This is a genomic window from Stenotrophomonas sp. 05N423 (assembly GCF_056397145.1).
The window spans coordinates 1-57,406 of the sequence record NZ_JBFTMV010000007.1 but is presented as its reverse complement, the minus strand read 5'-3'; the positions used below and the strand labels follow the sequence as shown (position 1 = coordinate 57,406).

The 57,406-nt window shown below is 68.0% G+C and carries 46 protein-coding genes, 1 tRNA gene, 1 pseudogene and 2 riboswitches (1 of these 50 cut by a window edge); of the genes and pseudogenes, 31 read left to right on the top strand and 17 right to left on the bottom strand.

Translation table 11 applies throughout. From position 1 onward, the window contains the following. The 3 genes in view from lldR to dld are tightly spaced (each overlapping or abutting the next) and all read left to right on the top strand, a layout consistent with a single transcriptional unit that may run on beyond the window. Nucleotides 1-638, top strand: the 3' portion of a protein-coding gene (lldR, locus tag AC1DGW_RS12065; RefSeq protein WP_478023208.1) for a transcriptional regulator LldR. Its footprint begins 148 nt before the window's first position; 638 of the gene's 786 nt are visible here — the last part of the coding sequence; the start codon falls outside the window, past its left edge; its stop codon occupies nt 636-638. After that, the gene (gene lldD, locus AC1DGW_RS12060) at nt 635-1,774 is read left to right on the top strand and encodes an FMN-dependent L-lactate dehydrogenase LldD (RefSeq protein WP_478023206.1); all 1,140 of its coding nucleotides are present in this window, start codon (nt 635-637) and stop codon (nt 1,772-1,774) included. Before lldR ends, lldD begins: the two co-directional genes overlap by 4 nt. Further along, entirely contained in the window at nt 1,771-3,468 is a 1,698-nt protein-coding gene (gene dld / locus AC1DGW_RS12055) for a D-lactate dehydrogenase (RefSeq protein ID WP_478023204.1), read from the top strand. Before lldD ends, dld begins: the two co-directional genes overlap by 4 nt. A 65-nt stretch (nt 3,469-3,533) precedes the next feature. Here dld and AC1DGW_RS12050 read toward each other — a convergent pair whose 3' ends face one another. Both AC1DGW_RS12050 and AC1DGW_RS12045 read right to left on the bottom strand, forming a co-directional pair. Next, nucleotides 3,534-5,615: a S9 family peptidase gene (locus tag AC1DGW_RS12050; RefSeq protein ID WP_478023202.1), complete on the bottom strand. Its 2,082-nt coding sequence runs from the start codon at nt 5,613-5,615 to the stop codon at nt 3,534-3,536. 97 nt (nt 5,616-5,712) lie between these two features. After that, nucleotides 5,713-6,681 (bottom strand): LysR family transcriptional regulator, encoded by a 969-nt coding sequence (locus tag AC1DGW_RS12045; protein WP_478023200.1) that lies wholly within the window; start codon nt 6,679-6,681, stop codon nt 5,713-5,715. A gap of 107 nt (nt 6,682-6,788) precedes the next feature. Here AC1DGW_RS12045 and aceB point away from each other — a divergent pair, with 107 nt between their 5' ends. From aceB to AC1DGW_RS12025, 4 genes are all read left to right on the top strand, one after another. Next, entirely contained in the window at nt 6,789-8,444 is a 1,656-nt protein-coding gene (aceB, locus tag AC1DGW_RS12040; protein ID WP_478023198.1) for a malate synthase A, read from the top strand. A gap of 124 nt (nt 8,445-8,568) precedes the next feature. Beyond that, the gene (gene aceA / locus AC1DGW_RS12035) at nt 8,569-9,900 is read left to right on the top strand and encodes an isocitrate lyase (protein ID WP_478023196.1); all 1,332 of its coding nucleotides are present in this window, start codon (nt 8,569-8,571) and stop codon (nt 9,898-9,900) included. A gap of 182 nt (nt 9,901-10,082) precedes the next feature. Further along, nucleotides 10,083-11,129, top strand: coding sequence for a GGDEF domain-containing protein (locus AC1DGW_RS12030; protein ID WP_478023194.1), 1,047 nt, complete (start codon nt 10,083-10,085; stop codon nt 11,127-11,129). Between the two features lies 1 nt (nt 11,130). Continuing rightward, nucleotides 11,131-13,626 (top strand): putative peptide modification system cyclase, encoded by a 2,496-nt coding sequence (locus tag AC1DGW_RS12025; protein ID WP_478023191.1) that lies wholly within the window; start codon nt 11,131-11,133, stop codon nt 13,624-13,626. Between the two features lie 3 nt (nt 13,627-13,629). Here AC1DGW_RS12025 and AC1DGW_RS12020 read toward each other — a convergent pair whose 3' ends face one another. Next, nucleotides 13,630-13,932, bottom strand: coding sequence for an NHLP-related RiPP peptide (locus AC1DGW_RS12020; protein WP_478023188.1), 303 nt, complete (start codon nt 13,930-13,932; stop codon nt 13,630-13,632). A gap of 830 nt (nt 13,933-14,762) precedes the next feature. Here AC1DGW_RS12020 and AC1DGW_RS12015 point away from each other — a divergent pair. Further along, entirely contained in the window at nt 14,763-14,951 is a 189-nt protein-coding gene (locus tag AC1DGW_RS12015; protein ID WP_478023185.1) for a hypothetical protein, read from the top strand. Nucleotides 14,952-14,981: 30 nt separating this feature from the next. Continuing rightward, complete coding sequence (locus AC1DGW_RS12010) at nt 14,982-15,245, top strand: nitroreductase family protein (RefSeq protein ID WP_478023517.1); 264 nt, start codon at nt 14,982-14,984, stop codon at nt 15,243-15,245. 326 nt (nt 15,246-15,571) lie between these two features. Here the strand turns inward: AC1DGW_RS12010 and AC1DGW_RS12005 are convergent, their stop codons facing one another. Beyond that, the gene (locus AC1DGW_RS12005; RefSeq protein WP_478023183.1) at nt 15,572-15,904 is read right to left on the bottom strand and encodes an NHLP-related RiPP peptide; all 333 of its coding nucleotides are present in this window, start codon (nt 15,902-15,904) and stop codon (nt 15,572-15,574) included. 237 nt (nt 15,905-16,141) lie between these two features. On the opposite strand from AC1DGW_RS12005, the gene AC1DGW_RS12000 reads away from it, so the two are divergent. Continuing rightward, nucleotides 16,142-17,404, top strand: coding sequence for a putative peptide maturation dehydrogenase (locus tag AC1DGW_RS12000; RefSeq protein WP_478023181.1), 1,263 nt, complete (start codon nt 16,142-16,144; stop codon nt 17,402-17,404). Nucleotides 17,405-17,446: 42 nt separating this feature from the next. On the opposite strand, the gene AC1DGW_RS11995 is transcribed toward AC1DGW_RS12000, so the two are convergent. The 3 genes from AC1DGW_RS11995 to AC1DGW_RS11985 all read right to left on the bottom strand — a co-directional run bounded on the left by AC1DGW_RS11995 (nt 17,447) and on the right by AC1DGW_RS11985 (nt 22,743). Continuing rightward, on the bottom strand, nt 17,447-19,417 hold the full coding sequence (locus AC1DGW_RS11995; RefSeq protein ID WP_478023179.1) for an acetyl/propionyl/methylcrotonyl-CoA carboxylase subunit alpha: 1,971 nt from the start codon (nt 19,415-19,417) through the stop codon (nt 17,447-17,449). Between the two features lie 384 nt (nt 19,418-19,801). Beyond that, entirely contained in the window at nt 19,802-21,412 is a 1,611-nt protein-coding gene (locus AC1DGW_RS11990) for a carboxyl transferase domain-containing protein (protein ID WP_478023177.1), read from the bottom strand. 167 nt (nt 21,413-21,579) lie between these two features. Next, nucleotides 21,580-22,743, bottom strand: coding sequence for an isovaleryl-CoA dehydrogenase (locus tag AC1DGW_RS11985; RefSeq protein ID WP_478023175.1), 1,164 nt, complete (start codon nt 22,741-22,743; stop codon nt 21,580-21,582). A 137-nt stretch (nt 22,744-22,880) separates the two neighbouring features. On the opposite strand from AC1DGW_RS11985, the gene AC1DGW_RS11980 reads away from it, so the two are divergent. The 3 genes from AC1DGW_RS11980 (at nt 22,881) to AC1DGW_RS11970 (ending at nt 25,941) form a co-directional block, all read left to right on the top strand. Further along, nucleotides 22,881-23,507 (top strand): TetR/AcrR family transcriptional regulator, encoded by a 627-nt coding sequence (locus AC1DGW_RS11980; protein ID WP_478023173.1) that lies wholly within the window; start codon nt 22,881-22,883, stop codon nt 23,505-23,507. Between the two features lie 109 nt (nt 23,508-23,616). Then, the gene (locus AC1DGW_RS11975; protein WP_478023171.1) at nt 23,617-24,138 is read left to right on the top strand and encodes a c-type cytochrome; all 522 of its coding nucleotides are present in this window, start codon (nt 23,617-23,619) and stop codon (nt 24,136-24,138) included. Nucleotides 24,139-24,213: 75 nt separating this feature from the next. Beyond that, the gene (locus tag AC1DGW_RS11970) at nt 24,214-25,941 is read left to right on the top strand and encodes an ExeM/NucH family extracellular endonuclease (RefSeq protein WP_478023169.1); all 1,728 of its coding nucleotides are present in this window, start codon (nt 24,214-24,216) and stop codon (nt 25,939-25,941) included. 37 nt (nt 25,942-25,978) lie between these two features. Here AC1DGW_RS11970 and AC1DGW_RS11965 read toward each other — a convergent pair whose 3' ends face one another. Continuing rightward, entirely contained in the window at nt 25,979-26,836 is an 858-nt protein-coding gene (locus AC1DGW_RS11965) for an EamA family transporter (RefSeq protein ID WP_478023167.1), read from the bottom strand. Nucleotides 26,837-26,898: 62 nt separating this feature from the next. On the opposite strand from AC1DGW_RS11965, the gene AC1DGW_RS11960 reads away from it, so the two are divergent. The 3 genes from AC1DGW_RS11960 (at nt 26,899) to AC1DGW_RS11950 (ending at nt 30,299) form a co-directional block, all read left to right on the top strand. Continuing rightward, the gene (locus AC1DGW_RS11960) at nt 26,899-27,570 is read left to right on the top strand and encodes an alpha/beta hydrolase (RefSeq protein WP_478023165.1); all 672 of its coding nucleotides are present in this window, start codon (nt 26,899-26,901) and stop codon (nt 27,568-27,570) included. A gap of 2 nt (nt 27,571-27,572) precedes the next feature. After that, nucleotides 27,573-28,667, top strand: a complete 1,095-nt coding sequence (gene zapE, locus AC1DGW_RS11955; protein WP_478023163.1) for a cell division protein ZapE — start codon at nt 27,573-27,575, stop codon at nt 28,665-28,667. A 156-nt stretch (nt 28,668-28,823) separates the two neighbouring features. Next, the gene (locus AC1DGW_RS11950) at nt 28,824-30,299 is read left to right on the top strand and encodes a vWA domain-containing protein (RefSeq protein WP_478023161.1); all 1,476 of its coding nucleotides are present in this window, start codon (nt 28,824-28,826) and stop codon (nt 30,297-30,299) included. Nucleotides 30,300-30,450: 151 nt separating this feature from the next. Here AC1DGW_RS11950 and AC1DGW_RS11945 read toward each other — a convergent pair whose 3' ends face one another. After that, nucleotides 30,451-31,278 carry a DUF2884 family protein gene (locus AC1DGW_RS11945; protein ID WP_478023159.1) on the bottom strand — a complete coding sequence of 276 codons (828 nt, stop codon included), beginning with the start codon at nt 31,276-31,278 and terminating at the stop codon, nt 30,451-30,453. 268 nt (nt 31,279-31,546) lie between these two features. Continuing rightward, nucleotides 31,547-31,770, top strand: a riboswitch (cobalamin riboswitch). 263 nt (nt 31,771-32,033) lie between these two features. On the opposite strand from AC1DGW_RS11945, the gene AC1DGW_RS11940 reads away from it, so the two are divergent. From AC1DGW_RS11940 to purU, 6 genes are all read left to right on the top strand, one after another. Continuing rightward, nucleotides 32,034-34,343 (top strand): ribonucleoside-diphosphate reductase subunit alpha, encoded by a 2,310-nt coding sequence (locus tag AC1DGW_RS11940; RefSeq protein ID WP_478023515.1) that lies wholly within the window; start codon nt 32,034-32,036, stop codon nt 34,341-34,343. A 148-nt stretch (nt 34,344-34,491) separates the two neighbouring features. Beyond that, complete coding sequence (locus AC1DGW_RS11935; RefSeq protein ID WP_478023157.1) at nt 34,492-35,511, top strand: ribonucleotide-diphosphate reductase subunit beta; 1,020 nt, start codon at nt 34,492-34,494, stop codon at nt 35,509-35,511. Between the two features lie 156 nt (nt 35,512-35,667). Next, entirely contained in the window at nt 35,668-36,072 is a 405-nt protein-coding gene (locus AC1DGW_RS11930; protein WP_478023155.1) for an acyl-CoA thioesterase, read from the top strand. 51 nt (nt 36,073-36,123) lie between these two features. Next, nucleotides 36,124-36,960: an NAD-dependent protein deacetylase gene (locus tag AC1DGW_RS11925; protein ID WP_478023153.1), complete on the top strand. Its 837-nt coding sequence runs from the start codon at nt 36,124-36,126 to the stop codon at nt 36,958-36,960. 71 nt (nt 36,961-37,031) lie between these two features. Beyond that, complete coding sequence (locus AC1DGW_RS11920; RefSeq protein ID WP_478023150.1) at nt 37,032-38,126, top strand: NADH:flavin oxidoreductase/NADH oxidase; 1,095 nt, start codon at nt 37,032-37,034, stop codon at nt 38,124-38,126. 118 nt (nt 38,127-38,244) lie between these two features. Next, on the top strand, nt 38,245-39,096 hold the full coding sequence (gene purU, locus AC1DGW_RS11915; protein WP_478023148.1) for a formyltetrahydrofolate deformylase: 852 nt from the start codon (nt 38,245-38,247) through the stop codon (nt 39,094-39,096). A gap of 9 nt (nt 39,097-39,105) precedes the next feature. Here purU and pncA read toward each other — a convergent pair whose 3' ends face one another. Next, a complete protein-coding gene (gene pncA / locus AC1DGW_RS11910) occupies nt 39,106-39,729 on the bottom strand; it encodes a bifunctional nicotinamidase/pyrazinamidase (protein ID WP_478023144.1) in 624 nt (207 codons plus the stop codon). A gap of 137 nt (nt 39,730-39,866) precedes the next feature. Between pncA and AC1DGW_RS11905 the strand changes: the two genes are divergently transcribed. After that, nucleotides 39,867-40,559: an MgtC/SapB family protein gene (locus tag AC1DGW_RS11905; protein WP_478023141.1), complete on the top strand. Its 693-nt coding sequence runs from the start codon at nt 39,867-39,869 to the stop codon at nt 40,557-40,559. Between the two features lie 36 nt (nt 40,560-40,595). Here the strand turns inward: AC1DGW_RS11905 and metE are convergent, their stop codons facing one another. After that, complete coding sequence (gene metE, locus AC1DGW_RS11900) at nt 40,596-42,884, bottom strand: 5-methyltetrahydropteroyltriglutamate--homocysteine S-methyltransferase (protein ID WP_478023138.1); 2,289 nt, start codon at nt 42,882-42,884, stop codon at nt 40,596-40,598. Between the two features lie 207 nt (nt 42,885-43,091). Continuing rightward, nucleotides 43,092-43,329: riboswitch (cobalamin riboswitch) on the bottom strand. Between the two features lie 70 nt (nt 43,330-43,399). Continuing rightward, a complete protein-coding gene (locus tag AC1DGW_RS11895) occupies nt 43,400-43,732 on the bottom strand; it encodes an SMR family transporter (protein WP_478023136.1) in 333 nt (110 codons plus the stop codon). A gap of 194 nt (nt 43,733-43,926) precedes the next feature. Between AC1DGW_RS11895 and dusA the strand changes: the two genes are divergently transcribed. The 4 genes from dusA to AC1DGW_RS11875 all read left to right on the top strand — a co-directional run bounded on the left by dusA (nt 43,927) and on the right by AC1DGW_RS11875 (nt 47,705). After that, nucleotides 43,927-44,934, top strand: a complete 1,008-nt coding sequence (gene dusA / locus AC1DGW_RS11890; protein WP_478023134.1) for a tRNA dihydrouridine(20/20a) synthase DusA — start codon at nt 43,927-43,929, stop codon at nt 44,932-44,934. Nucleotides 44,935-45,121: 187 nt separating this feature from the next. After that, nucleotides 45,122-45,502, top strand: coding sequence for a PepSY domain-containing protein (locus AC1DGW_RS11885; RefSeq protein WP_478023131.1), 381 nt, complete (start codon nt 45,122-45,124; stop codon nt 45,500-45,502). Nucleotides 45,503-45,572: 70 nt separating this feature from the next. Next, nucleotides 45,573-46,256, top strand: coding sequence for a response regulator transcription factor (locus tag AC1DGW_RS11880; RefSeq protein WP_004136763.1), 684 nt, complete (start codon nt 45,573-45,575; stop codon nt 46,254-46,256). Nucleotides 46,257-46,277: 21 nt separating this feature from the next. Then, entirely contained in the window at nt 46,278-47,705 is a 1,428-nt protein-coding gene (locus tag AC1DGW_RS11875) for an ATP-binding protein (RefSeq protein WP_055766785.1), read from the top strand. 88 nt (nt 47,706-47,793) lie between these two features. Here AC1DGW_RS11875 and AC1DGW_RS11870 read toward each other — a convergent pair whose 3' ends face one another. Together AC1DGW_RS11870 and AC1DGW_RS11865 are read right to left on the bottom strand one after the other, a co-directional pair. After that, nucleotides 47,794-48,597 (bottom strand): M90 family metallopeptidase, encoded by an 804-nt coding sequence (locus tag AC1DGW_RS11870; protein ID WP_478023128.1) that lies wholly within the window; start codon nt 48,595-48,597, stop codon nt 47,794-47,796. Further along, entirely contained in the window at nt 48,564-48,851 is a 288-nt protein-coding gene (locus AC1DGW_RS11865; RefSeq protein ID WP_478023126.1) for a hypothetical protein, read from the bottom strand. Before AC1DGW_RS11865 ends, AC1DGW_RS11870 begins: the two co-directional genes overlap by 34 nt. Nucleotides 48,852-48,979: 128 nt before the next feature. On the opposite strand from AC1DGW_RS11865, the gene birA reads away from it, so the two are divergent. From birA to AC1DGW_RS11845, 4 genes are all read left to right on the top strand, one after another. Then, nucleotides 48,980-49,945, top strand: a complete 966-nt coding sequence (birA, locus tag AC1DGW_RS11860) for a bifunctional biotin--[acetyl-CoA-carboxylase] ligase/biotin operon repressor BirA (RefSeq protein ID WP_478023124.1) — start codon at nt 48,980-48,982, stop codon at nt 49,943-49,945. Beyond that, nucleotides 49,942-50,679, top strand: a complete 738-nt coding sequence (locus AC1DGW_RS11855; RefSeq protein WP_478023121.1) for a type III pantothenate kinase — start codon at nt 49,942-49,944, stop codon at nt 50,677-50,679. Before birA ends, AC1DGW_RS11855 begins: the two co-directional genes overlap by 4 nt. A 9-nt stretch (nt 50,680-50,688) precedes the next feature. Continuing rightward, complete coding sequence (locus tag AC1DGW_RS11850; protein WP_478023119.1) at nt 50,689-51,453, top strand: SPOR domain-containing protein; 765 nt, start codon at nt 50,689-50,691, stop codon at nt 51,451-51,453. Between the two features lie 42 nt (nt 51,454-51,495). Next, nucleotides 51,496-51,571 (top strand) — tRNA-Thr (locus AC1DGW_RS11845). Nucleotides 51,572-51,637: 66 nt separating this feature from the next. On the opposite strand, the gene AC1DGW_RS11840 is transcribed toward AC1DGW_RS11845, so the two are convergent. The 3 genes and pseudogenes from AC1DGW_RS11840 to AC1DGW_RS11830 all read right to left on the bottom strand — a co-directional run. Beyond that, the gene (locus tag AC1DGW_RS11840) at nt 51,638-54,559 is read right to left on the bottom strand and encodes a bifunctional diguanylate cyclase/phosphodiesterase (protein ID WP_478023117.1); all 2,922 of its coding nucleotides are present in this window, start codon (nt 54,557-54,559) and stop codon (nt 51,638-51,640) included. A gap of 60 nt (nt 54,560-54,619) precedes the next feature. Further along, nucleotides 54,620-56,965, bottom strand: a complete 2,346-nt coding sequence (locus AC1DGW_RS11835) for a methyl-accepting chemotaxis protein (protein WP_478023115.1) — start codon at nt 56,963-56,965, stop codon at nt 54,620-54,622. A gap of 69 nt (nt 56,966-57,034) precedes the next feature. Further along, nucleotides 57,035-57,406, bottom strand: a pseudogene (locus AC1DGW_RS11830) (methyl-accepting chemotaxis protein); the annotation flags it as partial.

The window sequence follows — 57,406 nt, the reverse complement described above, 5'->3', positions numbered from 1 at the left end:
CGCTGCGCGAGGCCATCGCCCAGCTCAGCAGCCAGGGGCTGCTGAGCGCGCGCGTCGGTGGCGGCACCTTCGTGGCCGAACCGGCGGCGCGCGCGCGGCAGGCCATCGACGAGCCGCTGGCGCCCTACCTGCCGCTGTTCCAGGGCGACCCGGAATACCGCTTCGACGTGCTGGAGATCCGCCATGCGCTGGAAGGCGCCGCGGCCTGGCATGCCGCGCTGCGCGCCACCGCCGAAGACCGCGGGCGCATCGCCCAGGCCTTCCAGACGATGATGGATGCGCACGGCAAGGACGATCCCGCCGGCGAGGCCAGTGCCGATGCCGACTTCCACCTCTCCATCGCCGAGGCCTCGCACAACCTGGTGCTGCTGCAGGTGATGCGTGGCCTGTTCGATCTACTGCAGACCAATATCTCGCAGAGCCGCGAACGGCTGTACACCTCGCCGCGCACCTTCTCGCCGCTGTCCGACCAGCACCGGGAAATGATGGACGCGGTGCTGGCCGGCGACCCGGTACGCGCGCGCGCCGCCGCGCTCGCCCATCTCGAATTCGTGCACACCACGCTGCGCACGCTCGACGACAACGAGGCCCGGCGCGCGCGGGCCTCGCGCCTGCCTTCCTCCACGGCCGACCCATGATCATCTCCGCCTCCACCGACTACCGCGCGGCCGCGCAGCGTCGCCTGCCGCCGTTCCTGTTCCACTACATCGACGGCGGCGCGTATGCCGAGCACACGCTCCGGCGCAATGTGTCCGACCTGGCCGATATCGCCCTGCGCCAGCGCGTGCTGCGCGACATGGCCGACCTCAGCCTGGAGACCGAGCTGTTCGGCGAAAAGCTGGCGATGCCGGTGGCGCTGGCGCCGGTTGGCCTGACCGGCATGTACGCGCGTCGCGGCGAAGTGCAGGCCGCGCGCGCGGCCGACAGCCGCGGCATCCCGTTCACCCTGTCCACGGTGTCGGTGTGCCCGATCGAGGAAGTGGCGCCGGCGATCCGGCGGCCGATGTGGTTCCAGCTGTACGTGCTGCGCGACCGCGGCTTCATGCGCAACGCGCTGGAGCGCGCGCAGGCGGCGGGTGTCACCACCCTGGTGTTCACCGTGGACATGCCGGTGCCGGGCGCGCGCTACCGCGATGCGCACTCGGGCATGAGCGGCCCGCATGCCGCGCTGCGCCGCTACCTGCAGGCGACGACCCACCCGCGCTGGGCCTTCGACGTGGGCCTGCGCGGCCGTCCGCACGACCTGGGCAACATCTCCGCCTACCGCGGCCATCCGACCGGGCTGGCCGACTACATCGGCTGGCTGGGCAGCAACTTCGATCCGTCGATCTCGTGGAAGGACCTGGAATGGATCCGCGAGTTCTGGAAGGGGCCGATGCTGATCAAGGGCATCCTCGATCCGGAGGATGCACGCGATGCGGTGAAGTTCGGCGCCGATGGCATCGTCATTTCCAACCACGGCGGCCGCCAGCTCGACGGCGTGCCGTCCACCGCGCGCGCGTTGCCGGCGATCGCCGACGCGGTGCGGGGTGAGCTGAAGATCCTCGCCGACTCGGGTATCCGCACCGGCCTGGACGTGGTGCGCATGCTCGCGCTCGGTGCCGACGGCGTGCTGCTCGGCCGCGCCTTCGTCTACGCGCTGGCCGCGCAGGGCGAAGCCGGCGTCGCCAACCTGCTCGACCTGGTCGCCAGGGAAATGCGCGTGGCGATGACCCTGACCGGCGCGCGCCGCATCGCCGACATCGGCCGCGATTCGCTGGTGCGCCTGCCGTGAGCGCGGCCCTGCTGGCGCGGCTGCGCGGAGCGGTCGACGGCCGCCACGTACTGACCGGCGACAAGGCCACGCGCCGCTTCCGTAGGGGCTACCGCTTCGGCGAGGGCCCGGTGCTGGCGGTGGTGCGGCCGGGCACGCTGCTGGAACTGTGGCGCGTGCTGCAGGCGGCGGTGGAGGGTGGTGCGGCGATCATCCTGCAGGCCGCCAACACCGGGCTGACCGGCGGCTCCACGCCCGATGGCGACGACTATGGGCGTCCCATCGTGCTGGTCAGCACGCTGCGCCTGACCGGCATCCAGCTGCTGGACGGCGGCCGGCAGGTACTGTGCCTGCCGGGCGCCACGCTCGACCGGCTGGAGCAGACGCTGGCACCACTGGGCCGCGAGCCGCATTCGGTGATCGGCTCCTCGTGCATCGGCGCCTCGGTGCTGGGCGGCATCTGCAACAACTCCGGCGGCGCGCTGGTGCGGCGCGGACCGGCCTATACCGAGCTGGCGCTGTTCGCGCAGGTCGATGGCGATGGCCGGCTGCACCTGGTCAACCATCTTGGCATCGCGCTGGGCGACAGCCCGGAGGAAATCCTGCAGCGCCTGCAGGCGGGTCGCTACACGCCAGCCGATGTCGGCAGCGGCGATGGCCGCGCCGCGTCCGACCCGCATTACGCCGCGCAGGTACGGCAGGTGGATGCCGGCACGCCGGCGCGCTTCAACGCGGATCCGGGGCGTCATTACGAAGCCGCCGGCTCGGCCGGCAAGCTGGCGGTGTTCGCGGTGCGCCTGGATACCTTCGAGAAGGAGCCGGCCGAGGTCTTCTACATCGGCAGCAACCGCACCGACAGCCTGACCGCGATCCGCCGCCAGCTGCTCACCGGTTTCGAGCGCCTGCCGATTTCCGGCGAATACATCCACCGCGATGCGTACGACATCGGCGAGCGCTACGGCAAGGACGTGTTCCTGTTGATCGACAAGCTCGGTACCGCGCGCGTACCGGCCGCGTTCGCATGGAAGAGCCGCATCGACGGCTGGTTCGAACGGCTCGGCCTGCGCGGCGTCACCGACCGGGCGCTGCAGGCGCTGGTCGGCCTGCTGCCTTCGCACCTGCCGCCACGGATGGGTCGATTCCGCCAGCGTTACGAACACCATCTGCTGCTGAAGGTCTCCGCACGGGACGCGGCGGAGACCGAAGCCTGGCTGCGCGGCTTCTTCGCCGGGCACGAAGGCGGCTTCTTCCACTGCACGGCGGATGAGGGGCGCAAGGCCTTCCTGCATCGCTTCGCCATCGCCAGCGCGGCGGTGCGCTACCGCGAAGCGCACCGCGACAGCGTCGAGGACATCGTCGCGCTGGACATCGCGCTGCGCCGCGACGACCGCGACTGGTTGGAGCGCCTGCCTGTCGATATCGACGCACGCCTGCTGCACAAGCTGTACTACGGCCACTTCCTGTGCCACGTGTTCCACCAGGACTACATCGCGCGCAAGGGCGAAGACCCGCTGGCGATCGAACATGCGATGTGGGCGCTGCTGGACGCGCGCGGTGCCGAGTACCCGGCCGAGCACAATGTCGGCCACTTGTATCCGGCCAAGCCGGCGCTGGCCGATTTTTACCGGAGGCTCGATCCGAGCAATACCTTCAATCCGGGTATCGGCCGGACCAGCAGGCAGGCGGGCTGGAAGGGGGGCGACTGCACGCATTGAGCGGCCGTGCCGCGCTGCGGTAAGCGGCCCGATCCATGGACCGGGCCGCCTGCATTACGTCCGCCTCAACGGCGGATGTCCTGGACGTGGGTGCGGATCGCGTCGGCCAGGCCAGGCACGCTGTCCGCGCCCGTCGGCACGGTGATGCTCGAACCGTTGAAGTCGTTGCCGATGGGTTGCGCGCGGCCGCCCAGGCATTGCGCCAGGAAGCCTTCGGTCACGGCGTTGAACGCCTTGTTGTTCTCGGGGCGCGCGAAGCCATGGCCTTCATCCGGGAACAGCACGTAAGTGACCGGAATGTGCTTGTCGGTCATCGCCTTGACGATCTGGTCGCTCTCGGCCTGGTGCACGCGCGGATCGTTGGCGCCCTGGCCGATCAGCAGCGGCTTGCTGATGCTGGCGACGCGGGTCAGCGGCGAGCGCTCGGCCAGCAGCTGCTTGCCGGCCGCGGTGCGCGGATCGCCGACGCGCTTGGCGAACTGCTCGAAGAACGCGGCCCAGTACGGCGGGATGGTGGACAGCAGCGTGTCCAGGTTCGAGGGGCCGACGATGTCCACGCCGCACTTGAACGTCTCGGGGGTGAAGGTCAACCCGACCAGAGTGGCGTAACCGCCGTAGCTGCCGCCCATGATCGCGACCTGCTCCTTCGTCGTCACCCCGTTCTTCACCGCCCAGTCCACCGCGTCGATCAGGTCGTCGTGCATCTTGCCGGCCCATTCGCCGTCGCCGGCATTGGTGAAGGCCTTGCCGAAGCCGGTGGAGCCGCGGTAGTTGACCGCCAGCACCGCGTAGCCGCGGTTGGCCAGCCACTGGTGGTAGCCGTTGTAGCCATAGTCGTCGCGCGCCCACGGCCCGCCATGCACCAGCAGCACCATCGGCACCGGCGCGTCGGCCTTGCCGTCGCCATTGGCGTCCGCGGTCCCGGGCAGGGTGAGATAGCTGACCAGAGTGAGGCCGTCGCGCGAGCGGATTTCCTGCGGCCACTGCGCCACCAGCGCCTTGCCTTCCAGCGCCGGGCGCGCGGAGAACAGCTTTTCCGGCGTGCCACCGCGCACGTAGCGGTAGTACGCGGCCGGCGTTTCGGCGGCGGAGTAGGCGACGATCCAGGTCTTGTCGTCGAGCGTGCGCGAGGTGACGCTGAAGCTTCCGGGGCCGATGGCCTTGAGCTTTTCCAGGTCGGGAGCGACGGCGGGGTCGATCGCCTTCCACTCGTTCTTCAGGTAATTGACCGCTACCGCCTGCGCGCGCTGGGTCGTCGGGTCGTCGAGGGCGTCGCTGATATCGGCACGGGCATCCTCGAAGACGAGGGTCTTCGTGCCGGTGCCGGTATCAATGGAGTACAACGCAGCGGTATCGCGGCCGCGCGAATCGAAGAAGTACTGGGTCTTGCCGTCGCTGGTGTAGCCGCCGGGGAAGCTGGTCAGCGAGTCGGCGAACGGGATTTCGCCGTTGACCTTCCAGCCGCCCTTGCCATCGGGTTCGAGCAGGTCGTTGCCGCCGTCGCTGCGCGCGCGGCTGGCCATCCTGACCTTGAAATCCGGGTCGGCGATGTAGCCGGCGATCTCCTGGCTGTTCTTCTCCATCAGCGTGCGCTGGCCGCTGGCCAGGTCCACGCGGTACAGGTCGTGCCATTTCGGATCACGGTCGTTCATCGCCACCAGCACCGACTCGGGATGCAGGTGGCTGACGCCGACGACCTCGGCGCGGGTGTTCGGGAAGTCGCTGAGGTCGCGTGCCTGCCCCGAGCCGAGGTCCACCGAGAACAGGTGGAAGTTCTCGTCGCCGCCGGTGTCGCGCAGGTACAGCAGGGTGTCCGGCCGGTGGCTCCAGAAATACTGGCGGATGCCGCGCGCCTTGTCCTCGGTCACTGCGCGTGCCTTGCCGATGTCGTCGGCCGGGGCGACCCAGACGTTCAGCACGCCGTCGACGGCGGCGACCCAGCCCAGGTACTTGCCGTCGGGGCTGATCTGCACGTTGGCGCGTTCGGGGTTGCCGAACAGGGCGTCGCGCGGGATCAGTTCGGGCGGGGCGGCGGGGGCACTGGCGGTGGGCGCCACCTGCGCGTCGCTGCCGGCGGGCGAGCCGTTGCAGGCGGAAAGGGTCAGGGTGAGGGCGAGGCTGACAGCGAACAGCAGAGTGCGATCCATGGCAAAGCTCCGGTAGGCCGCGCTGGCGGGTGCAGCAACGCTAGCGCGGAACCGGGGGCGCTGCGTTAAGCCGGAAACCGCGGGCGCGGCGCGGGGTTCACCGCTCCGAATGCCCGGTGTCGTCGTACTGGCGCGGGGCGAACAGGTCCGGGCGGATCAGTTCGATGAAGGCGCGGGCCTGCGGCGACAGCACCTTGCCACGACGCACCGTCACCCCGTAGCTGCGCTTGGGGAAGTAGCGCGCCATCGGGCGGATCGCCAGCCGTTCGCGGTCGGCGTCGTTGAGGCACAGCGCGGTGACGATGGAGATGCCCATGCCCATCGCCACGTACTGCTTGATCACTTCCCAGCCGCCGACCTCCAATGCCACGGTGTAGGGCACGCGGTGGCGCTGGAACACCAGGTCCACCAGCCGCCAGGTGATCTGCCGCTTCGGCGGCAGGATCAGCGGGCAGGCCGAAAGATCTTCCAGGGTGAGGTCGCGCTTGCCGGCCAGCGCGTGGCCGCGCGGGGTGATCAATACCTGCTCGAAGTCGTAGACCGGCGCATAGCTCAGGTCGCCCGGTACATCCAGCATCGAGCCGACGGCAAGGTCGGCGGCGTCGCTGCGCAGCAGTTCGGTGCCATCGGCGCTGATCGCGTCCTGCAGCACCAGCCGCACGTCGGGATGGCGCTGGCGGAAGTCCTCCACGATCTTCGGCAGCAGGTACAGGATCGTCGACGAGTTGGCGGCGACGGTCAGTTCGCCCGCATCCAGCCCGCGGACCTTGTCGCGGAAACCAGCCTCCAGCCCGTCCAGGCTCTCTACCAGCGGCTGCGCCATCTCGTACAGCAACTGGCCCTCGCGGCTGGGCACCAGGCGCCGGCCGCTGCGCTCGAACAGCACCACGCCCAGTTCCCGTTCCAGCGCCTGCAGTTGCAGGCTCACTGCCGGTTGGCTGACGAACAAGGCTTCCGACGCACGCGAAACCGAGCCCAGGCGGACCGTCTGGCAGAAAGCGCGCAGCGGCTTGAGCCGGTCGGACTTGTAGGAAAAACGCGGGCTTGCGGGCTTTTTTCCGGTCATCTTTGACGATTATTAGCACAACTTATGTTGGATATTGCAAAAACTGTTTTGATAAATAAGTGGCCCCGGCGGCACGGTGGAGTCCCCGACACACGCAGGGTTCCGCCATGTCCGCCGTCGCCTCCGTCGTCATTCCCATCGCTTCCCACGCCGCCGCTCCTGCCCGCCCGACCCCGGGCATCACCGTGACCGCCCGGCTCGCCGGCCAGTCGGCGCTGCTGCCGGCCGGCGCGCTGGCGCTGCTGGTGTCGCTGCACCGGGCGGTGGAGCCGGAGCGGCAGGCGCGGCTGGCGGCGCGGCGCCAGCGCCAGGCCTTCTTCGACCAGGGTGGCCTGCCGGATTTCCGTGCCGACACCGCCCACATCCGCGAAGGCGACTGGGTTGTCGCGCCGATCCCGGCCGCGCTGCAGGACCGCCGCGTCGAGATCACCGGCCCGACCGACGCGAAGATGGTCATCAACGCGCTGAACTCCGGCGCCCGGGTGTTCATGGCCGACTTCGAGGATTCGACTTCGCCCACCTGGCGCAACCTGCTGGCAGGTCAGCAGGCGCTGGCCGGCGCGGTGCGCGGCGATCTCGACTACACCGCGCCGGCGGCCAGCGGCAGGCCCGGCAAGCACTACACGCTGCGGCCGTTCGAGGAACAGGCGGTGCTGATCGTGCGGCCGCGCGGCTGGCACCTGGACGAGAAGCACGTGCTTGTCGATGGCCAGCCGATCGCCGGCGGCCTGTTCGACGCGGCCGTGTTCGCCTTCCACAATGCGCGCGCGCTGATGCGCCGGGACCGCGGCCCGTATTTCTACCTGCCCAAGCTGCAGTCGATGGAGGAGGCGGCGCTGTGGGAAACCGCGCTGTCGCACATCGAAGGCATGCTCGGCCTGCCGCACGGGCAGATCAAGGTCACGGTGCTGATCGAGACGCTGCCGGCGGTGTTCGAGATGGACGAGATCCTGCACGCGCTGCGCGGGCGCATCGTCGGCCTGAACTGCGGGCGCTGGGACTACATCTTTTCCTGGCTGAAGACCTTCCGCCGGCATGCCGACAAGGTGTTGCCCGAGCGCGGCCAGGTGACCATGACCCAGCCGTTCCTGAAGGCGTATTCGGAACTGCTGATACGGACCTGCCACCGCCGCGGCGCGCATGCGATGGGCGGCATGGCCGCGCAGATCCCGATCAACCACGACGCGGCCGCCAACGAACAGGCGATGGCGCGGGTGCGCGCGGACAAGCTGCGCGAAGTCACCGCCGGTCACGACGGCACCTGGGTGGCGCACCCGGCGCTGATCCCGGTGGCGCGCGCGATTTTCGACGAGCACATGCCCACGCCAAACCAGCACCACGTGCAGCGCCGCGATGTGCATGTCACGCGCGAGGACCTCATCGATCCCTGCGCCGGCACCATCACCCGCGCCGGCTTCGAGAACAGCGTGGAAGTGTGCGTGCGCTACATGGCCGCCTGGCTGGATGGCAACGGTTGCGTGCCGATCCACAACCTGATGGAGGACGCGGCCACCGCCGAGATCAGCCGCAGCCAGATCTGGCAGTGGCTGCATGCCGGCAACCAGCACCTGGACGACGGCACCGCCATCGACTTCGCCCTGCTGCAGGGCACGCTGCGGGCGCTGCCGGCCCGGCTCGGCGACACCGCCGCGCTGCCTGGTGGCAGCCGCATCGCCCAGGCCATCGACCTGCTCGACGAACTCAGCCGCGCCGATGGACTGGCCGAGTTCCTGACCCTGCCGGCGTACCGGCAGATCGACTGACGTTTCTACTGCCCGTCCTCTCCTGTAGGAGCGCACTTCAGTGCGCGATGAAGCCTTCCTGGTAAAGCCCCATCGCGCACTGAAGTGCACTCCTGCAGGTCACGTTCCCCCAAGGAGTTCCACCATGAGCACCCATCAGCAACAGATCGACGCCCTGCAGCACGACTGGGACAACAACCCGCGCTGGAAGAACATCAAGCGCAGCTACAGCGCCGCCGACGTGGTGCGCCTGCGCGGCAGCGTGCAGCCGGAATACACGCTGGCCAAACGCGGCGCGCAGCGCCTGTGGGAACTGGTCAACGGCGGGGCGAAGAAGGGCTACGTCAACGCCTTCGGTGCGATCAGCGCCGGCCAGGCGATGCAGCAGGCCAAGGCCGGGCTGGAAGCGGTGTACCTGTCCGGCTGGCAGGTGGCCGCCGACGGCAATACCTCCGAAACCATGTATCCGGACCAGTCGCTGTACGCCTACGACTCGGTGCCGGCCATGGTCCGCCGCATCAACAACACCTTCCAGCGCGCCGATGAAATCCAGTGGAAGAACATCATCGACGGCAAGCTCAAGGCCGAGGATGCGATTGATTTCTTCCTGCCCATCGTCGCCGACGGCGAGGCCGGCTTCGGCGGCGTTCTCAACGCCTACGAGCTGATGAAGAACATGATCGTCGCCGGTGCCGCCGCGGTGCACTTCGAGGACCAGTTGGCCGCGGTGAAGAAGTGCGGCCACATGGGCGGCAAGGTGCTGGTGCCGACGCAGGAAGCGATCCAGAAGCTGTCGGCCGCGCGGCTGGCCGCCGACGTGCTGGGGGTGCCGACGATTGTTCTTGCCCGTACCGACGCCGAGGCGGCGAATCTGCTGACCAGCGACTTCGACCCGAACGACGCGCCGTTCGTCACCGGTCAGCGCACCGCCGAAGGCTTCTATCGCGTGAAGAATGGCCTGGAGCAGGCGATCAGCCGCGGCGTGGCCTATGCCCCGCATGCCGACCTGGTGTGGTGCGAGACCGGCACCCCGGACCTGGGCTTCGCCCGCGAGTTCGCCCAGGCCGTGCATGCCGCCAGCCCCGGCAAGCTGCTGTCCTACAACTGCTCGCCCTCGTTCAACTGGAAGAAGAACCTGGACGACCGCACCATCGCCCGCTTCCAGGACGAACTGGCCGCGCTGGGTTACAGGTACCAGTTCATCACTTTGGCCGGCATCCACATCAACTGGTTCAACACCTTCAGGTTCGCCCAGGACTACGCCCGCGGCGAAGGCATGCGCCACTACGTGGAGCAGGTGCAGGAACCGGAGTTCGCCGCGCGCGGGCAGGGCTATACCTTCGTTTCCCACCAGCAGGAAGTGGGCGCCGGCTACTTCGACGACGTGACCACGGTGATCCAGGGCGGCGCCTCCAGCGTCACCGCCCTGACCGGGTCCACCGAGGAAGCACAGTTCCAGCCTGGCAAGGCGGCCTGACCCGTTCGTTTCGATACGCTTTCAATTTCCAGGGTATGGAACAAGGACGGCCCACGGGCCGTCCGTCCGGCAGGTGCTGCATGAATGGGATGGATGCCGGATTGCGACATCCCGCACGCTTTGTGCTGGTGCTATCCTTCCGCGCTGGCCCCAGGGGACGACGGGGCGGTGGGGCTGAGGGAATGACCAGCGACAGTGCTGCAATCATGGCCGAAGAGCGCGAACTGGGCGTCGCCCGCATGGCGATGGCCGAAATCGTGCATCCCGTTCTGTCGCCCGACGAATTCGCGCTGTTCTCGCGGTTCGGCAGGCAACGCCAGGTGGCGGCCGGCGAGGTGCTCTTCCGCCGCGGCGATTCGGGCGACGCCATGTTCGTCATCGTCAGCGGCATCGTCGATCTCGATTTCGGCGAAGACCTGGTGGTCAAGTACCTCGGGCCGGGCGAGTTCTTCGGCGAACTGGGCCTGTTGATCGGCGACCACCGCCGTGGCGCCGATGCCCGCGCCTCGACGGAACTGACCCTGCTTGAACTGGGTCATCCCGATTTCCAGATGCTCGTGGACCACGATCCTGGCCGGGTCGCCTATTTCCTGCGCCGCACGATCATGCGCGTGGTGTCCAACGAGCAGATGCTGATCCGGCAGCTGCGCCGCCGCAACCACGATCTGGAGGCGGCGCTGGACAACCTCTACACCACCACCCACCAGCTCAACCACACCGAAGAACTGGTGCGCACCGACGAGTTGACCGGCCTGCACAACCGCCGCGGCCTGACCCTCTACCTGCAGGAGTGCCGGCAGCCAGCCCGGAACCCGCCGCAGGGCCTGCTGCTGATCGACTGCGATCGCTTCAAGAGCGTCAACGACGAGCACGGCCATCTGGTGGGTGACCGGGTGCTGCAGGCGATCGCCAACATCCTGCGTTCGGTGGTGCAGCCCGGTGGGCTGGCCTGCCGCCTCGGCGGCGACGAGTTCTGCCTGCTGGTGCAGGACGCGGACGCCGGCGCGCTGGAGCACGTGGCCGGCTTCATCCTGCACGCGGTGCACGGCCTGCTGGAGCGCTCGCAACCGGTGCCGCGGGTATGTCCGGTGAGCATCGGCGCCAGCCTGCTCGACCCGGCGCGCGACTGGAACGACTGGTATGCCCACGCCGACAGCGCCCTGTACGAGGCCAAGCGGCGCGGCGGCAACCGGCTGCAATGGCCGGTGGACTGGCTGGGAGCCGGTTGACATGCAGCAGGAGCCGGCCGCAGGCGACAGGGACGGAACGGCGGGCGCCCCGGCACCCCGCGTACACACGCTGCTGCTGACCGACCTGTGCGATTCGGTCGCCCTGGTGGAAAGGCTCGGCGACACTGCGGCCGCGGAACTGTTCCAGGAACACGACCGCTTGGTGCTGCGCCTGCAGCAGCACTGGAAGGGGCGGATGATCGACCGCTCCGATGGCCTGCTGCTGTTGTTCGATCGGCCTGTCAGCGGGTTGGGGTTCGCGCTGGACTACCGGCAGGGCCTGGAGGAACTGGCGCGCGCGCGCGGCATCGAACTGCAGGCGCGGACCGGCATGCATGTCGGCGAGGTGCTGACCTGGCACAACAGCGCCGAAGCGGTGCAGGCCGGCGCCAAGCCGCTGGAGGTCGAGGGCCTGGCCAAGCCATTGGCCGCGCGCCTGATGGCGCTGGCGCGGCCGGGGCAGATCCTGCTTTCGGCCGTGGCCGAATCGCTCGCGCGCCGTTCCGCCCGCGAACTGGGCGGGCGCAGCGAACACCTGCTGTGGAAGTCGCACGGGCGCTGGCATTTCAAGGGCGTACCGGTCGCGCAGGAAGTGTTCGAGGTCGGCGAACCTGGCTTCGCGCCGTTGCGCATGCCGCGCAGCACGCCCAAGGCCTGGCGCGACCTGCCGCTGTGGCGGCGCCCGGCGGCGCTGGTGGCCGAAGCGGCATTGGTCGTGGCGTTGGCAGTGGTGACATGGGGGCTGATCCGCCCTGAGCCGGCCATCGCATTCGGTGAACGGGATTGGATTGTGGTTGGCGACTTCGCCAACGGCACCGCCGATCCCGGGTTGGGCGAGGCATTGCAGCAGGCGTTGCGCATCAGTCTCGAGCAGTCGCGCTACGTTAACGTGCTCAGCGACATGAAAGTGCGGGAAACCCTGCAGCAGATGCAGCGCGATCCGACCAGATCGATGGACCAGCAGACGGCGCTGGAACTGGCCACGCGGGTGGGAGCCCGCGCCCTGATCATGCCGTCCGTGCGGGAGATGTACGGCAAGCTCCGTGTTTCCCTGGACGTGCTCGATCCATCGACTGGAAAGACCGTCTACTCCGAGCATGCCGATGGCCGCGGCCTGGATTCATCGCTTGCGTCGATCGACAAGGTGACCACATCGCTGCGGCGCAACCTGGGCGAAGCGCTGGCCGAGATCACCCAGCATTCGGCGCCACTGCCGAAGGTGGCGACCAGCAGCCTGGACGCCCTGCATGCCTATGCGGTGGGGGCCGATGCCTACCTGGACAGCCGGCACGACGACGCGATGGGGCATTTCGAACAGGCCACGCGCCTGGACCCGGATTTCGCCGCGGCCTATATCGGACAGATGCGGATAGCGTTTGCCAGGGGCAACTTCGACAGGGCACGCGAGTTGCTCGCATTGGCGATGTCCCGGCGCGATCACCTGTCGGCGCGCGACAGCCTCTATCTGGACAGCTGGGCGGCGGAGCTGGACGGTTCCGGCCCGGCTGAAACAGCCCATCGCTGGAAGCTGCTGGGCGATCTCTATCCGGACTTCTATGCTGCGCATCACAACCGTTCCGGCGCCCTGTTCACGCTGGGACTCTATAAGGAAGCGGAACGCGCCGTGCGGTTGGCCCTGGCCCCGCAGAACCCGATGCGCATGCTGTCGGTCCGGCAGTTGGCGCGCACCGAACTTGCGCAGAACAAGAACGGCGAAGCGCTTGCCTCGTTCCAGCAGGTTTCGGTGGGGGGCACGCCGGATCGTGAGCTTGCCGCGGCAATGGCCGCGATGGGTGACTTCGACGGTGCCTGGCACATTCTGGACGCGATTCCGGAAGATGCGGTGCCGGCTTGGCTGGAGCGCATCGCGGTCGCAGTCGACCAAGGCGACGTCAGGCAGGCGTTGCGCAATGCTGAAAGGGCGCGCGTGCTCTGCAAGGTGGACGCATCGGTATGCAGTACCTTTGATCTGCAGGTGTTGGCCCTGCGTCTAGAAACCGGTTCCGCGCCAGATGGCGCCGAGTTCGAAGAATGGCTGCGGTATTTCCACCAGCAGGCGACCCGGGAGCAAAGCGCGGAGAAGAACGACTGGGCATTCATGGCGGCCACCGCGCTGTATCTCGCCCAGCGTTCCGGTCATGCGCGGTTGGTGGCCACATGGCTGCCTCGTCTGTCGGCGATGGCCGGGCAGATCGGCGAACGGCGCGTCCAGCAGATGGTGAGCCTGGTGGAAGCCAGAGCGGAGGCCGATGACGGAGCCGCGGCGGAGAGGCTTGCGCACCTGCGTGCTCAGATCGATGGGACGGAGCTGATTCAGGTGCACGCGCAGTTGCTGGCGCTGTACGAGCGCTCCGGGGACGAACGGGCGGCCCAGCGCGAGCGCGCCTGGCTGGCGGTCCAGCGTGGGCTCGCCTATTCGGAGAATGCCGGCACCTATTCGCTGATAGCGCTCAACGTCGCCGATGTCAGGCGCGCCCGCGAACTACCGGCACCCTGATCGTCACGGTGCGGGGGGAGTCGAGGACGTGTTCCCGCCCGCCATGAAGCAATAGGGAACGAAGAACGCCGCTGTCGCCGCCAGGTGTTCCAGCAGCCGCTGGCGCGCATCCTGGAATTCTTCCTTGCTGGCCAGGGGGCCGGTGAACTCGCAGGTGTCGCAGGCGGCCGACGCTTCGGAACTGATCCGGGCCATCGCGCTCGCCGGGTGCTGGGAAAACGACTGGCGGAAGTCGTCGTCGGAACAGAGCAGATCGAGCAGCTTTTCCGCGTCTGCGGGCGACAGGAGAGGTTTAGGCGAGGTCATGGGAGGTATCGGTGTCGAAGGTGGCATCTGGCAGAAAGTTCCCTGCCTGAAAGAATGTTATCGGTGCTCCGGCGCATCTCTTGAGGGCGCGAAGAGGGACGTGGCTGCCTGCGGGCAGGCCATGTCTGGATGCACTGAACTGGCCAGGGAACGTTCTGAAGTACCGTCACTGCCACGCCATGACTGTCCTCCCGGTCGAACAGGCCGGTTCTTCCATGCAGGACCCGTTCGCCGGATGAACCGGCCTGTGGGTGCGGGGGCAACTGCAGGTCATGGCGGCACATCTCGATACGCCCCGCATCTGTCGATGCCGTGCAGTGGGCTTTCCTGCTTTGCTGCAGCCCCCCAGCGATTGGGAGCCCATACCCGTGCAGGACGAGCAGCGTGCGATGGTGATGTCGCTGGCGGCCTGCGGCCTGCTGCTTCTGGACGAAACGTCGGGCGATCCGGCCGCGCTGGCCGATCAGCGGTTGCGGGAAATAAACCGTGGCCGCTGTCGGCCATCCATCACCGCGCTGGAGCGGCGTGGACAGCGCGCTGGAGATGGAGCAGAACCGGATGGTGACTGCGGGCGGAAGCGCCGGCCCGCTAGGGCGGGGCGGTCGCGCTGGCGTGCATCGGTTGCGGATGAGGCACCGCAGCCGCTCTGGCAAGGTGTTACCTGCCGGAATTACGATCTGACAAGAAAATTGCCGTTGGCGGTGCTGTCTGCCCTGCTGCAGCAGGGGCGGATGGTCAGGGGCAGGTGGAAACGGAGACGGACATAAGGTTCCTGAAACAGAATGTGCCCTCGGCCGGCAGCCTGCATCCTTTCGAGGCCCTATGTGGCCGTGCGCAACGTCGAAGGTCTGGCTGCCGGGCTCTATCACTACCACGCGGTTGCGCATGAGCTGACGCCTGTCGCCGTCCGGCGCGGAGACATGGACGAATTCGCGTTGCGTCTATTGGCAGGCCAGTATTGGTTCTCGCCCGCTCACGTGCTGGTGTGCTTGTCTGCTGCTTCGGGCGAAATTTCCTGAAGTACCGCAACCACGTCAAGGCCTGTCGCGATCTGCCTAGATGCGGGGCATATCTCCAAAGCGCTGTATACGGCGGCCATCGCGCAGGGACTGGGGGCCTTCGTTACCGCGGCGATCAACGAGCCGGAGATCGAACAGTTGCTTGGCCTTGACCCGATGCAGGATGGCGGTCTGCGGCTTCGGCTGGCACGCAGCGGCTGTCCGCCCCAGAGTTTGACCCGCTTGGCTTGGTTTGGCACACGCCGGTGGAGTGAGAGGAAAACGCACCCAGGTACGCTCTCCCGCGCCGATTAGCCCGCCTCGAAGTCAATCTGTCGTGGCTTGAAGCGCTGGCCAGGGAGGTTGATCATGTCCGTATGCAGGAGTTGGCCGCCTTGGTCCAATGGGCAGCGTTTGTCGGGCCGTGCGCAAGAAGCCTTACCGCGGCTCCGGAGCATGGTCAATGGCGCGCAGATATCCCAGATCTACAGCGTCCTTGCGGCGGCCTATCATGATGCTGGTGACGCCGCCGGCATGCCGGGGGAGTCATGGCTGCGTGGACAGCAGGGCCGTGCTTACGCCGAGTACGCAGGGAGCTGGGTGCCCTGAATGAAGTCGCTGACAGCATCACCGGTCCCTCGCTAGGCCGCTGCGCGCATTGACGCGCTGATGGCTTGGCAGCGGTCAGGGCCGGATGACTTCTCGTGCTCAACGAAGCAGAAAGGAACAGAGAATATGGCTTTCCCTGTCAGGTGCTGGGTCAACTGTTCACGCGCAGCGGTCAAGGCTTCGATGGATACAAGCTTGTCGGGCATGGCGCAGCCCAGTGCGGAAGCCGCTGCTTCTGGACTGATGCGCTGCAGAGCAAGCGCAGGATTGGCTTGGAAGGTGAGGCGGAAGTCGGAATCCGTGGTCAACAGATCCAGCAGGGCGACTGCATCAGTCGCTGAGAGAGGAGACTTGTCGTTCGACATGCTGTGGTTCCTGCTGGGCTGGAAGGGGGCGTTGATACATCATCAGCGCTGTTGATCGCGCCCGAGGAATAGCGCCCGTATCGAACTTGAGTTCTGCCACAGTACGCTGGACCATCGGATCGGGCTCTGAAACGACAAGGGACGAAAAGGCGGGGTTGCAGCCAGTTGTTCCAACAGCAGGGTGTGGCGCTTTCCGGAATCCTTCCTTGCTCGCCGGTGCCTGCGCTTTGACGGTTCGTGCTGCCGGCAGCCGCTTCGGTCTGGCAGTTGGTTGGTTCATGCAAACGTCGAGCGGAGACCCACGCAGGTTTTTCAAGTGAATCAGGAGGCATCTTGAGGTATCGCCGTTGCCACGCCATGGCCGTCATCCCGTCTGAACAGGCGCGTTTTTCGATGGCCAACCTGTCGGCAGGCGGCACAGGCGTCCTGATGGAACAGTCGCTGCAGGTCATGGCGGCACATCTCGACGCGCCTTGCATTGTCAATGCGGAGCAATGCGCCTTCCTGCTTTCCTGCAGTCCCGGCCGTTGGGAGCCGGTACCCATGCAGGAAGAACAGCGGGCGATGGTGATGTCTCTGGCCGCGTGTGGCCTTCTGCTGCTGGACGAGGCTGCGGACGATCCGGCCGCGCTGGCCGATCAACGGCTGCGGGAGGTGCCATGGTGGCCGTTGTCCGCCATCCATCATCGCCATTCGCGCTGGAGCGGCATCGACAGCGCGCTGGAGATGGAACGGAACCAGATGGTGACCGCCGATGATCTGGTGCGCAAGCTGGGCAAGCCGCCACTGGAAGCGCCGGCTCGACAGGAAAATGCGATCGCGCTGGAGCGCATCGCCGAAGACGGGGCATCGCAGTCACTCCGGCGCCGGGTTACCTGCCGGAACTACGATCCGGGCAGGGCGTTGCCGCTGCCGGTGCTGTCCGTCGTCCTGCAGGAGGTGCTGATGGCGCAGGGGGCGGTGGAGACGGAGCCGGGCGTGCGGTTCCTGAAGAAGAACGTGCCATCGGCCGGCGGCCTCCATCCCTTCGAGGCCTACGTCGCCGTGCGCGATGTCGACGGCCTGGCAGCGGGGCTCTACCACTACCATGCGATCGCTCATGAACTGGCACCGGTTGTCGTGCAACCGGCGGATATGGATGCGTTCGCGTCGCGTCTGCTTGCGGGCCAGCACTGGTTTTCTCCCGCGCACGTGCTGGTGGTGCTCGTGTGCCGGTTCGGACGCAATTTCTGGAAGTACCGCAATCATGCCAAGGCCTACCGCGCGTTGTGCCTGGATGCGGGGCATATTTCACAGGCGCTGTATACGGCCGCCACTGCACGGGGGTTGGGGGCCTTCGTCACCTCGGCGATCAACGAGCCGGAGATCGAACAGTTGCTTGGCCTCGATCCGATGGAGGAAGGTGCGATGGCCGTCTGCGGCTTCGGCTGGCGTGCGGCGACTCTGTCCACTCCGGAGTTCGATCCTCTCGGTATGGTCTGGGACGCACCATCGGATTGAGGGCGCCGCGCACCGTGGGGTGCGCAGCTCCCGGCTTGTCGCTCAGCCCGCCTCGAAATCCACCAGCACCGCGCCATCGCCGACCTGCCCGCCCGCGCGCACGCGATAGCCCGTGACCACGCCTTCGGCAGGGGCCTGCAGGGTGTGCTCCATCTTCATCGCTTCCATCACCAGCAGCGGGGTGCCGCGTGCGACCTTGCTGCCGGGTTCGACCAGCAGGGCGATGACGCGGCCGGGCATCGGCGCGAGCAGGCTGCCGGCATGGTCGCCGGGAATGTCGGCATCGGCGACCGGATCGTGCAGGGTGTAGCGGCGCTGGCCCGTGTCGCCGAAGACGTACAGCGCATTGCCGTCGTGCAGGACATGGCCACGAAGCAGGCGGTCGCCGATCTGCAGGGCGTAGCTGTCGCTGCCCACGTGGCCGCTGGCCCGCAGCGAGTCAGTGCCAACATGCACCTGCCAGCCGTCGGCATCGCGGCGTACCCGCAGCGTCTGTTGTTGCTGCAGGTGCTCCAGCGTGATCGAACGCGCAGCCGGGCCGGCCATGCGCCAGCCATCGGCGATGGCCCACGGAGAGGCGTCGACCGCCGTGGATGCGCCTTCCCCGGTGGCGAGCACCGCGGCCAGGGCCCAGTCGGCGGCGCTGGCGGCATGGTGCCGGATGTCCAGTGCGTCGTGCTCGCGCTCGATCAGGGCGGTGTCCAGATCGGCATGGCGGAAGGAGGTGGTCGTCACCAGCCGGTGCAGGAAGGCGGCATTGGTGGTGACGCCGGCTACCTGGCACCGTGCCAGCGCATGCCGCATGCGCAGCAGTGCGCGTTCGCGGTCCACGTCCCAGACGATCAGCTTGGCGATCATCGGGTCGTAGTACGGCGTGATCGCGTCGCCCTGCTCGACGCCGGCATCCACGCGCACATTGGCGCTGGCCTGCGGCAGCCGCAGATGGCGCAGCGTGCCGGTGGAGGGCAGGAAGCCACGGTCGGCGTCCTCGGCGTACAGCCGCGCCTCGATGGCATGGCCGTGGATGCGCAGCTCGTCCTGCGTCTTCGGCAGCAACTGGCCGGCGGCCACGCGCAACTGCCATTCAACCAGGTCGGTACCGGTGATCATTTCGGTCACCGGATGCTCGACCTGCAGGCGGGTATTCATTTCCATGAACCAGAACTCGCCCGATGGCGAGGCGATGAATTCCACCGTGCCGGCGCCGACGTAGCCCACCGCGCGTGCGGCATCGGTCGCCGCCTTGCCCATCGCCGCGCGGCGCCCCGGCGTCATGCCCGGTGCGGGCGCTTCTTCCAGCACCTTCTGGTGGCGGCGCTGCACCGAGCAGTCGCGCTCGAACAGATGGACCACGTTGCCGTGGCCGTCACCGAACACCTGGATCTCGATATGGCGCGGCCGCTCGATGTACTTCTCCACCAGCACGTGCGCATTGCCGAACGCCGACTGCGCCTCGCGCTGGCAGCTGGCCAGGGCGGCCTCGAAATCCGCGCCGGCCTCGACCTTGCGCATGCCCTTGCCGCCGCCGCCGGCACTGGCCTTGATCAGCACCGGATAGCCGATGGCGTCGGCCTGTGCGCGCAGGAACGCCGGCTCCTGGCGTTCGCCGTGGTAGCCGGGGGTCAGCGGTACGCCGGCCTGCTGCATCAGCGCCTTGGCCGCGCTCTTGTCGCCCATCGCGTCGATGGCGCTGGCCGGCGGGCCGATGAAGACGATGCCGGCCTCGGCACAGGCGCGGGCGAAACCGGCGTTCTCGGACAGGAAGCCATAGCCGGGATGGATCGCCCGCGCACCAGTGTGGCGCGCGGCGTCGAGAATGGTGTCGCCGCGCAGGTAGCTCTCCGCCGCCGGCGCCGAGCCGATACGGACGGCCTCGTCGGCCAGCCGCACGTGCCGCGCGTCGCGGTCGGCGTCCGAGTACACCGCCACCGTGGCGATGCCCAGGCGGCGGCAGGTGGCGATGACGCGGCAGGCGATTTCGCCGCGGTTGGCGATCAGGATCTTGTCGAACATGGCGTTGTCCATGACGTGCTGCACGACGGCAGCTTGAAGGATTGAAAAGCTTTCGCTCCCCTGTCGGGGAGCGAGCTACTTTGACCAGCCATTCGGCTGTTGAAAGGCTCTTCTTTGCTCGTGCAAAGAAAAGGTAGCCAAAAGAAAGCACGCCCTGCCTTCGCGCCCGATGCGCTGTGCGCATCGGGTCCACTCCGCCGCCGGGATTTTTCGACACGACATCCTTGTCGTGTCGAAAAACGACGTGCATCCATGCACGTCGCCCTTCGGGTCTTGTCCGTCGGCTCCGTCGCTGCGGAAGGGAACCCGGAGAAGCGAAGGCAACAGCAGGAACCGAAGCAAAGGCGCGGCCTTCCAGTTCGGCATGCCTCATGCTGGCGACCATCACATCCGGAACACGCCGAAGCGCGTGTCCTGCGCCGGCGCATTGAGGCTTGCAGCCAGCGCCAGGCCGAGGACGCGGCGGGTATCGGCCGGGTCGATCACGCCGTCGTCCCACAGCCGCGCGCTGGCGTAGTACGGGTGGCCCTGCTGCTCGAACTGGTCGCGGATCGGCTGCTTGAACGCGTCTTCTTCCTGCGCCGACCATTGCCCGCCCTTGCCTTCGATGCCGTCGCGCTTGACCGTGGCCAGCACGCTGGCGGCCTGCTCGCCGCCCATCACGCCGATGCGCGCGTTCGGCCACATCCACAGGAAGTGCGGCGAATAGGCGCGGCCGCACATGCCGTAGTTGCCGGCGCCGAACGAACCGCCGATCACCACCGTGTACTTGGGCACGCGCGCGTTGGCCACCGCCATCACCAGCTTGGCGCCGTCCTTGGCGATGCCACCGTGCTCGTATTTGCGGCCGACCATGAAGCCGGTGATGTTCTGCAGGAACACCAGCGGGATGCCGCGCTGGCAGCACAGTTCGATGAAGTGTGCGCCCTTGAGCGCGGACTCGGAGAACAGGATGCCATTGTTGGCGATGATGCCGACCGGATGCCCATGCACATGCGCGAAGCCAGTGACCAGCGTATTGCCGTAGCGCGGCTTGAATTCGTCGAATCGCGAGCCGTCGACGATGCGCATGACCACCTCGCGCACGTCATAGGGCTTGCGCGTGTCGTTGGGAATCACGCCATACAGTTCATGCGCGTCGAACAGCGGTGCCTCGCCGGCCAGCAGCGCGACGCCCGGCTCGGGCCTGCGCCAGTTGAGGTTGGCGACGATGGCGCGTACCCGTGCCAGCGCCTGCAGGTCGTTGTCGGCCATGTGGTCGGCGACGCCGGAAATGCGCGTGTGCACGTCGGCGCCGCCCAGTTCCTCGGCGCTGACGACTTCGCCGGTCGCCGCCTTCACCAGCGGCGGGCCGCCGAGGAAGATGGTGCCCTGCTCCTTGACGATGACGGTCTCGTCGCTCATCGCCGGTACGTAGGCGCCGCCGGCAGTGCATGAGCCCATCACGCAGGCGATCTGCGGGATGCCCTGCGCCGACAGGTTGGCCTGGTTGTAGAAGATGCGGCCGAAGTGGTCGCGATCCGGGAAGACCTCGTCCTGCAGCGGCAGGAAGGCGCCGCCGGAATCCACCAGGTAGATGCAGGGCAGGCGGTTCTGCTGCGCGATTTCCTGCGCGCGCAGGTGCTTCTTCACCGTCACCGGGTAGTAGGTGCCGCCCTTGACCGTGGCGTCGTTGGCGACGACCAGGCATTCCACCCCTTCGATGCGGCCGATGCCGGCGACCATGCCGGCGCCGGGCACCGGATCGTCATACATGCCGTGCGCGGCCAGCGGCGCGATTTCGAGGAATGGACTGCCAGGGTCGAGCAGGGCGTCGATGCGCTCGCGCACCAGCAGCTTGCCGCGCGCGGTGTGCTTGGCCCGTGCCGCCTCGCTGCCGCCGCGCGCGCTGGCCTCCAGCGTGGCGCGCAGGTCGTCGACCAGCGCCTGCATTGCCGCGCGGTTGGCTTCGAAGGCGTCGGTGCCGGGCTGCAGCTGGGATTTCAGTACGGTCATGGCGGTGGCCTTGGCGTTCCCTTCTCCCGGTAGGGGAAGGTGCCCCGATGGGGCGGATGAGGGGTCGGGTGAAGCCCCGGGAAGATTCACGGGGTGTCGTCCCGTGCGCTCCACAACCTACGGTTCGCAAACTACCCGCTCTCCCTCCGGAGGGAGAGCGGCTTCGATCACGCAGTGCGCTGGAACAGCTCGCGCCCGATCAGCATGCGCCGGATTTCCGAAGTGCCGGCGCCGATTTCATACAGTTTGGCGTCGCGCCACAGGCGCCCGGCCGGATATTCGTTGATGTAGCCGTTGCCGCCGAGGATCTGGATCGCCTCGCCGGCGGCCCATGTCGCTTTTTCGGCGGAGTAGAGGATCGCGCCTGCCGCGTCCTGGCGGGTGGTGCGGCCCTGGTCGCAGGCTTTGGCCACCGCGTACACATAGGCGCGGCAGGCATTGAGGCCCACGTACATGTCGGCGAGCTTGGCCTGGATCAGCTGGAAGGTGCCGATCGCCTCGCCGAACTGTTTGCGCTCGTGCACGTAGGGCAGTACCACGTCCAGCGCCGCGGCCATCAAGCCGAGCGGACCGCCGGACAGCACCACGCGCTCGTAGTCCAGGCCGGACATCAGTACCTTCACGCCGCCGCCGACCTGGCCCAGCACGTTCTCGACCGGTACCTCGCAGTCCTGGAACACCAGTTCGCAGGTGTTGGAGGCGCGCATGCCCAGCTTGTCCAGTTTCTGCGCGGTGGAAAACCCCTTCATGCCCTTCTCGACGATGAAGGCGGTGATGCCGCGCGAGCCGGCTTCCGGATCGGTCTTGGCATAGACCACCAGCACGTCGGCATCCGGGCCGTTGGTGATCCACATCTTGTTGCCGTTGAGCACGTAGTGGTCGCCGCGCCGATCCGCGCGCAGCTTCATCGACACCACGTCCGAGCCAGCGCCCGGTTCGCTCATCGCCAGCGCGCCGATGTGTTCGCCGCTGCACAGCTTCGGCAGGTAGCTCTGCTTCTGCGCTTCGCTGGCGTTCTTGCGCAGCTGGTTGAGGCACAGGTTGGAATGCGCGCCATAGGACAGGCCGATGCCCCCGGACGCGCGCGAAATTTCCTCCATCGCCACCACATGGGCGAGATAGCCCATGCCGCTGCCGCCGTATTCTTCCTCCACGGTCATGCCGAGCAGGCCCTGCTCGCCGAGCTGGCGCCAGAGCTGGTTGGGGAAGTGGTTGGTCGCATCGGCTTCCGCCGCCAGCGGGGCGATGTGCGCGGCCGCGAACTGCGCCACGCTTTCGCGCAGCATGTCGATCTCTTCGCCGAGATCGAAGGAAAGGGTGGGGACGTGCATGGGGCGGCTCCGGCTGGAAGAGGGCGCTCCGGGTTGGGGGTGGCGGACCGGCCGCCAGCACGGGCGTTTGCGCGCAGCCTAGCGGGTCCGCGCAAAAAAGTGAACACAAATTCAAAAATTGAACCTAGAATCAATCCATGGCCTACAAACGCTCGGAACTGATGGAAAAGCGCCTCGCCGGCAACCGCGAGGCGATCCTGGCCGCGGCCCGCCGGTTGGTCGCAGCCGGCGGTTACCGCAACGCGCCGATCACCGCCGTGGCGGCCGAGGCGGGCGTGTCCACCGGGCTGATCTACCGGCATTTCCCGTCCAAGGCCGAGCTGTTCGTGGAAGTGCTGAGCGCCGCAGTCGAGCATGAGCTGGACATCCTGTCGGCCATCGCCGACGAGCCGCAGCCGGCGGCGCTGCGCCTGCAACACGCGGTGGCCTCCTTCGTGCGTCGCGCGCTGGCCGGGCCGGCGCTGGCCTATGCCTTCATCGCCGAACCGGTGGACCCGGAGGTCGAGGCCGAGCGCATCCGCTGCCGTCGCCTGTTCGGCGATGTGTTCAAGCGCATCCTCGACGACGGCGTGCGCGGCGGCGAATTCCCGGCGCAGGACCTGGACGTGGGCGCGGCCTGCATCGTCGGCGCTTTCACCGAAGCGCTGGTCGGCCCGACCGCGCCCAGCCGCGACGGCCTGCGCGGCGGCGAACCCCTGGTCGAGGCGATCGGCGCGCTGTGCCTGCGCGCGGCCGGCGCTGGAGCCGTGGCGGGCAAGCCATGACGGCGCGCCGGCGCGGTCCCGGCCGGTGACCGTTGCCGGTGGGTAGGGGCGCTGGTCTATACTCCGCCGGTAGCTGTGGTCCATCGACTACTTGCCAGGGGTTTGATACGTGCGGAATTACGACCTTCAGTTCCTGAAACGCTTCTCCATCGTGATCGCCTTCTTGGCCGTCGTCACGATCGGCCTGATCATCTTCGCGTCGTTCCTGCAGCGCGCGATTCCCACCGAAGCCTCCCCGCTGGCGGTCGCACGCGTCGAGCAGCGCATCGCGCCGGCCGGTGCGGTGTATGCGGGCAGCACCGGCGCGGCTGCGCAGGCCGCGGCGGCGGAAGCCGCGGCAGCCCAGGCCGCAGCCGCGGGCGGCGCCTATGAGGGCACCCTCGACGGCAAGGTGATCTTCGACAAGCTGTGCACCGCCTGCCACCTGACCGGCGTGGGCAATGCCCCGACCCTGGATCATGCGCATTGGGACAAGCGCATCGCCCAGGGCACCGATACGCTCTACAAGCACGCCATCGAGGGCTACACCGGCCCGGACGGCGGGGTGATGCCGCCCAAGGGCGGCAATGCCGGGCTCAGCGAAGCGCAGATCCACGCCACCGTGGACTGGATGCTGGCAAACCTGAAATAAGACGTCCTCATCATGGACACTCGGCGCCGCCCTCCCGGGCGGCGCTTTGTTTTCCGCCGTTCCGGAGTCCGCCCCATGCGCCACCTTCCTTCGCTGCTCGCCCTCTCGCTGTCCGTCGCCCTCGCGCCGCAGGCCATCGCCAAGGGACCGGCCGTCATCGCCATCGGCCAGGTGCAGGGCAGTGGCGAACGCAGCCCGCTGGAAGGGCGGCAGGTGACCATCGAAGGTATCGTCACTGCCGATCTGCGCGCCGGGCTGGGGGGCGTCTTCGTGCAGGACGAGGGTGACCGCGATCCGACGACATCCGATGCGCTGTTCGTGCAGCTGGATCCGGCGCAGAACGCCTCGACCGGACAGTGGCTGCGCATCACCGGCACGGTGCAGGAGCTGCCGGCCGGCAAGGGCGGGCAGAGCCTGACCGCGCTGAAGGCGGAGACGGTCGTTGCGGCCCGCACCCGCCCCGTGCCCGCCGTCACCATGCTGGAGGGAGTGCCTGCCCGCTGGGAAGCGCTGGAAGGCATGCAGGTGCGCATCGCCGCGCCGTTGACCCTGTCCGGCCAGGACCAGCTCGCGCGCCATGGCGAACTCACCGTCGCGTTCGAGGGCCGGCTGTGGCAGCCCACCGAACTGACCGCCGCCGGCACCGCCGAAAACGCGGCGCTGGTGGCTGACAACGCCCGCCGCCGCCTGCGCCTGGACGACGGCAGCGGCCAGCGCGATCCCGGCCGCGTGGCCTATCTGCCGGAGGACGCGACGCTGCGTACCGGCATGGTGTTCACCGGCGTCGAAGGCGTGGTCGACCAGCGTCATGACGGCGGTTACCGGCTGCAGCTGACCCGGCCATTGCAGGTGCCCGCCATCGAGCGTCCGCAGCCGCCGGCGGTGGCGGGCGCGCTGCGCATCGCCGCGTTCAACCTGGAAAACTATTTCAACGGCGACGGACAGGGCGGTGGTTTCCCGACCCTGCGCGGTGCCAAGACCTACGCCCAGTTCCAGGCGCAGCAGACGAAGCTGATCACCACCATCCGCGGTCTCGATGCGGACGTGGCCGCGCTGATGGAACTGGAGAACGACGGCTATGGTCCGGATTCGGCGATCGCCGGACTGGTGCGCGCGCTCAACGAAGGGCAGGACAAGGACCGGCGCTGGGCGTTTGTCGATGCCGGCAAGGGGCCGGGCGACAACCCCATCCGCGTCGGCATCATCTACCGCGCCTCGCGGGTGACGCCGGTGGGCAGGCCGGCGGTGCTGGAGCACGAGCCCTTCGGCGAGCGCAGCCGCGTACCGCTGGCGCAGGCCTTCCGCATGGGCCGCAAGGGCAAGCCGTTCGTGGTCGTGGCCAACCATTTCAAGTCCAAGGGTTGCAGCGATGCGACCGGCGCCGATGCCGACCAGAACGACGGCCAGGGCTGCTGGACGGCGACCCGCGTGGCGTCGGCGCGGTTGTTGAACCAATGGCTGCAGGGCGACCCGACCGGCAGCGGCAGCCGTGACGCGGTGCTGCTGGGCGACTTCAATGCCTATGCGATGGAAGACCCGATCCGCCAGCTGTCTGCCGATGGTTGGCAGGATGCGTTCAAGGTGGCCGGCGTGCACCAGCCCTACAGCTACGTCTACAACGGCCTGACCGGCCGTCTCGACCACGCCCTGCTCAACGCCGGCATGGCGGCGCGGCTGAAGGGCGCTGCCGAATGGCACATCAATGCCGATGAGGCCGACGAAGCCGGCTACCCCGAGCGCAACGTGCCCGGCCCGTGGCGCAGTTCGGACCACGATCCGCTGCTGCTGGGTTTCGACCCCTGAGGCGGATGCGGAGCGGGGCGATGGCCCCGCTCCATGGTCAGGCCCCGCGCGCGATCAGTGCGATTGCCACCACTGCCAGGCCGAGGCCGGCACGGTTCCAGCGGCTGGTCTTCTCACCGAAGGCGAGCATGCCGACCAGCGCGCCCAGGCAGACCACGCCGATGTTCATGCCGGCGAAGATGGTGGCCGGGCTGTGCGGCAGCGCCTGGTGGGCGCGCACGTAGAACAGGATGTTGCCGAAGTTGATCGCGCCCAGCAGCAGGCCGAAACCGAGGTTGCGTACGTCCAGCCGGCAGCGGCCGCCGAAGTGGCGCTGCAGTTGCCAGCCCAGCATCAGCGCGAAGGCGATGGCGAAACTGACCAGCAGCGCGGCGGTGGAGGGCGTGCCGGACAGCGCCACCTGCTTGAGCAGGATGTCGATCAGCGCGAAGCCGGCCCATACCGCCAGCAGCCAGCGCCAGCCCGATGCCGCGGCGTTGCCGGGCTCGCCGTTGCGTGCGCTCACCCCGACAATGGCCAGCAGTCCCAATCCGAGCCCCGCCAGTTTCCAGCCGTTGGCCTGCTCGCCGAACAGTACGAAGGCCGCGCCCAGCGACAGCAGCAGCGACAGCCGCTGCGCCACGTCGCTGCGCACGATGCCGGCCTCGCGCACGGCGCGCGCCAGCACCAGGAAGATGCCCGGCAGCGCCACCGCCAGGCCGAGCAGCGCCGGCCACGGCGCATGCCCGTCGCGCAGCGATTGCAGCGAGGGCTTGAGCAACAGCAGCGACAGCGCGCTGGCGGCCAGATAATTCCAGGTCACGGCCTGGGCGATGTCGATGCCGCGCCGTGGCGCCAGTTTCAGCAGCACCGAGACCAGCACGCTGCACATCACGCTCAGGATCAGGAAGTGCATCGCGTTCGTTACCGGGCAGGAGCGGCGGTGAAGCCGGGGAAGGGGGCCGGTATTATGGCGGCATGAGCATTCCTTCATTCCCCCATGAATCGGCGGCGCTGATGCTGGATGGCCCGGTCGGGCCGCTGGAGGTCGCGGTCGATCTGCCTGATGGCGAGGTCGCGCCGCACCCGGTCGTCGCCGTCATCTGCCATCCGCTGTCCACCGAGGGCGGCAGCATGCACAACAAGGTGGTGACCATGGTCGCGCGCGCGCTGCGCGAACTCGGCGTTACCACCGTGCGTTTCAATTTCCGCAGCGTCGGCGCCTCGGCCGGCAGCTACGACAATGGCGAGGGCGAGAAGGACGACCTGCGCGCGGTGGTGGCGTGGGCGCGCGCCCAGCGCCCGGACTGCGCGCTGTGGCTGGCCGGTTTCAGCTTCGGCGCCTATGTCTGCCTGCGCGCCAGTGGCGCGCTGCAGCCGCAGGCATTGATCTCGATCGCGCCGCCGGTCGGCCGCCGCACCTGGGATTTCGACGGATTGCAGCCGCCGGCGCAATGGCTGGTGGTGCAGGGCGATGCCGACGAGATCGTCGACGCGCAGGCGGTCTACCAGTGGGTGGAATCGCTGCCGGCACCGCCGCAGCTGGTGCGCATGCCCGACACCAGCCATTTCTTCCATCGCAAGCTGATCGACCTGCGTGGTGCGATCCAGCACGAAGTGCGGCGCTGGCTGCCCGACGGCAGCTGCTGAGCATGGACGCGACAACCCCCTCGCAGCGCTACGCCGCCGGCGTGGCCCGTGGCGACTGGCGCGACGATCCGGCCCAGCATCCGGCGCTGGCCGAACTGGACCGCATCCACGAGGCCATCGCCGATTCGGCGCAGGACGGCTGGCTCGACCGGCTGTCGGCGTTCTGGAAGAAACCCGAGCCGGTCAAGGGCCTGTACTTCTGGGGCGGCGTCGGTCGCGGCAAGACCTTCCTGGTCGATCTGTTCTACGACGGCCTGCCGATCGAACAGAAGTACCGCACCCACTTCCACCGCTTCATGCGCGGCATCCACGAACGTCTGCGGGAGCACCAGGGGCAGAGCGACCCGCTGGCGAAGATCGCCCAGGAGTGGCGCAGCAGGCTGCGCGTGCTGGTGCTGGACGAGTTCTTCGTCACCGATATCGGCGACGCGATGCTGCTGGCGCGCCTGCTCGAGCGCCTGTTCGCCGAAGGCGTGACCCTGGTGACCACCTCCAATACCGCGGTGGAGAACCTGTACCTCAACGGCCTGCAGCGCGACAGCTTCCTGCCGGCCATCGCCCTGCTGCAGAAATACTGCGTGGAGCTGTACGCCGAAGGCACCGAGGACTACCGCATGCGCGCGCTGACCCGTTCGCCGGTGTACCGCGCGCCGCTGGAGGACGGCAGCGACGCCTGGCTGGGCGGGCGCTGGAAGGAGCTGAGCGGTGGCCAGGACGCACACACCGGCAACATCCAGATCGAGGGTCGCAAGATTCCCGTGCGCGGGCGCGGCAAGAGCATCGTCTGGTTCGACTTCCCGGCGCTGTGCGAAGGCCCGCGCGGTCCTTCGGACTACATCGAGATCGCGCGCGAGTTCAATACCGTGCTGCTCGGCGGCATCCCGCACTTCGACCGCATGAACGAGGATGCCGCGCGGCGCTTCGTCAACCTGATCGACGAGCTGTACGACCGCCAGGTCAACCTGGTCTGCACCGCGCAGGATCCGCCGCCGCTGCTCTATTCCGGCACGCGCCTGGCCGGCGCCTTCGAACGTACCGCCAGCCGCCTGATCGAGATGCAGAGCGCCGAATACCTGGGTACCGCCCACCGGCTTTGAACCTGCAACCTGTAGGAGCGCACTACCGGGAAAGCCCCATCGCGCACTGAAGTGCGCTCCTGCGCGCAAAGTCGCCAACCCCGTTTGTCGTGATCATCCGTTCTCCTTTCCGCATGCCGCCCCGGCGGCCCACCCTGCAAGAAACGGAGCACGCAGATGAAGCACGCAAGCATGGCCTCCCGGCGCCTGCCGGTACGTTCGATGGCATTCGCGTTGACGGTGCTGGCCGGCCTGCCGGCGCTCGCCGGGGAGCCGTTGTGGCCGGCGCCGGCCACCGTCGTCGTGGTGCCCGATTTGAAGGCGCCGGCGCTCAAGCGCACGCGCCAGACCGCGCCGAACTTCAGCGCGCCGGTCGCCAGCGTGTGCAGCGATACGCCGCGCATGCGCGAGGTGCCGGACCCGCAGCCGCCGCAGCGCGTGCGCGATATCCCCGCCCTGGTGGGCAAGGTCGGACGCGACAAGCTGCTGAGGGAAGCTGCGCCGCCGGCTCCGGCCCCACCTCCGGTCGCCGCTGCCGACGTGGCGCGGGTGACGGTGTCCGGGTCGCGGGCCGACCTGGCGATGCCGTACGCGCCGGCGCCGGTGTCACAGCAACCTGCAACGCCGGTGACCGCCGGCGTGGTCGACGACAACGCCGACTTCGGCGGTTTCCAGCAGTTCCTGAAGCGTCATGCCGAAGCGGCACAGCTGGGGCGCGATGTCTCGGTTCGCCAGCGACTGCGCGTGGTCGATGCGCAGGGCCGACCGGTACCCGATGCCGAGGTTGCCGTCTCCACCGCCGATGGCGCGCGCCTGTGGGCGCGTACCGATGCCGGCGGCCAGGCCTGGCTGCATCTGAATGCCTTCGACGACCGCGACTCGGCGAGCTACCGGGTGGACGTGCGCCGCGGTGGGCAGCAGGCGCGGGCGCAGCTGCGGCGCGGGCAGAAGGACGCGCTGGAAGTGCGGCTGCCGACAACGACAACAGCGCCGCGGGCGCGGCTGGACCTGGTGTTCATGGTCGATGCGACCGGCTCGATGGGCGACGAGATCGACAAGCTGCGCGCTTCGCTGCGCGACATCGTGCGCGGCATCGAACAGCTGCCGTCGCGTCCGGACGTGTGCCTGGGGCTGGTCACCTACCGCGACCGCGGTGATGAGTACTTCGTGCGCAGCTGGGACCTGACCGGCAATGTCGCCGCCTTCCAGCAGGTGCTCGACGGCGTGCGTGCCGGCGGTGGCGGCGACATGCCCGAGGCGATGAACGAAGCCTTCGACCATGCGGTGCAGGCGCTGGCGTGGCGCGGCCCGGCGACCACGCGCCTGCTGGTGTCGCTGGCCGACGCCCCGCCGCACATGGACTATCCGCAGCCGCACTACGACCAGACCATGCTCGCGGCGCTGGGCAAGGGCATCAAGGTGTTCAGCGTGGCCGCGTCGGGCCAGGACACCACCGGCGAGATCGTGCAGCGGCAGATCGCCCAGTACACCGGCGGGCGCTTCATCTTCCTCACCTACAAGGACGCATCCGACCCGGGCAGCGGCCCTGGCCGCGAGACCGTGCACGACGTGGCCGACTACTCGGTGGATACGCTGGACACGCTGGTGGTGCGGCTGGTGCGCGAGGAACTGGCGCAGTTGCCGAAGGGGTGAGGGCGCTCTGCTGCACGCGGTTGGGTTCTACAAGAGTGATGTCATGCAGCACCGGGCATACGCCCGGTGCTGGCATGCCCCGGGAAACCCCCGTGCAGGGCGAGCCCCGCCCCTGTGGCGTGGTCGCGATACAGGCGTTGCCTGTCTTCCGTCAGGGATGCGCGGGCAGCGCGATGCTGTTGTCCGGTGCCTGTTCCTTCGCCACGGGCGCCATGGCTGACGCCTCGCCACGTTCGTCGCTGACGCTCATCATCCGCAGCGGCTGGCCGTTGTAGCGGAACTCCAGCGCCGATTGCAGCTGGTCCAGCGCCAGCACCTGCGTGCACAGGGATTGTGCATGCTGTTCCAGGGCGTGGGCGCGCGCCTCGATCTTCGGTTCGAGTTCGGCTTCGATCTTCTCGCTGCGTTTCTCGATGCGTTCCTCACCGCCGGTGAGCATGGTCCACAACAGGCCGCGGGCGATGGAGCCTTTCAGCGATTCGGCCGACTCCTGCACGCGTTGCTCGAAGCCCTCGCCGAACAGGTCCTGCTCCCAGCGCCCGCGGCCGATGGTCGAGGCGACGAAGCGCTCGGCATCCGTGCGCAGCGCGCGCACCTTGCGCGAATTGAAATTGCCGGTCATGGAGCCGTAGACCATGTCCAGCACGTCGAAGCTGATTCCCACCGACTCGTTGGCGATGCCGGTGACCGCCGGCATCATCTGGCGCACCCCGGCCTCGAGCACGCGCAGGCGTTGTGCGTCGTCGACGCTGACCACCTGCATGCGGCCGTCGATGCTCAACTCGCCATCGTGGAACACGATCTCGCGCGGCGTGGCGTCGCGCTGGCGCAGCCAGATGCCGCCGCCATCGACCAGCACGTCGTAGTCGGTACTGACGCCGCACTGGGTGGACGACAGTGTCGGCGATTTCACCGTGCCGGCATGCGCGGCCACGGGCGACAGGGCGAGCAGGGCGGCGGCGAGGACCAGGCGGCGCATGGCGGGGAATCCATTCGAAGGGCCGACAGGATCGCCGGCCAGGCCGGGGCCGGGCCTCCGCCGGAAGTCATGGCGGTGCAATCCGGGCATCGGATCATGAATGCGCAGGGTGTTTTCCTGCCCTTGAATCGGCGTCCGAGGGCTTGACTGCGCAATCGCGATGAGCGGGTCGCCGCGGCTGTGCTGAGTCGCCACGGGAGGATTGCTTGCGCCGCAAGGGGAATGCGGTTGCCCACAATATTTGGCGTTGACCGGGCCGGTTGCCCCCACTATCTTGTGGCTCGTCGGTTCTGGCGGGTTGCTCCCCGCTGGATTGAAAGGGAAGCCGGTGACGCCTTCGATGGCCATTCCGGCACTGCCCCGCAGCGGTAATTGGGAACGAACCCGCCACAAAGCACTGAGGCCCGATGCCTTGGGAAGCGGCGGAAGTAGGAGAAGGCCCCCGCCTTCCCGCCCATGAGTCCGAAGACCTGCCGACGGCCGCGCGAAGCACAGCGCGCGGTGCCGGCTGCGGAGTCTTCGAGGGGAAGACGGCTGGCGACGCGGCAGCGCCGGTGGCGACCTCGGGTCGCGCCGTCGCGGATGCTGCGACGCCGTCCTTCCATGCTCATCGCCCGCCACCGGCCCTGGTTCCTGCGAGGGCAGGCGCCGCGTGCACCACGCCATGAGGACGCATTGCCGTGACCGCCACCGATACCGCCGTTGTCCCGACCGAGGCCGGCTTCGAACTGACCCCGCCGCCGACCGCTACCGCCATGAGCGTGACCAAGCGCAATGGCGGCACCGAGCCGGTGGACCTGAACAAAATCGTGCGCGCCATCCAGCGCTGCTGCGAAGGCCTGCATGCCGTCGATCCGATGCGCGTGGCCACCCGCACCATCTCCGGCCTGTACAACGGCGCCACCACCCAGGAACTGGACGAACTGTCGATCCGCACCGCCGCGCTGCTGATCGGCGAGGAGCCGGAGTACGGCCGCCTGGCCGCGCGCCTGCTGGCCAACTTCATCGCCAAGGAAGTATCCGGCCAGGAGATCCATGCATTCTCGCAGTCGGTCGGCCGCGGCCATGAAGTGGGCCTTATCAACGACCGCCTGCTCAACTTCGTGCAGGTCAACGCGCGCAAGCTCAACGACGCGGTCAACCCGGAATACGACCTCAACTTCGATTACTTCGGCCTGCGCACGCTGTACGACCGCTACCTGCTGCGCCATCCGCATTCGCGCAAGGTCATCGAGACGCCGCAGCAGTTCTTCCTGCGCATCGCCAGCGCGCTGAGCGAGGACGTGCCCGAGGCGCTGGCGCTGTACCAGCGGCTGGGCAGCCTGGACTACCTGCCGTCCAGCCCGACCCTGTTCAACGCCGGCACCAGCCATGAGCAGCTGTCGTCCTGCTTCCTGCTGGATTCGCCGCAGGACTCGCTCGAATCCATCTACGCCAAATACGGCGACATCGCGCAGCTGTCCAAGTTCAGCGGCGGCATCGGCGTGAGCTATACCCGCGTGCGTTCGCGCGGCTCGCTGATCAAGTCCACCAACGGCCACTCCAACGGCATCGTGCCGTGGCTGAAGACGCTGGATTCCTCGGTGGCCGCGGTCAACCAGGGCGGCAAGCGCAAGGGCGCGGCCTGCGTGTACCTGGAAACCTGGCATGCGGACATCGAGGACTTCCTGGAGCTGCGCGACAACGCGGGCGATGATTCGCGCCGCACCCACAACCTCAACCTCGCCAACTGGGTGCCGGACCTGTTCATGCAGCGCGTGGAAGCCGACCAGGAGTGGTCGCTGTTCGATCCGCGCGTGGTGCCGGAGTTCACCGACCTGTACGGCGAGGCGTTCGAGCGCGCCTACCTGCAGGCCGAGGCGCAGGGCAAGGCGGTCAAGGCGCTGCCGGCGCGCAAGTTGTACGCGCGGATGATGCGTACCCTGGCCGAGACCGGCAATGGCTGGATGACGTTCAAGGACAAGTGCAACCGCGCCAGCAACCAGACCCTGCGCGCGAACAACGTCATCCACCTGTCCAACCTGTGCACCGAGATCCTGGAGGTCACTTCGGCCGAGGAGACCGCGGTGTGCAACCTGGGTTCGATCAACCTGGGCAACCACCTCGACGAGCATGGCGATTTCGATTTCGACAAGCTCGCCGAGACCGTGCGCCTGGCCGTGCGCCAGCTCGACCGGGTGATCGACCTGAATTTCTACCCGATCGAGACCGCGCGCCGCGGCAACCTGCGCTGGCGTCCGGTCGGCCTGGGCTGCATGGGCCTGCAGGACGTGTTCTTCCGCAAGCGGCTGGCGTTCGACTCGGAGGCCGCGCGCGCGCTGTCGACCAGGATCGCCGAGGAAATCTATTTCCACGCGCTGGAGACGTCGTGCGAGCTGGCGGCCGAACGCGGCAGGCATGCCTCGTTCAACGATACCCGCGCCGCCAATGGCGAACTGCAGTTCGATGCCTGGAACGTGGTGCCGGCCGACAGCGCGCGCTGGGACGCGCTGCGCGCGCGCATCGGCCAGCATGGCCTGCGCAACTCGCTGATGATCGCCATCGCCCCGACCGCGACCATCGCCTCCATTGCCGGCTGCTACGAGTGCGTGGAGCCGCAGGTGTCCAATCTGTTCAAGCGCGAGACCCTGTCCGGCGACTTCCTGCAGGTCAACCGCCACCTGGTCGGCGAACTCAAGCAACTGGGGCTGTGGACGCCGGAGATGCGCGACGCGATCAAGCTGGCCGACGGCTCGATCCAGAACCTGCCGCAGATTCCCGAAGCGCTGCGCACGGTGTACCGCACAGCGTGGGAACTGCCGATGCGCTCGCTGATCGACATGGCCGCCGATCGTGGCGCCTTCATCGACCAGTCCGCCTCGCTCAACCTGTTCATGGAGAGCCCGAACATCGGCGCGATGTCTTCGATGTACATGTACGCCTGGAAGAGGGGCGTAAAGACCACCTACTACCTGCGCTCGCGCCCGGCCACGAAGATCGCCAAGACCACGGTCAGCGCCTATGCCCCGGTCGAGGCCGTGGCCTGCTCGCTGGAGAATCCGGAAGCCTGCGAGGCCTGCCAGTAATCGCTTGAGCCCCTTTCCCGCCGGGAAAGGGGCCGGGGTGGGGGCAACGCGAAGCCGGCTTCGTCCCCTCACCGAATCCTCATCCGGCGCTTCGCGCCACCTTCTCCCCGAGGGCACTGTTCCCAAGGGGAAGGAAATGGAGTTACCCATGTCCGCACAACCCCGCCAGATGCTGCTCGATCCGGGCTTCGAACTGACCCTGCGTCCGATGCGCTACCCGGACTTCTACGAGATGTACCGCAACGCGATCAAGAACACCTGGACGGTGGACGAGATCAACTTCCAGATCGACATCACCGACCTGCATCACAAGATGACGCCGGCCGACCGCCACCTGATCCATCGGCTGGTCGCCTTCTTCGCCACCGGCGATTCCATCGTCTCCAACAACCTGGTGCTGAACCTGTACCAGCACCTCAACGCGCCGGAAGCGCGCATGTACCTGTCGCGCCAGCTGTACGAAGAGGCGCTGCACGTGCAGTTCTACCTGACCCTGCTGGACAACTACCTGCCCGACCCGGAAGAACGCTTCAAGGCCTTCGCCGCGGTGGAGAACATCGAGTCGATCAAGAAGAAGGCCGATTTCTGCTTCAGGTGGATCGACTCGATCCAGGGCATGAAGCGCATCGAGAGCCGCGAGCAGCGCCGCCAGTTCCTGCTCAACCAGATCTGCTTCGCCGCCTGCATCGAGGGCCTGTTCTTCTTCGCGGCCTTCGCCTACGTGTATTTCTTTCGCTCGCGCGGGCTGCTGCCGGGCCTGGCCTCGGGCACCAACTGGGTGTTCCGCGACGAGAGCTGCCACATGGAATTCGCCTTCGAGTGCGTGCGTACCATCCGCGCCGAGGAGCCGGACCTGTTCGATGCCACGATGGAACAGCAGGTCTACGAGATGCTGGCCGAGGCCATCGAGTGCGAGGTGCAGTTCGCCGAGGACGTGCTGTCCGGCGGCGTGGCCGGCATCTCCACGCGCGACATGCGCCAGTACCTGCAGCATTGCGCCGACCAGCACTTCGCCAAACTGGGCATGGCCCGGAAATACAACGTGCGCAACCCGCTGCCGTTCATGGAGCTGCAGGACGTGCAGGAGCTGACCAACTTCTTCGAGCGCCGCGTCTCGGCCTACCAGGTCGGCGTGCAGGGCGAGGTTGGCTTCGACCACGCGTTCTGAAGGGGATGCGTGGAGCGGGGCAACGCCCCGCAACCCCTGCCGTGAGGGACGCCGGGGCTTGCCCCGGCGCAGCATGCCCGACGCGGCAACGTCACATCCGATGACGCCCTCCCTGCGTATCATCCGGACCAGTTTCCCGACCCCGTGAACGCCGCCATGAACGCCACGCCCGCCATCGTCCCGCCCACCGAAGTCCGCATGGCGGAGATCGTCTTTCCCAACCACACCAACCATCTCGGCACCTTGTTCGGCGGCCAGGCGATGGCGTGGATGGACAAGGCCGCCTTCCTCGCCGCAGCGCGCTACTCGCGCCGCACCGTGGTTACCGCGCACTCGGACCAGGTGGATTTCAAGCTGCCGATCCGCATCGGCGAGATGGTCGAGACGGTCGGCCGCGTGGTCGAGGTGGGTCGCAGCTCGATGACGGTGCAGGTCGAGCTGATCGCCGAGGACCTGCACAGCGGCGAACGCAAGCTGTGCACGCGCGGCCACTTCGTGATGGTGGCGCTGGACGCCGAGGGCCGCCCGGCCCCGGTGCCGGCATTGCTGCCGCAGGCCTGATCCGGAACGCGGGCGATGGCCGTGCGGCCGGATCAGGCCGGTATCCCGTCCATGGCGACGGACACGCGCCTGGCGGAATTCGTTGCCGGCCATCGGCGCCTGTTGCTGTTGACCGGCGCCGGCTGCAGCACCGACTCGGGTATTCCCGACTACCGCGATGCCGACGGGCAGTGGAAGCGCACGCCGCCGGTGGACTACCGCGCGTTCATGGCCGACCCCGCGGTGCGCCGGCGCTACTGGGCGCGCAGCCTGGTCGGCTGGCCGCGCTTCGGCCAGGCCCGGCCCAACGCCACCCACCACGCTCTGGCCGCACTGGAGGCGGCCGGCAGGGTCGAACTGCTGCTGACCCAGAACGTGGACGGCCTGCACCAGCGCGCCGGCAGCCGCAGCGTGATCGACCTGCATGGACGGCTGGACGAGGTGCGCTGCATGGGCTGCGAGACGCGCTCGTCGCGCGAGGTGCTGCAGCAGCGCCTGCTCGACGCCAATCCCGCCTGGGCGGCCTTGCAGGCGGCGCAGGCGCCCGACGGCGACGCCGACCTGGAGGGCGACTTCGACGGCTTCGTGGTGCCGGACTGCACGACCTGCGGCGGCCTGCTCAAGCCGGACGTGGTGTTCTTCGGCGAGAACGTGCCGCGCGAACGCGTGGCCGCGGTGCACGCACACCTGCAGCGCGCCGACGCGGTGCTGGTGGTGGGCTCGTCGTTGATGGTCTATTCCGGCTTCCGCTTCGTCGATGCCGCCGCCAGGGCCGGGTTGCCGGTGGCGGCGGTCAACCTCGGCCGCACCCGTGCCGACGCCCTGCTGTCGCTGAAGATCGAGCAGCCCTGTGCGCAGGCGCTGGCCTTCCTGCTGGATGGGGGGCGCGTCGGTTCCAAGACGCAGTGATCCACGGTTCCGGTTGAACCGGCCGGGGTGCGGGAGTGCAATGGGCGCCCCCCAACCGGATCACCCCCCACGTGAGCCATCTGTTTTCGCCGCTGTCGCTCGGCCCGTTGTCCCTTTCCAACCGCATCGTCATCGCGCCGATGTGCCAGTACTCGGCCGATGAAGGCCGTGCCACCGACTGGCACGCCCAGCACCTGGGCACGCTGTCGCAGTCCGGCGCCGGATTGATGATCCTGGAAGCCACCGCGGTGGAAGCGCGTGGTCGCATCAGCTGGGCCGACCTCGGCCTGTGGGACGACGCCACCGAAGCGGCGCTGGGCGAGGTGCTGGCCTCGGTGCGGCGCTGGTCGAAGATGCCCATCGGCATCCAGCTCGCCCATGCCGGGCGCAAGGCCTCGACGGCGCGCCCCTGGGATGGCGGCGGCGCCATTGCGCCGGGGCACGCGCATGGCTGGCAGGTGGCGGCGCCGTCGGCGCTGCCGTTCAATGCGGGCGACCCGGTGCCGCAGGCGCTGGACGCGGCCGGCATCGACGCGGTGGTGGAGGCATTCGCCGCCGCCGCGCGCCGTGCGGCACGGCTGGGGCTGGAACTGATCGAGATCCATGCCGCGCATGGCTACCTGCTGCACCAGTTCCTGTCGCCGCTGAGCAACCGGCGCGAAGACGAATACGGCGGCGCACTGGAGAACCGCATGCGCCTGCTGCTGCGCGTGTTCGATGCGGTACGTGCCGTGGTGCCGGCCAGCGTCGCGGTGGGCGTGCGCATTTCCGCCACCGACTGGGTGGAGGGCGGCTGGGATGTGGCCCAGAGCATCGCCGTGGCCAAGGTGCTGGAGGCGCGCGGCAGCGATTTCATCCATGTCTCCAGCGGCGGGCTGGACCCGCGCCAGCGGATTCCGGTCGGCCCGGGCTACCAGGTATCGCTGGCCGGTGCGATCAAGGCGCAGGTCGCCACGCCGGTGATCGCGGTGGGCCTGATCACCGAGCCGCGCCAGGCCGAAACCATCCTGGCCGAGGGCCACGCCGACGCCATCGGCATCGCCCGCGGCATCCTCTACGACCCGCGCTGGCCGTGGCATGCGGCCGCCGAGCTCGGTGCGCAGGTGCACGCCGCGCCGCAGTACCTGCGCTGCCAGCCGCACGGCCTGCGCGAGCTGTTCGTGTAGGTGCCGGGCTCGCCCGGCACGGGGCTTTCCCGGCAGGGGCTCTGCGGGGCGAGCCCCGCAGCTACGGCGGCCTTGTTTGGTTTCCCCGGAAAATTTCGTGCGTCGCTAGACTCCGGCGATGCGCCCCGACTACATCCTCACGCTTTCCTGTCCGGACCGTACCGGCATCGTCTACCGCGTTTCAGGCCTGCTGTTCGAGGCCGGCTGCAACATCCTCGACGCCCAGCAGTTCGGTGACGAGGAAAGCGGCCGCTTCTTCCTGCGGGTGCATTTCGACATGGCCGCGGCCGGCGAGGAACCCGGCGTGCGCGAGCGCCTGCGGCGGCTTGGTGCAGAGTTCGCGATGGACTGGCAACTGCACGACGCCCGCCGCCGCGCGCGGTTGCTGGTGCTGGTCAGCAAGCAGGGCCATTGCCTCAACGACCTGCTGTTCCGCGCCCACAGCCGGCAGCTGAAAGTAGACATCGCCGCGGTGGCTTCCAACCACGGCGACTTCGCCGCGCTGGCCGGTTCCTATGGCGTGCCGTTCCAGCACCTGCCGGTGAACGCGGAAAACCGCGCGCAGCAGGAGCGGCAGATCCTGGATCTGGTCGAACGCGAAAGCATCGATCTGGTGGTGCTGGCGCGCTACATGCAGATCCTCACGCCGCAGCTGTGCACCGCGCTGGCCGGGCGCGCGATCAACATCCACCACAGCTTCCTGCCCAGCTTCAAGGGCGCCCAGCCCTACCACCAGGCGCACGCACGCGGGGTCAAGATCATCGGCGCCACCGCGCACTACGTCACCAGCGACCTGGACGAAGGCCCGATCATCGAACAGGACGTCGCCCGCGTGGACCATGCCATGACGCCGCGCGACCTGGTGCGGCTGGGCAGCGATACCGAATCGCTGGTGCTGGCCCGTGCGGTGCGCCGCCACGTCGAACACCGCATCCTGCTCAACGGCCACCGCACGGTGGTGTTCCGCTGAGCCAGGGGATCACTTCTCGATGGCGATCCCGGCCTCGATCAGCGCGATGCGCGTGGCTTCGTCGTTGTCCGCCGACACCGGTCGCGTCAGTTCCCACAGGAAGCGCACGCGGAAGCCGCTGATGGCTGCGTCCTGCGCGCTCCACAGCACGCAGTAGTCGCGCGCCAGCCCGCACACGTGCACCTCGGCGATGCCGCGCTCATGCAGCCAGCCGGCCAGGCCGGTGGCCGGGCGGTCGCCCTGCGGACCGAAGTTCTCGCGGAACGCGCTGTACGAATCCACCTGGCGGTCGCTGCCCTTGCGCAGGATCAGGTCGGCACTGTTCCAGTCCACCTGCGGGTGCAGCGCTGCGCCCGGGCTGCCCTGTACGCAGTGGTCCGGCCACAGCGTCTGCGCATGGCCGTGCAGTTCGATCGACTCGAACGGCCTGCGCCCGGCGTGCTGGCTGGCGAACGAGGCGTGGTCGGCCGGGTGCCAGTCCTGCGTGGCGACGACGGTCGCGTAGCGGCGCTGCGCGAGCAGTGCGGCGATGCCCGGCACGATGGCATCGCCCTGGTGGCAGGGCAGCGCGCCGCCGGGCATGAAATCGGGTTGCAGGTCGATCACCAGCAGGGCTGTGTCATTGCCGTACATCGCAGGTTCCGGTGCGGGGGGCCATGGAGTGTAACGCCGCACCGGCCGGCGCCGGGTCTGCAGCGTTCACGACGCGATGCGGCGCAGCGGGCGCAACGGCCTACACTGCGGCAACGGCAAGCGACGGGGAGGCGGCAATGATCCAGTGGTGGGAACTTGGCCTGCGGCTGCTGCTGGCGGCCCTGCTTGGTGCGGTGATCGGCATCAACCGCGGGCGCCTGGAATGGGCGGCGGGCCTGCGCACGCACATGCTCGTCTGCGTGGGCTCGGCGCTGGCCGTCATCGTGTCCGCGTTCGGCTTCTTCGACGTGCTGGACCATCCCAACATCCAGCTCGATCCTTCGCGCATCGCCGCGCAGGTGGTCAGCGGCGTCGGCTTCCTCGGCGCCGGCACCATCCTGTTCCTGCAGCGCGAGCAGGTGATCCGCGGCCTGACCACGGCGGCGGGGCTGTGGGCGGTGGCGTCGGTCGGCCTGGCCGCGGGTTCCGGCCTGTATGCGGCGGCGATCATGGCAACGGTGTTGATGTGGGCGATCCTGGCGTTGCTCAAACCGCTGGAGCAGCGTTACCTGCGCCGCCGCGCGCGCAGCGGCCGGCTGCGCCTGCGCGTGGCGGTGGGCACGCCGCTGGCGCGTGTCGAAGCGGCGGCCAGCGATGCCGGCCTGCCGGTGAAGCGCATCACCCTGCGCCCGCGCGAACAGGACAACGACATCGTCGATATCGATTGCGACCCGCCACTGCCGCGCGAGCAGATGCTGGCCAAGGCGGAACAGCTGGGCCGCATCGAAGGCGTGGTGTCGGTGGAACTGCCCGGGTTGGCCGTCAATTGACCGCGGAGGCCCGGCACCGGGCCTCCGTGGCATTGCTCAGGCAGCGGCGAACTCGCCGCGCAGCACCTGCGCCGCTTCCACCATCGCCTCCAGCGCGGCGCGCGTCTCCGGCCAGGCGCGGGTCTTCAGGCCGCAGTCCGGGTTCACCCACAGTTTTTCCGCCGGCAGCACCTCGATGGCTTTGCGCAGCAGTTCGACCATCTCGGCGCGGTCGGGCACACGCGGGGAGTGGATGTCGTACACGCCCGGCCCGACCTGGTTGGGATAGTCGAAGCGCGCGAACGCATCGAGCAGTTCCATGCGCGAGCGCGAGGTCTCGATCGAGATCACGTCCGCGTCCAGCGCCGCCACCGAGTCGATGATGTCGTTGAACTGCGCGTAGCACATGTGGGTATGGATCTGGGTGGCGTCGGCCACGCCGCTGGCGGCGATGCGGAACGCCTCCACGGCCCAGTCCAGATATCGCTGCCGCTGCGCCTGGCGCAATGGCAGGCCCTCGCGCAGCGCCGGCTCGTCGATCTGGATGGCGGCGATGCCGGCCGCTTCCAGATCGTTGACTTCGTCGCGCAGCGCGAGCGCGATCTGCCGGCAGGTCTGCGCACGCTCCTGGTCGTCGCGCACGAACGACCACTGCAGCACCGTCACCGGGCCGGTGAGCATGCCCTTCATCGGCCGCCCGGTCAGCGATTGCGCGTACTGCGACCAGCGCACCGTCATCGGCGCGGGGCGGCTGACGTCGCCATAGATGACCGGCGGCTTCACGCAGCGCGAGCCATAGCTCTGCACCCAGCCATTGCCGGTGAAGGCGAAGCCGTCGAGCTGTTCGCCGAAGTACTCGACCATGTCGTTGCGCTCGAACTCGCCATGCACCAGAACATCCAGGCCGATCTGCTCCTGCACGCGGACACACTGCTCGGTCTGCGCGGCGAGGAAGGCCTCGTAGTCGGCGTCGGAGAGCTTGCCCGATTTGTTGCGGGCGCGGGCCTCGCGCACTTCCTGTGTCTGCGGGAACGAGCCGATGGTGGTGGTGGGGAAGGGCGGCAGGCGCAGCGCCGTCGCCTGCAGCGGCAGACGTTGCGCATGCGGCGTGGCGCGGGCGGCATCGGCGGCGGTAAGCGCGGCCACGCGCGCCTTGACTGCGGCGTTGTGCACGCGCGGCGAGCGGCGCCGCGATTCGATGGCTTCGCGGGCGGGCGCCAGTGCCGCTTCGGCGCCCTCGCGGCCATCCAGCGCATCGGCAAGCCGCCGCAGTTCCTCCAGCTTCTGCCGCGAGAACGCCAGCCAGCCGCACAGTTCGGCATCGAGCTTCTTCTCCAGCGACAGGTCGACCGGGCAGTGCAGCAGCGAGCACGAAGGTGCCAGCCACAGCCGCTCGCCACCCCGGTGGCCGTGGGCATAGCGGGCGAGGATCAGCGCGTTGTCCAGCGGGTTGCGCCAGATGTTGCGGCCGTCTATCAGGCCCAGCGACAGCACGCGGCTGGCCGGCAGTGCGCGCAGGACGGCATCGAGTTGTTCGGGCGCGCGCACCAGGTCCACGTGCAGGCCCTGCACCGGCAGCGACGTGGCCAGGGCGAGGTTGTCCTCGAGTGCGCCGAAGTAGGTGGCCAGCAGGATGTCCGGGCGCGGGCCATCGGCCAGGCGGGCATAGGCTTGCTTGAATGCGGCGCGGGCGGCATCGTCCAGGTCCTGCACCAGCGCGGGTTCGTCCAGCTGCACCCACTGCGCGCCTTCGGCCTTCAAGGCTTCAAGCAATTGCGCGTAGACCGGCAGCAGGGCATCGAGCAGGGCCAGCGGATCGCTGCCGTCGATGGTCTTGGACAGCAGCAGGAAACTCACCGGCCCCAGCAGCACCGGGCGGGTCTGGATGCCCAGCGCCTTCGCCTCGCGGTATTCGGCCAACGGCTTGTCGCCGCGCAGCGCGAAGCCCTGGCCGGCCTGCAGTTCCGGCACCAGGTAGTGGTAGTTGGTGTCGAACCACTTGGTCATTTCCAGCGCAGGCACGTCGATGCCCGGCTGCTGCAGGCCGCGCGCCATCGCGAAGTACGCGGCCAGCGGCTCGCGGTCGGCGAGGGCGCGGTAGCGGGCGGGAATGGCGTCGAACAGGAACGCGGTGTCGAGCACATGGTCGTACAGCGAAAAGTCGTTGCTCGGCGGCAGGTCAACGCCGGACTCGCATTGCAGCTTCCAATGGCGCACGCGCAGCTCCGCGGCGGTGGCCTGCAGCTGCGCGGCATCGCTCTCGCCGCGCCAGTGGCTTTCCAGCGCGCGCTTGAGTTCGCGGCGTGCGCCGATGCGGGGAAACCCCAGGTTGGTAACGGTTGTCATGGCACTCCTCATTGCTTGGGCATTGAGGAACGAAGGAACCGCGCGATGTCGTGCTGATCCCTGTCGGATCGGCCAGCCACCCCGCCAGCGACCTTCGCCCCCGCGGGCGAACCGGGCTCCAGGGCAAAGGCAGGCGGCGCCGCCGCACGGACGTGCGGACGGTTCCGGCCGCCTCCCCGCGGAGACGCCAGGTCGAAACAGGAGGCGACGTGCCTCCCGGCCCAGGCCGGTATTCGGGCTGATGGACATGGACGCGGTTGCGTCCGCCTAGTGGCCGTCGCTTCCCGGGCCTTGGCCCAGTGCTCGATGACGGCGGTCGTTTCCATTCACCGCTGCGGGGCAGCTCCGGAATGGCGGGCCTTGCGGGCGCGCTTCACCGGATTCCCGTTTAATTCCATCCCTTCATCCGAATAAAGCGATGGATACCTTCGGCGCGCACACGATAGGCAGGCGCGCGGCGGCGGTCAAGCGCCGCCGCGGCATGGATCCAGAAAGCGCAAGGAGGACGCCGTGGCTCAGTGCGCGGTCGTGCGCGAGAACACATTGATCACCACCACGCCGGCGCAGATCAGCGCGATGCCGACCAGCGCCGGCAGGTCGAGCTTCTGCCGGAACACGACCAGACCGATCAGCGAGATCAGCACGATGCCCACCCCGGACCAGATCGCGTAGGCGATGCCGGTCGGCACCGACTTCATCACCATCGACAGCAGCCAGAAGCACAGGCCATAGCCGGCCAGTGCGCCCAGCGTCGGCCACAGACGGCTCATGCCGTCGGAGGCCTTGAGCAGGGAGGTGGCGACGACTTCCAGGACGATGGCGCAGGCAAGCAGGAGGTAGGCGTTCATGGGCGTATTCTCGCCCGGCCTGGCGGCGTGCGCCTTGCCGCATCCATCCGCAGCGCCCGCCCCGCGCCGGCGTCGCCCGGTCATGGCCGGCCCCGGGGAGCGGCCCCGTTCAGGCGCTTCGTTTACCCTTGGCATCCCTGCGCAGCCGCCACAGGCCGCAGGTGAAGCCGACGCCACACCCGGAAGAATCCGTTTTGCAGCCGAACCACGATCCGCGCTATGCCGCCTCCCTGCGCCTGTCCGTCGCGCCGATGATGGACTGGACGGACACCCATTGCCGGGCGTTCCACCGGATCCTTGCGCCCGGCGCACGGCTCTATACCGAGATGGTGCACGCCAATGCGGTGATCCATGGCGACCGCCAGCGGCTGCTCGATTTCGACGCTGGCGAGCATCCGCTCGCGCTGCAGCTCGGCGGCAGCGATCCGGCACTGCTGGCGCAGGCCGCGCGCATTGCCGCCGACTGGGGCTATGACGAGGTCAACCTCAACTGCGGTTGCCCCTCAGACCGCGTGCTGGCCGGCCGTTTCGGCGCCTGCCTGATGCGCGAGCCGGAACTGGTGGGCGAGTGCGTGGCGGCGATGACCGCGGTGGTGGATATCCCGGTCACAGTGAAGTGCCGGCTGGGCGTGGACGAGGACAACGACTACGGCGCCTTCGCCGCTTTCGTGGACCGCCAGGTGCAGGCCGGTGCGGCCATGGTCGTCGTGCACGCGCGCAATGCGTGGCTGAAGGGCCTGTCGCCCAAGGAGAACCGCGAGATCCCGCCGCTGCGCTACGACTGGGCCTGGCGGCTCAAGGCCGAACGCCCGGCCCTGCCGGTGGTGCTCAACGGCGGCCTGGCCACGGTCGAGGCGGCGCAGGCGCAGCTGGCGCACGTGGACGGGGTGATGCTGGGCCGGGCGGCCTACCACGACCCGTATGTCCTGCATCTGCTCGAAGCGGCGCAGACCGGCGCACCGCTTCGCAGCCGCGAGGACCTGCTCGAGCAGATGCGCCCCTACGTCGAGTCCCGGCTGCAGGGCGGACTGGCGCTCAAACACATCACCCGCCACCTGCTCGGGCTGTACCACGGCCAGCCGGGTGGCCGCGCCTTCCGCAAGGTGCTCAGCGAGGGCGCCCATCGGCCCGGAGCCGACTGGTCGCTGGTCGAGCAGGCCGTGCAGGTCACCCGCGAGCAGGCGGCGCGGGTGGCGGCCTGAGGCCTCGGTACGTATTCATTTTGCTCATATAGCTGAACGAAGCGGGCGGCGGGCGGGGAGAGTTCAGATCGGATTCACCCCTAAAAATCAAGAATTTGCCTCGATTTCGTGAGTCTCGTGAAAATTCCCGTGGACCCTTGTTTCACGGATTTTGAACGATCCGCCGCAGTCCGATAGGATCACCCCCATGCTTCCGGTTCCGCGTCACATTCTTGTCCTCGCCGCCGCTGCCGCCTTCGCGGCCGGCACGCCGATGGCGAAGGCCTGGGCGCAGGATGGTCGGCAGGACAGCCGGCAGGAGCAGATGCGCGGTGGCGAGCGGGAAACGCGTCCGCGCATGCGCGACAACGCCGGCTCGCTGTCCGATGCCGTGCGGCGCGTCCAGCGCGAGACCGGCGGCCGCATCCTCGGCGCCGAGCGCGTGCCTTACGACGGCCGCGACATCAACCGGGTCAAGTACATGGACGACCGCGGCCGGGTGCGCTACATGGACGACGCGCCGCCGTCGCCACGGGCGCCCCGGGGGCCGCGCCAGGTCGAGCAGCCACCACGCGGCGATAACTCCTGAACAGCGATAGTTGTCCCGCAATCCGCTTACACATGCCGGTGACCGCCGGCCAAGCAACTAGGGAGAGTTCATGCGTATCCTTCTGGTCGAAGACGAAGCCCCGCTGCGCGAGACCCTGGCAGCCCGGCTGAAGCGCGAAGGCTTTGCCGTCGATGCCGCGCAGGACGGCGAGGAAGGTCTGTACATGGGCCGCGAGGTGCCGTTCGATGTCGGCATCATCGATCTGGGCCTGCCCAAGATGTCGGGCATGGAACTGATCAAGGCGCTGCGCGACGAAGGCAAGAAGTTCCCGGTGCTTATCCTGACCGCGCGTTCGAGCTGGCAGGACAAGGTCGAGGGCCTGAAGCAGGGCGCCGACGACTACCTGGTCAAGCCGTTCCATGTCGAAGAGCTGCTGGCCCGCGTCAACGCGCTGCTGCGCCGCGCCGCCGGCTGGTCCAAGCCGACGCTGGAGTGCGGACCGGTCGCGCTGGACCTGGCCGCGCAGACGGTCAGCGTGGCCGGCAGCAATGTCGACCTGACCAGCTACGAGTACAAGGTGCTCGAGTACCTGATGATGCATGCCGGCGAACTGGTCTCCAAGGCCGACCTGACCGAGCACATCTACCAGCAGGACTTCGACCGCGATTCCAATGTGCTGGAAGTGTTCATCGGCCGCCTGCGCAAGAAGCTGGACCCGGACGGCGAGCTCAAGCCGATCGAGACCGTGCGCGGACGCGGTTACCGCTTCGCCATTCCGCGCAACGAGGGCTGATCCGCCGCGCGCGGTACGGGCATGATCTACGGCCGTCTGTGGTTTTTCCGGCGCTGGCGGCCGCGTTCGTTGCAGGCGCGCCAGCTGCTGGCCGCCTCGGTGGGCCTGGTGGCCTTCCTCGCCCTGGCCGGCTACGCGCTGGACGCCGCTTTCGCCGGTACCGCCCGCGCCAATCTCTCCGAGCGGCTGAAGAATTACGCCACCTCCTACGCGGCCGGCATCGATTTCACCCGCGACCGCTCGCTCTACATCCGCGAACAGCCGCCGGATCCGCGCTTCGACGTGCCCGGCAGCGGCCTGTACCTGCAGGTGGTGATGCCGGGCCATTCCGGCAACTCCATGTCCGCCGAGGGGCCGATCCTGCCCGACGTCAGCGCGCGCATGCTCGAGCCGCGCGAGGAAACCTTCGAGGGTCCGCTGCCGATCACCCAGATCGACGGGACGCCCGGCGAGGTCTACCGCTACGGCATGGGCCTGGTATGGGGCGGCGACGGCACGCCCGAGACCGAATTCCCTTACACCATCTACGTGCTCGAGGATTCGCGCGCGCTGGGCAAGCAGCTGCGCGTGTTCCGCAGCGCGGTGTGGTTCTGGCTGGGCGTCACCGGCCTGATCCTGTTGCTGCTGCAGACCCTGGTGCTGCAGTGGAGCCTGCGCCCGCTCAAGCGCGTGATCAACGAGCTGACCCGCGTGCAGCGCGGCGAGCGCGAGCGCATGAGCGAGATGCACCCGCGCGAGCTGGAACCGCTGACCGACAGCATCAATGCCTTCATCGAGAGCGAACGCGAGAACCTCGAGCGACAGCGCAATACCCTGGCCGATCTCGCGCACAGCCTGAAGACGCCGATCGCGGTGCTGCGCACGCAGCTGGACAGCGGTGCCGGCGACGGCGCGCTGCGCGAGGAACTGGACGTGCAGCTGCAGCGCATGAACAACCTGGTTTCCTATCAGCTGGCGCGCGCGGCTTCGTCCGGCCACAAGCTGTTCTCCGCACCGGTGCCGATCGAGGCCACTGCCGAAGACATCGTGCCGGGGCTGGAGAAGATCTACGCCAGCAAGGGCGTGCTGTGCGAGTTCGAACTGGAGCCGGGCGTCAACTTCTACGGCGAGCCGGGCGACCTGCAGGAGCTGATGGGGAACCTGCTGGAAAACGCCTTCAAATGGGCCAGGCGCCGCGTGCTGTTGACCGCGCGCTCGATTCCCTGCGCACCGGGGCGGCGCGCAGGTCTGGTGCTGGCGGTGGACGACGACGGCCCCGGCATCGCCGAGGAAAACATCGCAAAGGTGCTGCAGCGTGGCGTGCGTGGCGACGAGCGCGTGCAGGGCCATGGCATCGGCCTGTCGATCGTGCAGGACCTGATCAAGGACTATCGCGGGGAACTGCAGGTCAAGCGGTCGCCGGAACTGGGCGGCGCGCGTTTTGAAGTGACCTTGCCGCCGGGGTTGTGATCCGGCGACCGGCCGAAAGCCCGCAGGAGCGGCTTCAGCCACCAATGGGTTCTGCCGCCAATGCCGCCGTTCGCGACTGAAGCCGCTCCTACGGGCGTTCTGGCGGCCGCGCGGCGAACGGCGAAGGCCCGTAGAAACGGCGCAGGTGTGCGGCCACCTCCGGCATTTCCCGTTCCAGCAGCTGCGGGGCGGAGAAGTGGTATTCGGTGGTAACGGCGAAGAACTCCTCCGGTGCTTCGGCCGCGTAGGGATCGATCGCCGTGTCGCGGCCGGCGTCCACCTGCGTGCAGAAGGCGTCGTAGCTGCGCTGGAAATCGCCGGCCCATTGCCGTTGCCAGTCGCGCGGCAGCGGCGGCGTGCCGTCGAGCGCGCCGTCCAGTACATCGATCTTGTGCGCCATTTCGTGCACGGCCACGCAGAACCCCGACTGCGGGTCGGCGATGTCGGCCTGCACATCGGCCCACGACAGCAGCAGCGGGCCGCTGTCCCAGGCCTCGCCGATCAGCTCGTCGTCCCATTCGTGCAGTACGCCGGCAGCGTCCATGTGGTTGCGGCGCACCCGGAACGCATCCGGATAAACCACCAGTTCGGACCAGCCATGCAGGCCTTCCAGCCCGAATTCCAGCAGCGGCAGGCAGCACAGCGCGGCCAGCAGCAGGCGCTGGCCTTCGTCCAGTTCCAGCCCGGCCACCGGGGTGATGGTCTTGCGTTGCAGGAAATGCGCCGCCAGCCCGCGCAGCCGTTCCTGGCGGGCGGCGTCCAGGGCGTGCAGCCACGGGCATGCTTGGCAGGTGTCCTGCCAGAGCGCTTCTTCCACGGAAGGGGGTTTGCGCCGCCAGCGGCGCAGCAACGACTGGATCAGCGGAACATACCGGGCAGGAGCCGGTGCCACTTCGGTGCGCGCAGCCGCGGAATGATCTCCTCGTCGCCGCCGCCGCCGGCCTGTTGCGGCGCCGGTATGGCGTGCTTGGGCTGGGACGGGGGAGCGGCGTTGGCCAGGTTCACCGACGCGGCGGGAACCGCCACGCGTTCCACTTCGCCCGGCGCATAGGTGCAGCCATTGCGGGCCGGGGTGTCGATAGCCTCCGCGGCATGCGCGGCCACGGGGGCCAGCAGCAGGATCAGGCAATGGGCGGTACGGCGCATCGTCGACATCCGGGGGCGGTTGAGCTCCCGATTCTAGCCTGCTTTTCCAGCGGGACAGGAAGGGCCCATGGGCGGCCCGGGCGCCTTCACGCATAATCGGCCGATCTGTTGCGATCAGAAGATTCGTCGTGGACGACCGTGAATTGCTGGCCAAGCTGGGCGAGGGCGCCTTTTCCGGCGACGCCCTGGCGCGTGGACTTGGCCAGACCCGGGCCGCCATCTGGAAGCGGATCCAGGGGTTGCGGGCGGCCGGCGTGGCCATCGAGGGCCGTGCAGGCGATGGCTACCGGCTGGCCCAGCCGCTGGAACTACTGGATCGTGCCCGCATCCTGGGGCAGCTGGTGCCCGATGTGGCGGCTTCGCTCGCGGCGCTGGAAATCGGCTGGACGGTCGGCTCGACCAACAGCGAATTGCTGCGGCGCAGCGCGCCTTTGCGCGGCGTCGACGTCCTGCTGGCCGAGCGCCAGACCGGCGGCCGCGGCCGCCGCGGCAGGCAATGGGCCTCGCCGCTGGCCGCCAACATCTATCTGTCCGTGTCGCGGGCCTTTGCCGGCGGCCTGTCGCGCATGGGCGGGCTGAGCCTGGCCGCGGGCGTGGCGGTAGGCGAAGCGCTGCATGCGCTGGGCTTCGCAGAGGCGGGGCTGAAATGGCCCAACGACGTGCTGGTCGACGGCCGCAAGCTGGGCGGCCTGCTGGTGGAAGGTGGCGGCGAGTTCGCCGGCCCCGCGCGCGCGGTGATCGGGCTCGGCTTGAACGTGCGCATGCCCGTCGGCATTGCCGCCGACATCACCCAGCCCTGGATGGATCTGGACACGCTGGCCGGTGCACCGGTATCCCGCAACCAGGTGGTTGCCACGCTGCTGTCGCATCTGCTGCCGGCATTGGACCAGTTCGAGCAGCAGGGACTGGCGCCGTTCCTGCCACGCTACGCGGCGATGGACGTGCTGGCCGGCCGGCTGGTGCGCGTGGAGGAAGCGGGTGCCCTGCATGAAGGCACCGCGCTTGGCCTGGCTGAGGATGGCGCGTTGCGCATCGCCATCGACGGCGGCGAACGCCATTTCCATGCCGGAGAAGTCAGCGTGAGGGTGCAATGAGCGACTGGCTGTTCGACCTGGGCAATTCGCGTTTCAAGTTCGCGCCGCTCGAAGGTACCGCCGCCGGCAGCGTGCAGGCGTGGGCGCATGGTGCCGAGGCCATGACCGCGACCGCCCTGGAAGCCTTGCCGCGCGGCGATACCGCCTGGGTGGCCAGCGTCGCGGCGCCGGCATTGACCACGACGGTGATGGAACTGCTGCATGCCCGCTTCGCGCGCGTGCAGGTGGCGCGGACCCTGCCGGCATGCGCGGGCGTCACCATCGCCTATGCACGACCGGAGAAACTGGGTGTCGACCGCTTCCTGGCCCTGCTCGCCGCGGCCGCCGCGCAACGGCCGGTGCTGGTGGTCGGCGTGGGCACGGCGCTGACCATCGACCTGATGGATGCCGATGGCCGGCATCTCGGCGGGCGCATCGGCGCCTCGCCCACGGTCATGCGCGAGGCCCTGCATGCGCGCGCGGCGCAGCTGCCGGCCAGCGGCGGCGACTATGCAGAGTTCGCCAACGACACCGCCGACGCGCTGGCGTCGGGGTGCGACGGCGCGGCGGTGGCGCTGGTCGAACGCAGCCTGCGGCATGGCGCCGAACGGCTCGGCACCGTGCCGGTGCTGGTGATGCATGGTGGTGGCGCGGTTCCCCTGTTGCCGCTGCTGCCGGACGCGGAGCACCGACCGGCCCTGGTGCTGGATGGGCTGGCCCGCTGGGCCGTGCACCAGAAGGCGCCGGGACGCTAGGATCGCACCATGCTGATTCGCTTCCTGATCGTCGCACTGGCCATCCTCAACCTCGGCGTCGCGTTGTGGTGGATGGTGCCGCGCGCGACACCGGCAACGGCACCCGTGGCTACCGAAGCCGGTGTGGCCACGCTGGAGCTTGTTCCCATGGACGCCGTGGAAACGTCTTCTCCAGCCATACCGGAATCGCCGCCCACAGCGCCTGCGACCCCCGCAAGCGGCCTGGCCAACGCGCCGGCGGAAGCGGACAAGCCTGCGGCCACGCCCTCTACCGCAACGGCGGAACCCAGCGCGGCACCGTCGCCCCGTCCGGAGCGGTGTTCCAGTTTCGGGCCGTTCGAGAGCAGGGACCGGGCGCTGGCGGCCGCAGCCACGCTGGGAGCGGATCTGGTGCGCTCGCATCCGCGCGAGGTGCAGCCAAAGGCGGCGACCAGCTACCGCGTCCTCATTCCGCCGGCAGCCAGCCGCGAGGAAGCACAGGCCACGGTCAAGCGCATCGCGGACGCCGGCATCAGCGACTACTTCATCATCGCCCAGGGCGACGACGCCAACGCGGTGGCACTGGGCCAGTACCGCAACCGCGAGGGCGCCGAGCGGCGCCTTGCCGCGCTGGCAACAGCCGGTTTCCCGGCGCGGATCGTCGGCAATGGCGCGGAGGCCGCCGCCAGCTGGTGGCTGGACGCGGCCTATGTCGATACCGCCAGCGCAGAGGACCTGCACAAGCGCAGTGGCGCCACCCAGCGGCAATCGCTCGACTGCGCCCGCCTGCGCTAGAATGCAGCCCCGACGCATCGCTGATGCGCCGCGCGAACCATCGCCGCTTTAGCTCAGTCGGTAGAGCAACTGTCTTGTAAACAGTAGGTCATCCGTTCGATTCGGATAAGCGGCACCATCGCCTGATCCAAAAGCGTTCCCGGCAAGTTCATCGGGTGGCTGCCGGTTGCCGCCCCCGTCTCGCTCAATGGATTTCGGCCGGCTTGCCGAACAGGTAGCCCTGGTACTTCTGGCAGCCGTAGCTGAGCAGCCGGGCGTGTTGTGCTTCGGTCTCCACGCCTTCGGCTACGACCTCCACTCCCATCGATGTCGCCAGCGCCAGGATCATCTTGACGATGGCCATGTCGTCCGTGTTGTTCTGGATGTCCCGTACGAACGATCGGTCGATCTTGAGCTGCTCCACCGGAAGTTGCCTGAGATAGCTCAGCGAGGAGTACCCGGTGCCGAAGTCGTCAAGCGAGAAGCGCACTCCGCGCTTGCGCAGCAGTTGCATCTTCCCGATCACGGCGTCCAGGTTGGTGTGCAGCATGCTTTCAGTCAGTTCCAGACGCAGGCTGCGCGGATTGGCTCCGGTACGTTCAAGCACGGTCTCCACGCTGGAGACGAAGTCGGGGTCGTGGAGCTGGCGTGCACTGACGTTCACCGAAATGCTCCATTGCGAGCGGACCGGGTCGTCCGCCCAGTCCTTGATCTGCAGGCAGGCGGTCACCAGCACCCAGATGCCGAGCGGCAGGATCACGTTGATCTGCTCGGCCAATGGAATGAAGACGTCCGGCGGCACCATGCCCAGGTTGGGGTGTTGCCAGCGCAGCAGTGCCTCGTGACCGGTCACGCGCATCTCCACGTCAACGATGGGTTGGTAGTGAAGGCGTAGCTGCTCGTCCTCGATGGCGCGGCGGAGATCGCGCAGCAGGCTGATGCGGTTTGCCATCTCGGCCTGCAGGCGCGCGTCGAAGAACTGCAGAGTGTTGCGGCCGCTTTCCTTGGCCTTGTAGAGCGCCTGGTCGGCGCGCTGGATCAGCTCGCTGGCATCGTAGTCGCTATGGATCATGGTGATGCCGATGCTGGCGGTGACGTTCAACACCGTGTTCCCCAGCCGATAGGGACCGGCCAGGGTATTGCGTATGCGCTCGCTGATGTCCGCAGCACGCGCGATGGCATCCTTCGACGTGGGACCCAGGTTATGGAACAGCACGCAGAACTCATCGCCTCCCAGTCGCACGATGACGTCGTCGGGCCGGGCCGCTTCCTTCAAGCGGGTGGCTACCTGCTGCAGCAGGCTGTCACCCTGCGGGTGGCCCTGGGTGTCGTTGATCTCCTTGAAGTGATCCAGGTCGATCATCGCCAGTGCGCCGAAGCTGTGCACCTGCTGTGCCCGCTCGGCAGCGAGAGTGAGCTGCTCCATCATCAGCCGCCGGTTGCCCAGTCCGGTCAGGGCGTCGTGGTAGGCCAGCCGCCGGGCCTCTTTCTCGGCCAGCTTGCGCTGGGTGATGTCCGCGCGGATGGCGATGTACTGCGCCGGCCGCCCGTTCTCGCCCAGCAATGGCACGATCGTGGTCTGTACCCAGTAGAACGAGCCGTCCTTGGCACGGTTGCAGACATCCCCGTTCCATACTCTGCCGCGGCCGATCGTGGCCCACATCTCCTTGAAGAACGTCTTGGGATGCCGCCCGGAGTTGATGATGCGATGATTGCTGCCAATCAGCTCCTGCCGCGAATACTGCGAGATCTGGCAGAACTTGTCGTTGACCCGGGTGATGACCCCCTTGTGATCGGTCATCGCGACGATCGCATGCGCGTCCAGCGCGGCACGCAGCTCGCTGGTCTCGCGCACGGCCAGGTCCAGCTGCTGCTGGGCGCGGGTGCGCTCGGTGGTGTCCTGGAAGAGGGCCAGAACGCCTCTTGTCGCATTGTTGCCGTCGCGGTCGGGAACGGCGATGAAGCTGTGGTGCAGCTGTTCTCCTGCGGCCGAGACCAGGTCATAGTCCTGCTCCGTCCGTTCGCCGCCCAAGGCGCCCAGCAGGCCAGGAATGATTTTCGCCGCAACCTCCGCCGGCAAGACCTCGCTGATATGCCTTCCCTGGATGCTCTCCAATGGATGGCCCAGGCTCCGTTCGACCGTCGGGCTGGCAAAGCACAGGCGCAGGTGGTCATCGAGCTGCATCAGCCCGATGGGCATGTTGCTCACCAGTGAACGGTACTCCGCTTCCTTCCTGGCCAGACACCGGCGCGATGCCACCATTTCCTCGTAGGGCAGGCGCATCGAAGCGAGGTAGATGCCCCGGAAAACACATAGATAAGCCAGCACCTTGTAGACATGCCCCAGCAGCACGCCTGCCTCGGTCGGGGTGCTCCAGCGGATGAAGCCCAGCTCGCCGATTCCCAGGATGAAGCTGGCCTTGGCGAGGGCGGTGAACAGCGGACGCTCGGTCGTCGCCCGCGCCATCCAGGCCGCCATCAGCAGATAGCCGGCGCATAACGCCAGGCCGAGGCGGGCATTCACCGGCATGCCTCCCAGCCCTTCGATGAACAATGCCGATTGCCAATGCCTGGCCTGAGGTTCCAGCAATGCCATCAGCAGGCTCACGACGATGCCAAGCAGAAGCCACAGGCCGTGCGGGCCCCTCAGCACCAGCCCGCTGAGCAGCAACACGAAGCCGATCAACTCCGCGATGCGTCCGGACAGCCAGAAGAAGATCGCCTTGGACATGCCGTTGGGCGAGAGCAGGGACGGCATGCCGCTATAGGAAAGCGCATGCAGGAAGTCCAGCGTCGCTACTGTTGTAAACACCAGAATCAGGCTGTTGGCCAGTGGCGGTCGGTGCGTGTCGAGCGTCTGGAAGGACGCGATGACCACCAGCAGCGATACCACTATCGAGAACATCTCCAGTGCGAAGTGGAGCGCCGGCAGCGTGCTGGCGTGCGGACCGAGCAGGTCGACACGCGGTCCGTACAGGGTGACCAGCATTGGCAGCACCAGAAGCGCCCCAACGAGGGGCAGGCCCCGCCAGGATTGTGCAGCCGGAAGATTCCCGCTCCCCTGTTGTATGCCCGGCCGGGGCATCTTGCTTTGAAGTCGCATTTTCATCGGACGTTGCATGTTCATCGACGGAGGGCTCACTTCCGGATTGGGAGTGGCTGGAGTGGCACTCTCCCGAGCGGGGATCTAGAACTCCTGCCATTCGTTACTGTTGGCAGTGGTGGACGCCGACGGGGTTGGGCGTGCGCGGGATGATGCTGGCGGTTGCGGCACGGCCTTGAGTATCGGCCGTGTGGTCGGTGCCGCCTGGGCGGAGGTGGTGCGGAACATTGCTACCGCGGAGGCCAGTTCGTTGGCCTGCTCCTCCATCGAACGGGCGGCGGCGGTGGCTTCCTCCACCAGCGCGGCATTCTGCTGGGTGGCTTCGTCCATCTGCACCACGGTCTGGTTGACCTGCTCGATGCCCGCGCTCTGCTCCTGCGAAGCGGCGGAGATCTCGGCCATTATGTCGGTCACGCGCTGCACCGAGCTGACGATCTCGCCCATGGTGGAGCCGGCCTGGTGCACCAGCGCAGAGCCTTCGGACACCTTGCCGACCGAATCCCCGATCAGGTCCTTGATCTCCTTGGCAGCACCGGCCGAGCGCTGGGCGAGGGTACGCACTTCCGAGGCGACCACAGCGAAGCCGCGGCCCTGCTCGCCGGCGCGTGCGGCTTCCACTGCCGCGTTCAGGGCCAGGATGTTGGTCTGGAAGGCGATGCCGTCGATGACGCTGATGATGTCGGCGATCTTCTTCGACGAGGCTTCGATGGCCGACATGGTGGTGACCACTTTGCCGACGATGTCGCCGCCCTGGGAGGCCACGCCGTGCGCGCCCTGGGCCAGCTGGTTGGCCTGGCGGGCGTGCTCGGCGTTCTGGCGCACGGTGGAGGTCAGCTCCTCCATCGAGGCGGCGGTTTCCTCCAGGTTGGCGGCCTGCTGCTCGGTGCGGCGCGACAGGTCGTTGTTGCCGGTGGCGATTTCCGCCGCCGCGCGTTGGATGCTGGACGCCGCAGTCTGGATGCGGTCGATGATGCCGGTGAGCTGGATGACGGTGGCGTTGGTGTCGTCGCGCATGTCGGCGAACGTGCCGCGGTAGTCGCCCTCCATCTGCACGGTGAGGTCACCCTGCGAGAGCGCGCGAAGCACGCTGGAGACCTGCTCGACGCTGCTGCCGATGGCCGCCAACAGGCCATTGAGCTGCTCGGAGATCTGCAGCAGGAAGCCACTCTTGTCTTCCAGCCGGATACGGCCGGACAGGTCGCCGCGCGAGGCGGCGACGATGATGTCGCTGACTTCCTTCTCCACCTGCACCTCGAGGGTACGGTCGTCCCACTCGACCACGTAGCCGATGCGCTTGCCGTCGGCATCGGCCACCGGATTGATGATCTGCCGCATCACGTGGCCGCCGACGCTGATCTGCGCGCGGTGGGTGCCGCGCAGTTCGCCCAGCAGCTTGCGCTGGTGCGGCGGATGCTTGTGGAAGATGTCGATGTTGCTGCCGATCAGCGTCTTCATATCGAAGTTCGGCAGGTCGCGGCGCATGTCCTGTTCGGCCTTGCCCAGCATCTCCATCAGCGGACGGTTGGTGTAGATGATGTTGAGGTCGGCGTCGGCGATCATCACGCTGGTGGTGACGTCGTCCAGCGCGGTGCGGATGCGTAGATTGGCTGCGGACTGCTGTTTTATCTGCTGTATTTCATAACCCTGCCGCACCTGCATGGCCTTGATCGACCGTGCGAGGTTGCTGATCTCGCCGTCGCCGAGGATATCGATCGAGGCGGTGTAGTTGCCTTCGGAAATGGAGCGCACCGAGCTGGTGAGCGTGGTCAGCCGTCGGCTGCGTCGGTGTGTTTCCCGAATAAGCGTGTAGCCCAGCACGCCAGCGAGCAGGCCGCAGGGGAGCGCCAACCAGGTGCTCCCCTGCGCCAGGCAGAATCCAAGCATTCCCACTGCCGCCAGTGCAAGCAGCTGCATCGCGACCTGGACGTGGTTGCGCCGGAGCAGCAGGTTGAACTGACGAACAAGGCGTGGCATCCACGTGGCTTTGACCACTCTGCCGTGGGAAATGGTAAGGCCCGGTTCGCCATTCCGGATCCTGGCGTAGGCGGCTTCGGCTTCCTGGATTGCCTGTCGTGTCGCCTTCCGGCGCACTGACATGTAGCCGATCAGCCTGCCGTCTTCATAGCGCGGGGAGAAGTGCGCCTGGACCCAGTAGTGGTCGCCGTTCTTGCAGCGGTTCTTGACCATACCGACCCAGGGGCGCTCGGCTTTCAGGTCTTTCCAGAGATCCGAAAACGCCAGTTCCGGCATGTCCGGGTGACGGACGATGTTATGGGCCTTGTTCACCAGCTCTTCGGTGGTGAAACCACTGATGTCAAGGAAGTCCTGATTGATTTCCTCGATGACACCTTTGATATCCGTCTTCGAAACGATGGTGCAGCCATCGCCAAGAACGATCTCATTCCCGGTTACTGGAAGATTCCTGCGCATACGCCTATCCGCTCGATCAAGGGGAATGAAGCAGGCCCGCGAGCGCGGGCCTGTTGGTGGAGAGTGGTGTCAGAACTCCTGCCACTCTTCGGCATGTGTGGCCATCGCCGACTTCATGGGGCGCGGGGCGGGGGCCAGCTTCGGCGCCGGGGCACGGGGCGCTGCCACGGGGCGGGAGAGAGGGCGGTTGGCCGGCCGGCTATTGGCGTTGGCGCTGCCGGTTCCCGTACGGAACACCGATACCGCCTCGGCCAGCTGGGTGGCCTGTTCCTCCATCGCGCGTGCGGCGGCGGTGGCTTCCTCCACCAGTGCGGCGTTCTGCTGGGTGGCTTCGTCCATCTGCACCACGGTCTGGTTGACCTGCTCGATGCCGGCGCTCTGTTCCTGCGAGGCGGACGAGATCTCGGCCATGATGTCGGTCACGCGCTGCACCGAGCTGAC

Excerpts from the sequence above, each read along its gene's own strand:
- lldD (WP_478023206.1), top strand. The coding sequence starts at position 635 with ATGATCATCTCCGCCTCCACCGACTACCGCGCGGCCGCGCAGCGTCGC.
- AC1DGW_RS12050 (WP_478023202.1), bottom strand. The coding sequence starts at position 5,615 with ATGGATCGCACTCTGCTGTTCGCTGTCAGCCTCGCCCTCACCCTGACC.
- AC1DGW_RS12045 (WP_478023200.1), bottom strand. The coding sequence starts at position 6,681 with ATGACCGGAAAAAAGCCCGCAAGCCCGCGTTTTTCCTACAAGTCCGAC.
- aceB (WP_478023198.1), top strand. The coding sequence starts at position 6,789 with ATGTCCGCCGTCGCCTCCGTCGTCATTCCCATCGCTTCCCACGCCGCC.
- aceA (WP_478023196.1), top strand. The coding sequence starts at position 8,569 with ATGAGCACCCATCAGCAACAGATCGACGCCCTGCAGCACGACTGGGAC.
- AC1DGW_RS12030 (WP_478023194.1), top strand. The coding sequence starts at position 10,083 with ATGACCAGCGACAGTGCTGCAATCATGGCCGAAGAGCGCGAACTGGGC.
- AC1DGW_RS12025 (WP_478023191.1), top strand. The coding sequence starts at position 11,131 with ATGCAGCAGGAGCCGGCCGCAGGCGACAGGGACGGAACGGCGGGCGCC.
- AC1DGW_RS12020 (WP_478023188.1), bottom strand. The coding sequence starts at position 13,932 with ATGACCTCGCCTAAACCTCTCCTGTCGCCCGCAGACGCGGAAAAGCTG.
- AC1DGW_RS12005 (WP_478023183.1), bottom strand. The coding sequence starts at position 15,904 with ATGTCGAACGACAAGTCTCCTCTCTCAGCGACTGATGCAGTCGCCCTG.
- AC1DGW_RS11995 (WP_478023179.1), bottom strand. The coding sequence starts at position 19,417 with ATGTTCGACAAGATCCTGATCGCCAACCGCGGCGAAATCGCCTGCCGC.
- AC1DGW_RS11990 (WP_478023177.1), bottom strand. The coding sequence starts at position 21,412 with ATGACCGTACTGAAATCCCAGCTGCAGCCCGGCACCGACGCCTTCGAA.
- AC1DGW_RS11985 (WP_478023175.1), bottom strand. The coding sequence starts at position 22,743 with ATGCACGTCCCCACCCTTTCCTTCGATCTCGGCGAAGAGATCGACATG.
- AC1DGW_RS11980 (WP_478023173.1), top strand. The coding sequence starts at position 22,881 with ATGGCCTACAAACGCTCGGAACTGATGGAAAAGCGCCTCGCCGGCAAC.
- AC1DGW_RS11970 (WP_478023169.1), top strand. The coding sequence starts at position 24,214 with ATGCGCCACCTTCCTTCGCTGCTCGCCCTCTCGCTGTCCGTCGCCCTC.
- AC1DGW_RS11965 (WP_478023167.1), bottom strand. The coding sequence starts at position 26,836 with ATGCACTTCCTGATCCTGAGCGTGATGTGCAGCGTGCTGGTCTCGGTG.
- AC1DGW_RS11960 (WP_478023165.1), top strand. The coding sequence starts at position 26,899 with ATGAGCATTCCTTCATTCCCCCATGAATCGGCGGCGCTGATGCTGGAT.
- zapE (WP_478023163.1), top strand. The coding sequence starts at position 27,573 with ATGGACGCGACAACCCCCTCGCAGCGCTACGCCGCCGGCGTGGCCCGT.
- AC1DGW_RS11950 (WP_478023161.1), top strand. The coding sequence starts at position 28,824 with ATGAAGCACGCAAGCATGGCCTCCCGGCGCCTGCCGGTACGTTCGATG.
- AC1DGW_RS11945 (WP_478023159.1), bottom strand. The coding sequence starts at position 31,278 with ATGCGCCGCCTGGTCCTCGCCGCCGCCCTGCTCGCCCTGTCGCCCGTG.
- AC1DGW_RS11940 (WP_478023515.1), top strand. The coding sequence starts at position 32,034 with ATGAGCGTGACCAAGCGCAATGGCGGCACCGAGCCGGTGGACCTGAAC.
- AC1DGW_RS11935 (WP_478023157.1), top strand. The coding sequence starts at position 34,492 with ATGTCCGCACAACCCCGCCAGATGCTGCTCGATCCGGGCTTCGAACTG.
- AC1DGW_RS11930 (WP_478023155.1), top strand. The coding sequence starts at position 35,668 with ATGAACGCCACGCCCGCCATCGTCCCGCCCACCGAAGTCCGCATGGCG.
- AC1DGW_RS11925 (WP_478023153.1), top strand. The coding sequence starts at position 36,124 with ATGGCGACGGACACGCGCCTGGCGGAATTCGTTGCCGGCCATCGGCGC.
- purU (WP_478023148.1), top strand. The coding sequence starts at position 38,245 with ATGCGCCCCGACTACATCCTCACGCTTTCCTGTCCGGACCGTACCGGC.
- pncA (WP_478023144.1), bottom strand. The coding sequence starts at position 39,729 with ATGTACGGCAATGACACAGCCCTGCTGGTGATCGACCTGCAACCCGAT.
- AC1DGW_RS11905 (WP_478023141.1), top strand. The coding sequence starts at position 39,867 with ATGATCCAGTGGTGGGAACTTGGCCTGCGGCTGCTGCTGGCGGCCCTG.
- metE (WP_478023138.1), bottom strand. The coding sequence starts at position 42,884 with ATGACAACCGTTACCAACCTGGGGTTTCCCCGCATCGGCGCACGCCGC.
- AC1DGW_RS11895 (WP_478023136.1), bottom strand. The coding sequence starts at position 43,732 with ATGAACGCCTACCTCCTGCTTGCCTGCGCCATCGTCCTGGAAGTCGTC.
- AC1DGW_RS11885 (WP_478023131.1), top strand. The coding sequence starts at position 45,122 with ATGCTTCCGGTTCCGCGTCACATTCTTGTCCTCGCCGCCGCTGCCGCC.
- AC1DGW_RS11880 (WP_004136763.1), top strand. The coding sequence starts at position 45,573 with ATGCGTATCCTTCTGGTCGAAGACGAAGCCCCGCTGCGCGAGACCCTG.
- AC1DGW_RS11875 (WP_055766785.1), top strand. The coding sequence starts at position 46,278 with ATGATCTACGGCCGTCTGTGGTTTTTCCGGCGCTGGCGGCCGCGTTCG.
- AC1DGW_RS11865 (WP_478023126.1), bottom strand. The coding sequence starts at position 48,851 with ATGCGCCGTACCGCCCATTGCCTGATCCTGCTGCTGGCCCCCGTGGCC.
- AC1DGW_RS11855 (WP_478023121.1), top strand. The coding sequence starts at position 49,942 with ATGAGCGACTGGCTGTTCGACCTGGGCAATTCGCGTTTCAAGTTCGCG.
- AC1DGW_RS11850 (WP_478023119.1), top strand. The coding sequence starts at position 50,689 with ATGCTGATTCGCTTCCTGATCGTCGCACTGGCCATCCTCAACCTCGGC.
- AC1DGW_RS11840 (WP_478023117.1), bottom strand. The coding sequence starts at position 54,559 with ATGAACATGCAACGTCCGATGAAAATGCGACTTCAAAGCAAGATGCCC.
- AC1DGW_RS11835 (WP_478023115.1), bottom strand. The coding sequence starts at position 56,965 with ATGCGCAGGAATCTTCCAGTAACCGGGAATGAGATCGTTCTTGGCGAT.